The 57,671-nt window shown below is 61.2% G+C and carries 44 protein-coding genes (1 of these 44 running past the window's edge); 30 read left to right on the top strand and 14 right to left on the bottom strand.

The window, feature by feature from the left end; genetic code table 11:
• The 3 genes from DWU99_RS16575 to DWU99_RS16565 form a co-directional block, all read left to right on the top strand.
• A protein-coding gene (locus DWU99_RS16575; RefSeq protein ID WP_233511188.1) for a hypothetical protein crosses the window boundary here: on the top strand, nucleotides 1-542 show its final stretch. Its footprint begins 577 nt before the window's first position; 542 of the gene's 1,119 nt are visible here — the last part of the coding sequence; its start codon lies beyond the left edge, outside the window; the stop codon is at nucleotides 540-542.
• A gap of 142 nt (nucleotides 543-684) precedes the next feature.
• Nucleotides 685-1,758, top strand: a complete 1,074-nt coding sequence (locus DWU99_RS16570) for an NAD(P)H-dependent flavin oxidoreductase (protein WP_115479173.1) — start codon at nucleotides 685-687, stop codon at nucleotides 1,756-1,758.
• A gap of 249 nt (nucleotides 1,759-2,007) precedes the next feature.
• Nucleotides 2,008-3,570: a GH39 family glycosyl hydrolase gene (locus tag DWU99_RS16565; protein WP_115479172.1), complete on the top strand. Its 1,563-nt coding sequence runs from the start codon at nucleotides 2,008-2,010 to the stop codon at nucleotides 3,568-3,570.
• 54 nt (nucleotides 3,571-3,624) lie between these two features.
• Here the strand turns inward: DWU99_RS16565 and DWU99_RS16560 are convergent, their stop codons facing one another.
• Entirely contained in the window at nucleotides 3,625-4,977 is a 1,353-nt protein-coding gene (locus tag DWU99_RS16560) for a GH1 family beta-glucosidase (protein WP_199535829.1), read from the bottom strand.
• Nucleotides 4,978-5,123: 146 nt separating this feature from the next.
• On the opposite strand from DWU99_RS16560, the gene DWU99_RS16555 reads away from it, so the two are divergent.
• Entirely contained in the window at nucleotides 5,124-6,215 is a 1,092-nt protein-coding gene (locus tag DWU99_RS16555; protein ID WP_115479171.1) for an ABC transporter ATP-binding protein, read from the top strand.
• A 46-nt stretch (nucleotides 6,216-6,261) separates the two neighbouring features.
• Here the strand turns inward: DWU99_RS16555 and DWU99_RS16550 are convergent, their stop codons facing one another.
• The 6 genes from DWU99_RS16550 to DWU99_RS16525 form a co-directional block, all read right to left on the bottom strand.
• Nucleotides 6,262-7,083, bottom strand: a complete 822-nt coding sequence (locus DWU99_RS16550; protein ID WP_115479170.1) for a carbohydrate ABC transporter permease — start codon at nucleotides 7,081-7,083, stop codon at nucleotides 6,262-6,264.
• Nucleotides 7,080-7,958, bottom strand: a complete 879-nt coding sequence (locus DWU99_RS16545) for a carbohydrate ABC transporter permease (protein ID WP_115479169.1) — start codon at nucleotides 7,956-7,958, stop codon at nucleotides 7,080-7,082. Before DWU99_RS16545 ends, DWU99_RS16550 begins: the two co-directional genes overlap by 4 nt.
• Nucleotides 7,955-9,274 carry a sugar ABC transporter substrate-binding protein gene (locus tag DWU99_RS16540; RefSeq protein WP_115479168.1) on the bottom strand — a complete coding sequence of 440 codons (1,320 nt, stop codon included), beginning with the start codon at nucleotides 9,272-9,274 and terminating at the stop codon, nucleotides 7,955-7,957. The genes DWU99_RS16545 and DWU99_RS16540 overlap by 4 nt, the downstream gene beginning before the upstream one ends.
• Before the next feature lie 2 nt (nucleotides 9,275-9,276).
• Nucleotides 9,277-10,791 carry a glucoamylase family protein gene (locus DWU99_RS16535; RefSeq protein WP_233511187.1) on the bottom strand — a complete coding sequence of 505 codons (1,515 nt, stop codon included), beginning with the start codon at nucleotides 10,789-10,791 and terminating at the stop codon, nucleotides 9,277-9,279.
• A 194-nt stretch (nucleotides 10,792-10,985) separates the two neighbouring features.
• A complete protein-coding gene (locus tag DWU99_RS16530) occupies nucleotides 10,986-14,000 on the bottom strand; it encodes a TonB-dependent receptor (RefSeq protein WP_115479167.1) in 3,015 nt (1,004 codons plus the stop codon).
• A gap of 34 nt (nucleotides 14,001-14,034) precedes the next feature.
• On the bottom strand, nucleotides 14,035-15,087 hold the full coding sequence (locus tag DWU99_RS16525) for a LacI family DNA-binding transcriptional regulator (protein ID WP_115479166.1): 1,053 nt from the start codon (nucleotides 15,085-15,087) through the stop codon (nucleotides 14,035-14,037).
• 494 nt (nucleotides 15,088-15,581) lie between these two features.
• Here DWU99_RS16525 and DWU99_RS16520 point away from each other — a divergent pair, with 494 nt between their 5' ends.
• The 3 genes from DWU99_RS16520 (at nucleotide 15,582) to ahpF (ending at nucleotide 19,555) form a co-directional block, all read left to right on the top strand.
• Nucleotides 15,582-17,096: a glycoside hydrolase family protein gene (locus DWU99_RS16520; protein WP_115479165.1), complete on the top strand. Its 1,515-nt coding sequence runs from the start codon at nucleotides 15,582-15,584 to the stop codon at nucleotides 17,094-17,096.
• 159 nt (nucleotides 17,097-17,255) lie between these two features.
• Nucleotides 17,256-17,819, top strand: coding sequence for an alkyl hydroperoxide reductase subunit C (gene ahpC, locus DWU99_RS16515; protein WP_115479164.1), 564 nt, complete (start codon nucleotides 17,256-17,258; stop codon nucleotides 17,817-17,819).
• Between the two features lie 152 nt (nucleotides 17,820-17,971).
• Nucleotides 17,972-19,555, top strand: a complete 1,584-nt coding sequence (ahpF, locus tag DWU99_RS16510; protein WP_115479163.1) for an alkyl hydroperoxide reductase subunit F — start codon at nucleotides 17,972-17,974, stop codon at nucleotides 19,553-19,555.
• A 166-nt stretch (nucleotides 19,556-19,721) separates the two neighbouring features.
• Here the strand turns inward: ahpF and DWU99_RS16505 are convergent, their stop codons facing one another.
• From DWU99_RS16505 to DWU99_RS16495, 3 genes are all read right to left on the bottom strand, one after another.
• Nucleotides 19,722-20,561, bottom strand: coding sequence for a transporter (locus DWU99_RS16505; RefSeq protein WP_115479162.1), 840 nt, complete (start codon nucleotides 20,559-20,561; stop codon nucleotides 19,722-19,724).
• Nucleotides 20,562-20,643: 82 nt separating this feature from the next.
• A complete protein-coding gene (locus DWU99_RS16500; protein WP_115479161.1) occupies nucleotides 20,644-21,378 on the bottom strand; it encodes a hypothetical protein in 735 nt (244 codons plus the stop codon).
• Nucleotides 21,379-21,914: 536 nt separating this feature from the next.
• Nucleotides 21,915-22,409: a GGDEF domain-containing protein gene (locus DWU99_RS16495; RefSeq protein ID WP_115479160.1), complete on the bottom strand. Its 495-nt coding sequence runs from the start codon at nucleotides 22,407-22,409 to the stop codon at nucleotides 21,915-21,917.
• Nucleotides 22,410-22,545: 136 nt separating this feature from the next.
• Here DWU99_RS16495 and DWU99_RS16490 point away from each other — a divergent pair, with 136 nt between their 5' ends.
• The 4 genes from DWU99_RS16490 to DWU99_RS16475 all read left to right on the top strand — a co-directional run bounded on the left by DWU99_RS16490 (nucleotide 22,546) and on the right by DWU99_RS16475 (nucleotide 24,228).
• The gene (locus DWU99_RS16490) at nucleotides 22,546-22,869 is read left to right on the top strand and encodes a DUF1161 domain-containing protein (RefSeq protein ID WP_115479159.1); all 324 of its coding nucleotides are present in this window, start codon (nucleotides 22,546-22,548) and stop codon (nucleotides 22,867-22,869) included.
• 143 nt (nucleotides 22,870-23,012) lie between these two features.
• The gene (locus DWU99_RS16485; RefSeq protein WP_199535828.1) at nucleotides 23,013-23,426 is read left to right on the top strand and encodes a GNAT family N-acetyltransferase; all 414 of its coding nucleotides are present in this window, start codon (nucleotides 23,013-23,015) and stop codon (nucleotides 23,424-23,426) included.
• 98 nt (nucleotides 23,427-23,524) lie between these two features.
• Entirely contained in the window at nucleotides 23,525-23,803 is a 279-nt protein-coding gene (locus tag DWU99_RS16480; protein WP_115479158.1) for a hypothetical protein, read from the top strand.
• On the top strand, nucleotides 23,800-24,228 hold the full coding sequence (locus DWU99_RS16475) for a GFA family protein (RefSeq protein ID WP_325048477.1): 429 nt from the start codon (nucleotides 23,800-23,802) through the stop codon (nucleotides 24,226-24,228). Before DWU99_RS16480 ends, DWU99_RS16475 begins: the two co-directional genes overlap by 4 nt.
• A 216-nt stretch (nucleotides 24,229-24,444) precedes the next feature.
• On the opposite strand, the gene DWU99_RS16470 is transcribed toward DWU99_RS16475, so the two are convergent.
• On the bottom strand, nucleotides 24,445-25,299 hold the full coding sequence (locus tag DWU99_RS16470; RefSeq protein WP_115479157.1) for a LysR family transcriptional regulator: 855 nt from the start codon (nucleotides 25,297-25,299) through the stop codon (nucleotides 24,445-24,447).
• Nucleotides 25,300-25,546: 247 nt separating this feature from the next.
• Here DWU99_RS16470 and DWU99_RS16465 point away from each other — a divergent pair, with 247 nt between their 5' ends.
• The 7 genes from DWU99_RS16465 (at nucleotide 25,547) to DWU99_RS16435 (ending at nucleotide 33,817) form a co-directional block, all read left to right on the top strand.
• The gene (locus DWU99_RS16465; RefSeq protein WP_115479156.1) at nucleotides 25,547-27,619 is read left to right on the top strand and encodes an FUSC family protein; all 2,073 of its coding nucleotides are present in this window, start codon (nucleotides 25,547-25,549) and stop codon (nucleotides 27,617-27,619) included.
• Complete coding sequence (locus tag DWU99_RS16460) at nucleotides 27,612-27,827, top strand: DUF1656 domain-containing protein (protein WP_115479155.1); 216 nt, start codon at nucleotides 27,612-27,614, stop codon at nucleotides 27,825-27,827. Before DWU99_RS16465 ends, DWU99_RS16460 begins: the two co-directional genes overlap by 8 nt.
• A gap of 4 nt (nucleotides 27,828-27,831) precedes the next feature.
• Entirely contained in the window at nucleotides 27,832-28,728 is an 897-nt protein-coding gene (locus DWU99_RS16455) for an efflux RND transporter periplasmic adaptor subunit (protein WP_199535827.1), read from the top strand.
• Nucleotides 28,722-30,131 (top strand): efflux transporter outer membrane subunit, encoded by a 1,410-nt coding sequence (locus DWU99_RS16450; protein WP_115479154.1) that lies wholly within the window; start codon nucleotides 28,722-28,724, stop codon nucleotides 30,129-30,131. The genes DWU99_RS16455 and DWU99_RS16450 overlap by 7 nt, the downstream gene beginning before the upstream one ends.
• A gap of 150 nt (nucleotides 30,132-30,281) precedes the next feature.
• The gene (locus DWU99_RS16445; RefSeq protein WP_233511186.1) at nucleotides 30,282-30,995 is read left to right on the top strand and encodes a hypothetical protein; all 714 of its coding nucleotides are present in this window, start codon (nucleotides 30,282-30,284) and stop codon (nucleotides 30,993-30,995) included.
• A gap of 276 nt (nucleotides 30,996-31,271) precedes the next feature.
• Entirely contained in the window at nucleotides 31,272-31,970 is a 699-nt protein-coding gene (locus DWU99_RS16440; RefSeq protein WP_115479153.1) for a response regulator transcription factor, read from the top strand.
• Between the two features lie 2 nt (nucleotides 31,971-31,972).
• A complete protein-coding gene (locus tag DWU99_RS16435; protein WP_115479152.1) occupies nucleotides 31,973-33,817 on the top strand; it encodes a sensor histidine kinase in 1,845 nt (614 codons plus the stop codon).
• Here the strand turns inward: DWU99_RS16435 and DWU99_RS16430 are convergent.
• Together DWU99_RS16430 and DWU99_RS16425 are read right to left on the bottom strand one after the other, a co-directional pair.
• The gene (locus tag DWU99_RS16430; protein ID WP_158543323.1) at nucleotides 33,814-37,698 is read right to left on the bottom strand and encodes an Ig-like domain-containing protein; all 3,885 of its coding nucleotides are present in this window, start codon (nucleotides 37,696-37,698) and stop codon (nucleotides 33,814-33,816) included. The genes DWU99_RS16435 and DWU99_RS16430 overlap by 4 nt on opposite strands.
• A gap of 212 nt (nucleotides 37,699-37,910) precedes the next feature.
• Nucleotides 37,911-38,825, bottom strand: coding sequence for an aldo/keto reductase family oxidoreductase (locus DWU99_RS16425; protein ID WP_115479150.1), 915 nt, complete (start codon nucleotides 38,823-38,825; stop codon nucleotides 37,911-37,913).
• 116 nt (nucleotides 38,826-38,941) lie between these two features.
• Here DWU99_RS16425 and DWU99_RS16420 point away from each other — a divergent pair, with 116 nt between their 5' ends.
• The 10 genes from DWU99_RS16420 to DWU99_RS16375 all read left to right on the top strand — a co-directional run bounded on the left by DWU99_RS16420 (nucleotide 38,942) and on the right by DWU99_RS16375 (nucleotide 49,777).
• Nucleotides 38,942-39,826, top strand: coding sequence for a LysR family transcriptional regulator (locus tag DWU99_RS16420; protein WP_199535836.1), 885 nt, complete (start codon nucleotides 38,942-38,944; stop codon nucleotides 39,824-39,826).
• A 331-nt stretch (nucleotides 39,827-40,157) separates the two neighbouring features.
• Nucleotides 40,158-41,183, top strand: a complete 1,026-nt coding sequence (locus DWU99_RS16415; RefSeq protein ID WP_115479148.1) for a sterol desaturase family protein — start codon at nucleotides 40,158-40,160, stop codon at nucleotides 41,181-41,183.
• Between the two features lie 165 nt (nucleotides 41,184-41,348).
• Entirely contained in the window at nucleotides 41,349-41,798 is a 450-nt protein-coding gene (locus DWU99_RS16410) for a helix-turn-helix transcriptional regulator (RefSeq protein ID WP_115479147.1), read from the top strand.
• 37 nt (nucleotides 41,799-41,835) lie between these two features.
• Nucleotides 41,836-42,246, top strand: a complete 411-nt coding sequence (locus DWU99_RS16405; protein ID WP_115479146.1) for a VOC family protein — start codon at nucleotides 41,836-41,838, stop codon at nucleotides 42,244-42,246.
• Nucleotides 42,247-42,596: 350 nt separating this feature from the next.
• A complete protein-coding gene (locus DWU99_RS16400; protein ID WP_115479145.1) occupies nucleotides 42,597-44,816 on the top strand; it encodes a hypothetical protein in 2,220 nt (739 codons plus the stop codon).
• A 192-nt stretch (nucleotides 44,817-45,008) separates the two neighbouring features.
• Nucleotides 45,009-45,476, top strand: coding sequence for a DUF2310 family Zn-ribbon-containing protein (locus tag DWU99_RS16395; RefSeq protein ID WP_115479144.1), 468 nt, complete (start codon nucleotides 45,009-45,011; stop codon nucleotides 45,474-45,476).
• Nucleotides 45,477-45,552: 76 nt separating this feature from the next.
• Nucleotides 45,553-45,933 (top strand): hypothetical protein, encoded by a 381-nt coding sequence (locus DWU99_RS20845; protein WP_147292953.1) that lies wholly within the window; start codon nucleotides 45,553-45,555, stop codon nucleotides 45,931-45,933.
• A 98-nt stretch (nucleotides 45,934-46,031) separates the two neighbouring features.
• Nucleotides 46,032-47,990, top strand: a complete 1,959-nt coding sequence (locus DWU99_RS16385) for a M61 family metallopeptidase (RefSeq protein ID WP_115479142.1) — start codon at nucleotides 46,032-46,034, stop codon at nucleotides 47,988-47,990.
• A gap of 184 nt (nucleotides 47,991-48,174) precedes the next feature.
• Complete coding sequence (locus DWU99_RS16380) at nucleotides 48,175-48,852, top strand: class I SAM-dependent methyltransferase (protein ID WP_233511185.1); 678 nt, start codon at nucleotides 48,175-48,177, stop codon at nucleotides 48,850-48,852.
• 28 nt (nucleotides 48,853-48,880) lie between these two features.
• Entirely contained in the window at nucleotides 48,881-49,777 is an 897-nt protein-coding gene (locus DWU99_RS16375; protein ID WP_233511184.1) for a flavin reductase, read from the top strand.
• Nucleotides 49,778-49,850: 73 nt separating this feature from the next.
• Here DWU99_RS16375 and DWU99_RS16370 read toward each other — a convergent pair whose 3' ends face one another.
• Nucleotides 49,851-50,651 carry an SDR family NAD(P)-dependent oxidoreductase gene (locus tag DWU99_RS16370; RefSeq protein WP_115479140.1) on the bottom strand — a complete coding sequence of 267 codons (801 nt, stop codon included), beginning with the start codon at nucleotides 50,649-50,651 and terminating at the stop codon, nucleotides 49,851-49,853.
• A gap of 120 nt (nucleotides 50,652-50,771) precedes the next feature.
• On the opposite strand from DWU99_RS16370, the gene DWU99_RS16365 reads away from it, so the two are divergent.
• Together DWU99_RS16365 and DWU99_RS16360 are read left to right on the top strand one after the other, a co-directional pair.
• Complete coding sequence (locus DWU99_RS16365) at nucleotides 50,772-51,734, top strand: GlxA family transcriptional regulator (RefSeq protein ID WP_115479139.1); 963 nt, start codon at nucleotides 50,772-50,774, stop codon at nucleotides 51,732-51,734.
• Nucleotides 51,735-52,021: 287 nt separating this feature from the next.
• A complete protein-coding gene (locus DWU99_RS16360) occupies nucleotides 52,022-57,535 on the top strand; it encodes a hypothetical protein (RefSeq protein ID WP_158543321.1) in 5,514 nt (1,837 codons plus the stop codon).
• Nucleotides 57,536-57,671 lie beyond the last annotated feature (136 nt).

Raw genomic sequence — 57,671 nt, 5'->3', positions numbered from 1 at the left:
TCGCGCCGGCAACCTCGACATCGCGCGACGACGCGATGTGGCTGTCGGCCGACCAGATGCTGTCGACGGGAGTCGCCAACAACGGCAACCAGCCGCTTACGGCGACGTTCCAATCTTCGCCCGGTGCTCCCTCGCTGGTTATCAGCCAGCTTTTCCGCAACGGCGAGCATCGCATCGTGCTGCAGTGCAATCCGGGCGTGGTGAATGTCACGGCTTACGACGTCGTCGGCACGGAGCATGCGCGGCAGATCGTGGCGCACGGATTCCGTTCGTATATGGAAGTCAATCAACAGGAATCCGCCTCGCAGGAACGAGACGGCGTCAGCGTTGCCGATCAGGCCGTCGTCATCAGCCGCCTCTATCCGTCAACGCAACTGGGGAAGTTGTTGTACGGCTATACGCTCGGTGCCTGGGTCAGCGAGAGGAACGCCGCCTTTCGTTACGGCTTTGCGTTCGTGCTCAATCCCGTCCGAGGCACGCTCGGGGATTTCTACCAGAGCTGCTGGCGGTTTGCGCCATGGCCCACGACGCAGGGCGGCTGAACCAGGGCCTTTCGTCGCATGTGCGAGAACAGCGGGGCATTCTTGCGCGCATCGGAAGACTGAATGCCGCACGATACGTCTTCGCCAGGACATCGTGCGCGCGTAAAGTGACAGCGGTTTCATCGCGCAGGAGACCTTACGCATGGCAACCCAAGCCTCTCGATTGCTCGATCTGCTCGCCATTCGCGTGCCGATCGTCCAGGCACCGATGGCGGGCGTGTCGTCGCCGGCGATGGCCGCTGCGGTAAGTGAAAGCGGTGGCCTGGGTTCGCTCGGCGTGGGTGCGATGAATGCGGACAAAGCACGCGAGGCCATCCGCCAGTTTCGCGTCTTGAGTTCGGGCTCGCTCAACGTGAACGTGTTTGTGCACCGGCCTGCGCATGCGGATGCGTCGAAGGAAGCAGCGTGGCTTCAACACCTGCGTCCGGATTTCGAGCGATACGGCGCCAAGGCGCCCGATGCCCTGCGCGAGATCTACACCTCCTTCCTCGAGGACGCGGACATGCTTGCCATGTTCGTCGACGAGAAGCCGAAGGTCGTGAGTTTTCATTTCGGTCTGCCGCATCCAGGACAGGTCGAGGCGCTTCACCGCGCCGGGGTGGTCCTGCTGGCGACAGCCACCAACGTCGAGGAAGCCAAGGCCATCCAGCGCGCCGGCATCGACGGCGTCATCGCGCAGGGTTACGAAGCGGGCGGCCATCGCGGCGTGTTCGATCCCGATGCGGAAGACAATCGACTGGGCACGTTCGCCTTGACGCGTGTCCTCACGCGTGCCGTCGATCTTCCCGTCATCGCCGCGGGCGGCATCATGGATGGTGCCGGCATTGCCGCCGCGCTCAAGCTTGGCGCGAGCGCGGCACAGCTGGGCACAGCGTTCGTCGCCACCGATGAGTCGCTGGCGGACAAGGGTTATCGCGAACATCTTTTCAGCGACGCCGCGCACCACACGACGATGACGCGCGCGATTTCCGGACGACCCGCACGCAGCCTCGCCAACGCATTCACACGCCTGGGCGCGTCGATTTCCGCTGACCTCATTCCCGACTACCCCATCGCCTATGACGCCGGGAAATCTCTGAACGCCGCGGCCAAGGCAGCCGGTGAGGCAGGTTACGGCGCGCAATGGGCGGGGCAGGGTGCGCCGCTGGCGCGCGCGATGTCATCACGGGCGTTGATGCAGGTGCTTCAAGACGAGCTTGAGCACGCTTCGCATTGAGCGCGTAGCCACTGCTCCGCCGGCAGCATGTTGAAGCACTGGAAGCCGGGACTTTCGCTCCCGCCTTTTTGCGTGCGCGTTTTTCGTCGCTCGCCGACGCATGCGGCATGGCGACAATCGCCTCGCGCAGCCCTGCCTATTGAACCCGCAAGCCCTTCTGTAAGAGACTTCCCGACACTTACGTAAACGTTTACATTGGCGCGTCGCCGCTGGATCGGCCCACCCGTCATGTCGCCACAGGGAGTTGCCATGTCCGATCAGTCCTTGCTCCGTCGCATCGCACCCCGCGTCTGCGCCGCTGCGCTATTTGCCATCCTGGTGGGCACGGCCCAGGCCGCGTCTTCGTCGCCCGACACGGTTTCGCTGAATGTCGATGCGACCGCGCATGGCACCCCGCTTTCCCATTTCTGGGAACAGATGTTCGGTTCCGGACGCGCGGTGCTTGCGCTACGCGACGACTACCGCAAGGACCTCGAGGCGGTGCACGCCGCCACCGGTTTCCAGTACGTGCGCTTCCACGGCATTTTCGACCGCGATGTGGGCGTCGTGTACCGCGATGCGAACGGCAAGATCGCTTACAACTTCAGCTACGTCGACCAGATCTACGACGGGCTGCTCGAGCGCGGCGTGAAGCCTTATGTGGAACTCAGCTTCATGCCGCCGGAACTGAGTTCGGAACCATCGAAGGTGCACGACTTCTGGTATCACCCGAACGTGATGCCGCCGAAGGATTACGCCGAATGGGACGCGATGATCGGCGCGTTCGCGCAACACCTGATCGCGCGCTACGGCATCGGCGAAGTGTCCACCTGGTACTTCGAAGTGTGGAACGAGCCCAACCTCGCCTTCTGGGGCGGTTCGCCGGTGCAGCCCACGTATTTCACCCTGTATGACCACACGGTGCGCGCGCTGAAAGCCGTCAGTCCGCGCCTGCGCGTAGGCGGTCCCAGCACTGCGCAGGCTGCGTGGGTGCCGGTGTTCCTCAAGCACGCGCACGATGCCAAGGTGCCGGTCGATTTCGTGAGCACGCATGTCTACGGCGACGACACCGCGCCGAACGTGTTCAAGACCGACGAGAACATCGCGCGTGCGGACATGGTATGCCGCGCGGTGAGCAAGGTGCACGACGAAATCGCCGCTTCGCCGTATCCGAAGCTCCCCCTCATCTTCAGCGAATACAACGCGTCCTACGCCAACCTGCCCAACGTCACCGACGCGGTCTACATGGGGCCGTGGATGGCCAACACCATCCGCGAATGCGCCGGCAAGGTCGACGTCATGAGTTACTGGTCGTTCTCCGACGTGTTCGAAGAGCAGGGCGTGGTGAAGACGCCTTTCTACGGCGGTTTCGGACTCATCGCCGCGGATCGCATCGAGAAGCCCGCGTTCAATGCGTTCGCGATGCTGCATCGATTGGGCGACACGCGACTGCCGCTCTCTTCCGACACTGCGTTGGCGACGCGGCGTGCAGACGGCACGGTGGTGCTGGCCTTGTGGAACTACGCGCCGCCGGTCGGCGATACCGCGAACTACACCAAGGGCGAACCGCGAGGTGCGATGAAGCACTTCGCCGTGGATGTCGCGCATCTGCACGCGGGTGTGCAGGCCACCGTATGGCGCCTGGATGAGCAGCATGGCAACGCGGTCGCCGCATTCGATCGCATGGGGCGGCCGGATTTTCCGAGTCGCGAGCAGATTGTCGAATTGCGTGCGGCGGGAAAGATGGCCAAGCCGGAATCGGTCGTGTTGCACGACGGTCATCTGATGATCGACATTCCGCCGCAAGGCCTGGTGGTGGTCGAGTTGCACTGAGCTTGCCGCGCGTTTATCTCCTCCCCTGCAAGCAGGGGAGGAGCAACGGTGCCGTCAGTCGGTCAGCGCGGCACCATTGCTCTCAATCACCCGCGCATAAAACTTCGCCGACGCCTTCGGCGTGCGCTTCTGCGTCGCGAAGTCCACGTGATACAACCCAAACCGCTTGGAAAAGCCCAGCGACCATTCCAGGTTATCGAGCAACGACCACGCGTAATAACCCTTGAGGTTCACGCCGGACTCGATCGACTTGTGCAGTGCCTTCAGATGCTTGCGTAGATAGTCAGTACGCAAAGGATCGTGCACCACATCCCCTTCGGCCACCGGCGCGTCGTAAAAAGCCGCTCCGTTTTCGGTGACATAGAGCGGCATATCGCCGTAGCGATCCTTGAACCACGCGAGCGTATCGATCAGTCCCTGCTCGTAGACCTCCCATCCGGTTTCGGTCTGCGTGGTATTCGGTTGCCGCAAGGGCACGGACTTGAGCGGGTAGGCATTCGCGTCGTGGCGAACCACGGCACGCGTGTAGTAGTTGATGCCCACGAAGTCGACGGGCTGCTTCGTCAGCTGAAAATCCTCATCCGGAAATTCCGGCCACGCATCGCCGAAGATCTCTTTCAGCTCCGGCGGGTAACGACCCAGCAAGGCCGGGTCGGCAAACTGCTCGTTCATATACGCATGCGCACGACGCGTGGCAGCCAGATCCTCGGCGCTGTTCGACGCTGGGTATTTCGGCTCGATATTGAACACCACGCCGATCTCGTGCTTGCCGAGCGCGCGATAGGCCTGAATGCCCGCACCACTCGCACGCATCAGATTGTGCGCGGCGATGGGCGCTTCGTATTTATTGCGATGACCGGGCGCGAGCGCACCGTGCAGATAGCCGCCGTCCGTCACCACCCACGGCTCGTTGAGCGTCGACCAGCGCTTCACCCTGCCATCGAGTGCCTTGAACAGCACGCCCGCGTATTCCGCAAACCAGTGCGCGATATCGCGGTTCAACCAACCGCCGCGATCGTCGAGCGCCGCCGGCAAATCCCAGTGGAACAGCGTGACGTTCGGTTCGATGCCGTTTTCCAGCAGCTCGTCGACCAGCTTGGAATAGAAATCCAGGCCCTTCTGGTTGATGCGGCCGGTACCGTCCGGCAACACACGCGCCCACGCCACGCTGAAGCGGTAACTCTTCAGGCCGAGCGCGCGCATCAGCTGCACATCGTCCCGGAAGCGGCGATAGTGATCGCACGCGACATCGCCGGTATCGCCGTTGGCCATCATGCCGGGCGTGTGCGCGAAGCGCTGCCAGATGCTGGGACCTGCGCCGTCGGCCAGGGGCGATCCTTCGATCTGATACGCCGAGGTGGCGGCGCCCCAGACGAAATCCGCGGGGAAACGATAACTGCCGGTCATGATGCGAAACCTTGTATGCCGCATTGCGGCTTGATGTAATCGATTACGTCGGCAGAATAGCTCAATGTTGTCCTTCCATGCAGCGTATCGGCACGGTTCTTCACGTATGCGGCATGATTCGTTAGAACACGGAGTGATGCATCTCGATGGCAACCGTCAGCCTGGATCGCGTGCGCAAGGTGTATCCCAATGGCCACGTCGGCGTTGACGATGCCAGCTTCGACATCGCCGGCGGCGAGTTGCTGGTGCTGGTCGGTCCGTCGGGCTGCGGCAAGACGACGCTGCTCAGGATGATCGCCGGCCTGGAGTCGATCTCCGGTGGAACCTTGCGCATCGACGACCGCGTGGTCAACGACGTCGCGCCCAAGGATCGCGACATCGCGATGGTGTTTCAGAACTACGCGCTGTATCCGCACATGACGGTCGCGGAGAACCTCAGCTTCGGCCTGCGCCTTCGCGGCAAGCAGCGGGACGAGATCGAGCGCCGGGTGCGCGATGCCGCGCGGCTGCTCGAACTGGAAAACCGCCTCGATGCGACGCCGGCGGCACTGTCCGGCGGGCAACGTCAGCGGGTGGCGCTGGGACGCGCGCTGGTGCGCGAGCCCAAGGTCTTCCTGCTCGACGAACCGCTCTCCAATCTCGATGCGCGGCTGCGTCTTTCGATGCGCGTGGAGATTGCGCGGCTGCACCGGCAACTGGGCACGACCATGATCTACGTGACCCACGACCAGGTCGAGGCGATGACGTTGGGAGAGCGCATCGTGGTGCTGGACGGCGGCAGGATCCAGCAGATCGACACGCCGATGAATCTCTACGACAAACCCGCCAATCTGTTCGTGGCAGGCTTTCTCGGTTCGCCCGCCATGAATCTGCTGCGTGGCCGGCTGCAGCGCGATGGTCAATGGCGACTGGATACGGCGCGCGGCGCGCTGGCCTTGGGCGGCCTGCCGGCGCAGAGCGCAGCGCTGGAACCGTGGACCGGCCGCGAGATCGTGCTCGGCGTGCGTCCTGAAGATTTGCGACCCGTCGATGCAAACCAGGCGGTGCTTACGGCCACGGTTGAGGTGATCGAGCCTGTCGGCAACGAAGTCTTTTTGAACCTGTGTCACGGCGCTCAGGCGCTGGTCTCGCGCGTGGCACCCGGTGAGGTACCGCAACGGGGCAGCGCGCTGCCCCTGGGCTTTGCCGGCGATCGTCTGCATTTCTTCGACACGGCCAGCGGCACGCGCATCGTCTGATGCCCGCTGCGTGGTCGATGTCGATGAAAGCATCATGTCGGCGCTCCTATCCCTTCACGCTGCCCAGCAGCAATCCTTCGAGGTAATACCGCTGCAGTGCCAGGAACAGCACCAGCACCGGCAGCACCGTGATCACCGAGCCGGCCATCATCAGCTCGCTGTCCTGCGCGTGTTCCCGCGAAAGCGAAGCAAGGCCGAGCGGTAGCGTGTAATGCTCCTGCCCGGTCAGCACGATCAACGGCCACATGAAGTCGTTCCATGCGGTGAGGAAGGTGAAGATCGCCAGCGTCACCATGATCGGCTTGAGCAGCGGCATCACGATCCGCACGAAGATGCGCAGCTCGCTCGCACCGTCGATGCGCGCGGCTTCCATCAATTCGTCGGGAATGCCGCGCGCGTACTGGCGCACGAGGAAAGTGCCGAACGCCGTCGCCATCGCCGGCACGATCACGCCGCCGTAGCTGTTCACCAGGCCCATGTACTTCAACATCAGAAACAACGGTAGCATCGCCACCTGCGCCGGAATGATCAGCATGCCCAGCAAAACCTTGAACAGGCGATCGCGACCGGCGAAACGCAATTTGGCGAAGGCGTAGCCCGCCATGAGATTGAATACCAGCGACAGCACGGTGATCGCCGTGGAGACCAGCAGGCTGTTGAGCAGATAGCGCCCCATGCCCGCGCGCAGGAACAACTCCTGATAGTTGCGCATCGTGGCATGCGCCGACCATAGCGGCGGCGGCAGGGCGCTGGCTTCGCCGGGCTGCATGAAGGACGCCGACACCATCCAGAGCAGCGGAAACAGTGCTATCACCGCGCCGCCGATCAGGAAGCCGTTGATCAAGGCTTTGGCGAGGCGCGGGCTCATACGCTGCCTCCGCGCCGCCCCATGCGAAGCATCAGCATCGTCACGGCAAACAGGATCGCGAACAGCAGGAACGCAATCGCCGAGGCGGAGCCGATGTTCCACCACTTGAAGCCTTCGTTGTACATCAGGTACAGCACGCTGGTCGTGCTCTGCAGCGGGCCGCCTTCGGTCATCACATACGGCTCGGCGAACAGCTGGAAATAGCCGGATACGGTGATGATGGCCACCATCCACAACGTCGGCCCCAGCATAGGCAACGTGATGTGGCGAAACTGCTGCCATGCCGACGCGCCATCGATGCGCGCGGCTTCGTACAGATCGCCGGGAACAGCCTGCAAGCCGGCCAGGAAGATGATCATGTTGTAGCCGAAGTTCTTCCACACCGCGAACAGGATGATCGCGGGCATGGCCCAATGCGGATTGCCCAGCCAGTCGACTGGATGAATGCCCATCAGGCCGAGCGTGTCATTCACCAGGCCGTATTTGGTATTGAACAGATAGCGCCATACCACCGCGACAGCCACCACGGTGGTGACGACCGGCGCGAACAACGCCGTGCGGAAAAAGGCTTTGCAACGTGCCAGCGGCGAGTTCAACAGCAGGGCCGCGCCTAGCGATGCGGCCATCGACAACGGCACGCCCACGATCACGAAGTAGAGCGTGTGCCCGAGCGCGGACCAGAATTCGCGCCGCTGCAAAAGCGTCCAGTAATTCTGCAGCGCGATGAAGCGCAGGTTATGGATATCGGCCAGCGCGTAGAGATCGTAGTCGGTAAGGCTCAACCCGAAGGCGGCGAGCACCGGCAGCAGGAAAAAGACGCCAAGGATAAGCAGGGCAGGCGCTAGGAACAGCCACGCGGCGCGCGTGCGATTCATCGTTGCGCTCCTGGCAACGTCGGCCCATGCGCCAGCACCCAGCGGCGCTTTTCCAGAATGCGATCGGCACGACGGTTGATCTCGGCAGCGGCCTGGTCGATGGTCAGGTCGCCGGCCACGGCTTGCGCCGCCACGAGCTGCATCTCGTTGGCGATCTGTTCCCATTCCGGCACGGGCGGCGTGGGTTTCACGCGTTCCAGCTGTTCCCGGAACGCGACCGCTTTCGGATCGTCATGGAGATGGCCGCCATCCCACGAACTGCGGCGTGGCGGCATGTCGCCGAGCAGCTCGTAGAAACGCTGTTGCACGTCGGGACGCGAGAGGTATTCGATGAGCTTCCACGCCGCCTGCTTGTGGTTCGATCCGCGGAAGATCACCAGACTGGAGCCGCCTGCTACCGAAGCGCCGGGGCCATCCGGTCCCGGCAGCGGCGCCGTATCCCAATTGCCTTGCTCGTCGGCGGGCAGCCGCTTGCGGAATTCGCCGATGTTCCAGGGGCCGGAAAAATAGAAGTCGTACACGCCGCGACCGAATTCCGACCACGGATTGCCGGCTTCGACATTGGTGATCGCCGGCGCTTCACGCAGCTTGAACGTATCCACGTAGAACGCCAGCGCACGCTTGAAACCGGCACTCTCGAAATTGCCGTAGCGGCCGCCGTCGCGCAGAAGCGGATCGGGCTGCTGCAAGGCCAGCGACATCAGTTGCTCGTACTCGTTGGTGGGCAGCAGGATGCCGTAAATCCCTTGCTGCGGATGGCTCAGCACCGCAAGCATGTGCCGCCATTGCGACCAGTCGCGCGGTGGCGCATCGAAGCCCGCGGCCTTGAGCAGGTCGCTGCGATAAAAAAGCAGGCGCGTATCCACGTACCACGGCACGCCGTAAAGCGCGCCGTCGTAGACATTGGTGGCCCAGATGCTGGGGAAGTAGTCGTCCGGATTCACCACGGTCGAATGGGCGACGCGCGACTGCAAGGGTTCCAGCGCATGCAAGGCGACAAACTCGGGTATCCAGGTGTTGCCAAGCTGCGTCATGTCCGGCAAGGAATCGCCGGCGAAAGCGGTAAGGAGCTTCTGGTGTGCCGCCCCCAGCGGCATCTGCTGCAGATCGATATGGATATCCGGGTTTTCGCGCTGAAACTCCGGTAGCAGCTGCGTAACGGCTTCACCCTCGCGACCGATGGTCCAGAACGTCAGCGTGTGTGCGTCGTCGGCGCGTTGCGCGCAACCCGCCAGCAGCCCCGCGAGGGCGACGCAGCTCGCCAATCGGCGGAACAACGCCGTGGCAGAGCCTGTTCGTCCCCGGGTCGCATGCATGACTATTTCGCCGCTTTATCCAGCCATCCGCCCGTGAAGCCCGCGCGTTCGAGTCCTTTGCGGATATACGGATTCTTGCGCATCACGCGCCAGACGAATCCGCTGCGCCAGTTCTCGATCATCAATACGATGGGACCCTGGTCGATGCCCAATTGCACGGTATCGAACCAGCCCACGCCGGGCACCCGCCTGCCTGTGTTCAACGTACTGTTCGCATCGAAGCTCGGGTCGAACGCATCGACAAAGCCGTAGCGATCGTAGACGTACTGACCGTAGCGATCTTTCATCGCCTGCAGCGCCGGCACCACGATCTCCGGCGCAAAGGCGATGGAGCCGCCCGCCGCCGTGGGCGCGATGGTGCCGTCGTCGGCGATGTAATCCAGCCCGGCGCCGCGCGCGTTGTAGCCGAAGAACTGGCGCGTGCTACCGTCGGTGGCCTTGCCGACGACGTCTCCCGGGCCGTTGCACGCCGTGAGGCCCCAGATGTTCTCGCCGTAACCCATCCATCGGCCGGGATTGGCGATGGCGTATGCGCGTTGCGCGTACGTAGCGCGACGGCCATTTTCGACATAATCGAAACCGTGTTGCCGACTCCACGCGTCGCGAATGCCACGGAAGTCGACCCAGGATTCGCTGTACTGGTGCCCGAACAGCGGCGCGAAGTTGAGGAAGGTCTGATCCTGGAATGTGCCCCAGGTCTTGGGATACGTGCTGGTCCACGCCGACCAGCCGTCGTCGCCGATGGCATGCGTTGGCGAGCCCAGCGCGAGGATGTAAACCAGCATCCCCTCGTCATAGCCCTTCCAGTCGGCATCGATGAATCGGCCGCCCGGTGTCCAGCCCATGCTGATCTGGGGCGCGCGCGGTTGCATCCAGGTCCAGTCGACGCGTCGATAGACGGTGTCGGCCAGCGCGCGAATCTCTTTTTCCTTCGGCGTGTCCTGATCGTAATAGGACTGCGCGAACAACACGCCGCCGAGCAGCAGCGTCGTGTCGACGCTGGACAGCTCCGTCCAGCGCGCCTTGCGCTTGCCTGTCCGCATATCGAGGAAGTGATAGAAGAAGCCGTGGTAGCCGGTGGCGTTATCCTCGCTGTCGTTCTGTTGCGCATTCGCGAAGAAGCGCAACGTCGCCAAGGTGCGATCCACCGCCTGCGGGCGCGTGATATAGCCGCGCTCCACGCCGATGCCGTAGGCCGTCAATCCAAAACCCACCGAGGCGATGCTGGAGAACGACGGCCCCGGATAGTGATCCGGTATCAGGCCGTTGGCGGGATTGGCGCTGTCCCAGAACCACTGGAAGGTGCGCTTCTCCAGATCGTCGATCATCGCCTGCTGCGGCTTCGTCAGCGTGTCGTAGGTGGTCGCAGGCGCTTGCGCGTGAGCGGGCCGTGAGCCCGTGCTCATCACCAGCAGCGCGGCAACGAGTGCTTTTGAAGCGATGTGTTGGAAACGTCGGTTGAACATCGTGAATAGGTAGTCGTGTAGCGAACGATCCGGTGCAGGAACGTACCGCATGCGCAAAGCATGCGGTACGCACTGTCTGGTCCGAGCAGCCTCATGGCAATCGTGCTCCTTGTCCAGATCCATGTTCGGAAAGCCCTGAGGGGAGGGGAAGTTCCATCTTGTGACATCGAAAAACAAAGCCCGCGTAACGCAGGCTTTGTTCGTCTTCCAACTAGACGTGCCGTTTCATACAACCCTGGACGACATCAGAACTTTATGCCAAGGGTCAGCTTGACCTCGCGCGGCGTGCCGTAAATGTTGCCGGTGGGGTCGTACGTCACCGGGATCTTGTTGAACGTGCCGCTGGAACCGTAGTTGTAGATGTAGTCGCTGTAATTGTTCCAGTTGAACGCGTTCAGCAGATCGAAACGCACGTAACCGTCGAAGTTGCCGTAGATCTTGAAGTTCTTGGTGACCTGGAAATCGATCGAGCGATAACCAAAGATCGGTCCGCTCAGGAAACGCGAACCCGGCGGCGTAAACGAGTACGGGAGGCAACCGCTTCCCAGGCTGCCGTTGCCCGGAGCCGGTGCGCCATAGCACGCCAGGTTGATGCCTGGGATAGGCGTGGCCAGCGTGAGCTTGTAACCGAACAGCAGGCCCCATGGCGCATCGTTCGAACCGGAAACCACCAGGCGATGCTTGGCCACGGCGGAATTGACGTACGGGTAATCCTGGATCGTGGCCTCGTCGAACGCGTATTGGTCGGTCACATCCTGGTTGTCGTTATTCTGCTTCGCCTTCGTATACGTGTACGCAATGTTGATGCCCCATTTGGATTCGGGCGTGTAGGGCTTTTGCAACGACACCAGCACCTGCTGCGTCTTCTGCGTAAGGCCATTGTTGGCAATGATCAGATTGCCGAAGCCGGGAATGCTCTGGCTCCAGGGCTGACCGCCGTTTTGCCAGAACGCGCCGTTGGGCCAACGATTGCCGAGCGTGAACACCACGCCGTTGAAACGGTTGACCTGCGCCAAGGTCACATCGGTGATCCAATCGCCGATCTGGTTGCGCATGCCGATGCTGATCTGATCGGAATACGGCGTCTTGAGGTTGTTATTCATCAGATCCACTTCGCGGCCCGCGGTGGTGCCGGTCAGCAGGCCCTGCAGTACGCCGATGCCGTTGAGATAAGCGGGATTCCACGGAATGCAGGTGGGGCTCGCCGTGCACGAGTGGTACTGGTTCGGAAACGTGATGGTCGCTTCGGACAGCGCCAGCTTCGTCTGTTCGAGCTGCAGGATCTCGTAGATGGTGCGGTCGTAGGAACGGCCGGCACCGCCATGGATCACATGCTCCTGGTCGCCGTTGATGTCATAGGAGAAACCGAAGCGCGGCTGGAACTCATTGGTTTGCGCGTGACGATTGTGACCCGTGCTGATGTAGTCGTTCACGTTCACGCCGCCCAGCGCGAGCGACTGCGCATAGGTCTGCCCCGGGGTCGCGCCGGGATAGGGGTTCAGCGCGTTGAGCGCATTGACGACCGATTGCGGCGTCACGAAGTTGAGGTACGAAGGCGTTTCTTCGTAATCCCAGCGAACACCCAGGTTCAAGGTGAGATGCTCGTCCACCGTCCAGTCGTCCTGGATGTAAGTACCAAATTGCTTGTCGTTGGTTCGGACCACCGGACTGGTGCCCGGCAGCGTGATCGGGAACAGCACCTGGTAGGGAACATTCAGGGTTCCGGTAGGCGTCACGTCATAGGAGAACTGCGGATTGAACTCGCCAGCATCCTGTGCGGTGAGTTGTATGAGCTTGATCTTGGCGCCCATCTTGATGACGTGGTCGCCGTGCCATTCGAAGTCGTTGAACGTGAGGTCGTCCTGCAGGGCGGGGCCTTTCTGGCCTTTGTCTTGCGTGCCGAGCGGGCTCGCCGCGCCGTCGGTCAAAATGCTCTGGTTCTGGTTGTTGTAGACCGTGTAGACGTTGCCGTTGCCGTAGTTGATGGCCGTCGGATGGAAGAACGCGTTCTCGTAGGTGGCCTGCAGGCGGTTGAACCAGCTGTCGGAGCTGTGATCCCAGCGGATGTCGAAGCGGCGATCGTAGTTGACCTGATTGAGCGCCGACGATGCAGCCACGCCCGTGCCGGTGCCGGTGATGGCGGTTTCATCGCGATCCTTGCCGCTCACTTCGATGCGGTCGCGGTTGGTCGGCTCGTAGTCGAACTTGACGAAGTACAGGTTTTCCTTGAACGGCAAGCCCGATGGCCCAAGCTGCGCCAGAGCGCTGGCCGGCAGTTGCGAAATGATTTGCGGCGAGCCGTTGCCGGGCACGACCGTGATCGGCGTGTCGTATTCCTTGCCTTCGTACGCGATGAAGAAATGCGCCTTGTCCTGGATGATCGGGCCGCCGAAAGCGAAGCCGTATTCCTTGTCGTGCGAGGGTGTCTTCTTGTCGGTGGCGGTTTCCGCGGGCGTCATGGAACGCAGGCGCGTATCGGTCCAGTCGCCGAACACTTCGCCGTGGAATTCGTTGGTGCCGGACTTGGTTTCCGCGATCACCGCGGCGCTGGAGATCTGGTCGAATTCGGCCTTGTAGTTGGACGTGACGACCTTGTATTCGCCGATCGCAAGCTGCGGGAACGGGTTGCCCTGGCTTGAGTTCTGACCGGTAATGCCGCCGTTCTCCACGTAGTTCTTCTGGCCGATGCCGTCGATGTAAACGTTGATGCCGGATGGCGCCTGGCCGCCGGATTGCAGGCTGGTATTGCCGTTCTGCTGCACGGTGAACACCATGCCCGGCACGGTATCGGCAAATTCGAGGAAGTTGCGCGTGATCTGCGGAACCGTTGCGATCTCGCGTTGCGAAATGGTGGTGCCCACCTCCGAGGTGGTCATCTCAGGCAACGTGGTGGCGCTAACGTTCACACTGCCGAGGTTCTTGGCGTTGACCGCAGGCGCCGCCGCAGCAAGGTTGAGCGTGGCGGTGGACGCCACGGTGAGCGTGACGGTGTGTTCGGTGCCGGGGCCTGCATCGACCTGATAGGTGCCCGGCGGCAAGCTCACCAGCGCGTAGCTGCCGTCCTTGCCGGAGGTGGTCACGCGCGTCAAGCCGGTCGCGATGTTTTTGGCCGTAACGGTCGTGTTGGGTGCGGCGGAGCCGCGTAGGTTTGCATCAGAGCTCTGTGCGAAGGAAACCATCGGTAAGGCCGCGGTCGCGGTAATCGATGCGGCAATAAAACGCGCAAGCACCAGCTTCTTGTAATTCGACTTTGCTCTCATTGTCTCCCCTCCCAACAGATTTGCTGTGGTGTCGTTATGGTGGTAATGGGCGGCGCGGTCGCCGCGGCGCGGCGGCGCTGACGCTTCCGCCACTGGTTTCGCGAACTACGATGTCGCATCCGAGCGTTTGCACCGAAGCCGGCGTGCTGTCTTCCGGATTCAGCAGGCTGGCCAGGCGTTCCAATGCGACGCGGCCAAGATCGGCGATACGCACCTGCACCGTGCTGAGCGGCGGCGACACGTAGCGCGCAATCAGAATGTCGTCGAAGCCGGCGAGGGCGATGTCTTGCGGAACGCGAACGCCGGCTTCCTTGAAGGCCAGCATGCAGCCGACCGCCATCATGTCGTTGGCGGCGAACACCGCATCCGGCCGGGTTTTCTGCGCGAGCAATTCGCGCCCGGCGCGATAGCCGGATTCTTCGCTGAAATCGCCGGCGACGATATTCAACGGCGCATCCGGTGCGTACTTGGCCATCGCGGCGCGATAACCCTTGTCGCGTTGCTGCGCGTCGAAGTTGGTTTTCGGTCCGGCAATGAAAGCCACGCGCTCGCGGCCCGCGCTCACCAGGTGCTGCACCATGGCGCTGGCCCCGGCGCGGTTGTCGATGTTGAGCACGGGATAGCGCGTGCTCTTCACGGCGCTGTTGAGCAGTACCGCCGGCAGATTGGCTGGCAGGTTGGCATCCAGGAAGGCCGCGTCGACGTATTCGGAAAGAATCAGCATGCCGTCGACCCGGCCGCGCATCGCGCGCACCGCGGCGGCGGCATCTTCCACGCCGTCGTGGGAGCTGGAAACCAACAGGTGCAATCCGCGTGCACGCGCGGCAAGGTCGATGCCGCGGATCAGTTCGGAGAAGAACTCGCCGTACAGGTCAGGCAGCACCGCCCCGATGGTGTGGGTACGCCCGGTGATCAGGCTGCGCGCGGCGCTATCGGGGACATAGTGCAGGCGGGCCGCCACTTCCCGCACTATTTTCTGCGTTTGGGGAGTTACACCGCCGGTACCGTTGAGCACGCGCGACACGGAGGCGACGGAGACTTTCGCCTCGCGTGCCACGTCTTTGATCGTTGCGTTTTTGGTCGTCATCGAGAGCTTCCTGCGTCCTGGGAAGTACGAACGATATCAGTCCATACGACGGGCCAAACGTAAACGTTTTCATGCTCGAGTCGGCGCAAACGTAAACGTTTTCATGACAACTTGCAAAGGCAAATTTTGCGTTCTCATGCTGCATTGCAAGAAATTTGCGGGCGGCCAGCGGGCAGGAGAGGTCGTTTGGCGGGATTTTCTTCGCGTTCCTTTTGGCGTGGCGCCGCAGCACAAGTCGTCGGCTGCGCATAGCAACGATTCAGCGTCGTGCATGAAATGCGATTCGCGTGCATGCGGAGCAAAGCAGCGATGCGCCGTCATGCGCTTGCGCACATCACGTCCGCGTCATGACCGTCTCGGTCCACCCGCGAGTGTTCGAGTGCTCAAAACGAGTCACTCGTCGAGCGACCGCGTGCGGATGGGGTTGCCATTTGACCCTGCGTAAACGACAAATCCCTAGAACTAGCAGACCCCATGCACAGGAGCCCCAACCGATGCAGCACAGTCCGTCGCGCAGACGCTTTTGCCAATCCACGCTGGCGCTTCTGGCCGCCGCCACATGGCCAGGCCTTGCCGCGAAGGGGGCGGATGCATCGGGTGCAAGCGTCGAAGGCCGCTGGCGATTGAACCCGCGCAAGCAGCTCGGTGCGATCAGCGAAAGCCTGTACGGCTTCAGCTATGAAACGGCGCAACTGCTCGATCCGCGTTTCTTTTCGGCCGACAACCATGCGCTGATCGCCTTGTTCCGTCAGCTTGGTCCGCATGGCGTGCTGCGCATCGGCGGCAACACCAGCGATTTCACGCTGGGGGGGCCGTATCGGCCGAGTGCGCCGTGGCCGGTGTTGCGCGATTGGCGCGGCAAAGCGGTGCCGCCGATCACGCTCAAACCCGAAGCGCTGCAGCCGCTGGCGGCATTTCTGCGCGCGACGGGCTGGAAGCTCGTCTTCGGCGTCAATCTGAAAATCGATCTGCCCGAGATGGCGGTCGAACTGGCGCGCGCCGTGCAAAACGCGGTGGGTGACGACCTGCTTGCCGTGCAGATCGGCAACGAACCGAACAACTTCTTCAAGACGTACGCGGATTATCACGACCGCTGGCAACGCACCGCCAACGCATTGCGCCAGGCCATGCCCGACCTGCCGATCGCCGGCCCCGACACCGGCGCCAACACCGATTGGGTGCTGGACTTTGCGCACGAGCAAACTGCGCATCCGGTGTTTCTCAGCCGGCACTACTACCGTGGCGGCGCGCCGCACGGCAGCATCAGCGAGTTGCTCTCGCCCGACAACGACTTCTATGCCGAAGTCGCGAGCATCCATGCGCAAAGTGCATTGCCTTTCCGGTTGACAGAAGTGAACTCCTACTACCTGGGTGGCCAGTTGGGCGTGAGCAATACACTCGCGGCGGCGTTGTGGGGCGGCGACTTCATGCTGGCGATGGCAAGTCGTGGTGTAGCGGGCATCCATTTCCACGGCGGTTCCCTGACGGCGGTGGAAACGTCGCTGGGCAACGCCGTGCATCCCAACCTTGGCTCGGCCGATGCGCAGGCTCGACGCGACAGTGTCAGTGCGCGCTATGCACCTATCGCGGGCAACGTGGACGAAGGATTTTCGCCGCTGCCGCTCTACTACGGCATGCTGCTCGCCAGCCGTTTTGCTGGTGCAAATCTGATGGAGAGCGAGTTGCAGACAGGCAACGGCAACGTCACCGCGTATGCGGCGCAGCGCGATCGGCAATGGTTGCTGGCGATCTTCAACAAGGAACAAACGCGCGCATGCCAGATGCGGATCGAAGGCCTGCCGCCGCACGCGAAGCTGGACGTGGTGCGACTTCAGGGACCAGCGCCTGACGATGTCCATCACGTGAGCCTTGGCCGGGACAGCGACGCCATCGCCAGCGGCGATTGGCAGGATCAATCGCAGCAACAGCTCGAGTCGGATGCTCGCGGTGACGCGAACGTGGCTCTGCCTGCCTGTTCGGCCGTGCTTTTACGATTGAAAAGCACTTAGCGCTCGAAACAAGTCGAAGGGACCGTGCGCTTCGATGTCAGCGCGCGGGCGCCCTTTCGATAGACATCGCCAATCAATCTGATCTCGACAATCAATTAGCCATGCCGCGAGCGCATCTCTATCGTTGCGTCTTTCACCACAACCTCGCGGAAAAAATAGATGTCGCTCATCAATACGGAAATCAAACCGTTCAAGGCCACTGCCTACAAGGACGGCAAGTTCATCGACGTGACCGATGCCACCCTCAAGGGCAAGTGGTCCGTGGTGGTGTTCTACCCGGCCGACTTCACCTTCGTCTGCCCCACCGAGCTGGAAGACCTGGCCGATCACTACGCTGAATTCCAGAAGCTGGGCGTGGAAATCTACGGCGTGTCGACCGACACGCACTTCGCGCACAAAGCCTGGCACGACACCTCCGATGCGATCGGCAAGGTGAAGTATCCGCTGGTGGGCGATCCGACCGGCACCATCACGCGCAACTTCGACGTGATGATCGAAGAAGAAGGCCTCGCGCTGCGCGGCACCTTCGTGATCAATCCGGAAGGCCAGATCAAGCTGTGCGAAATCCACGACAACGGCATCGGCCGCGACGCGTCCGAACTGCTGCGCAAGGTCAAGGCCGCGCAATACGTGGCCGCGCATCCGGGCGAAGTGTGCCCGGCCAAGTGGAAGGAAGGCGCGGCCACCCTGAAGCCGTCGCTCGACCTGGTCGGCAAGATCTGATTCACCCGTTCGTCTTGCGGTTCCACCCCGATTTTTGAACCGCATCGGGCCCGTCGCTCCTGTCGGGCCCACCTTTTCCCGCCGCCGCCGCATCCGGTCACACGCCGGTGTCGGCGGCGTGCAACCCGCACACATCGATGGAGCTGTCACCCATGCTGGATACCGAACTCAAAACACAGTTGAAGGCCTATCTCGAGAAGGTCACGCACCCGATCGAACTGGTGGCCTCGCTCGACGATGGTGCTGCGTCGCAGGAACTGCTTTCGCTGCTGAAAGACATCGAGTCCGTGTCCGAGCGCGTGTCGTTGCGCACCAACGGCAACGATGCGCGCAAGCCGTCGTTCGCCATCAATCGCTCGGGCACGGATGTGGGCGTGCGCTTCGCAGGCATCCCGATGGGCCACGAGTTCACATCGCTGGTGCTGGCGCTGCTGCAGGTGGGAGGCCATCCGTCCAAGGCATCGGAGGAAGTGATCGAACAGGTGCGTCACCTGGAAGGCGAGCATGTCTTCGAAACGTTCATGTCCCTGTCGTGCCACAGCTGCCCGGATACGGTGCAGGCGCTCAACCTGATGAGCGTGCTCAATCCCAACATCAAGCACATCGCCATCGACGGTGCGCTGTTTCAGGATGAAGTGAATCAGCGCCAGGTGATGTCGGTGCCCACCGTGTTCCTCAACGGCGAGCCGTTCGACCAGGGCCGCATGACGATCGAACAGATCGCCGCGCGCCTCGACATCGGCGCGGGCCAGCGTGCCGCGGAGAAGATCAAGAACAAGGCTGCCTTCGACGTGCTCGTGGTCGGTGGCGGTCCCGCCGGCGCTTCAGCGGCGATCTACGCCGCGCGCAAAGGCATTCGCACCGGCGTCGCGGCCGAGCGCTTCGGCGGCCAGGTGCTGGACACCATGGCGATCGAAAACTTCATCTCGGTGCCGTACACCGAAGGCCCCAAGCTCGCTTCCGCGCTGGAACAGCATGTGCACGAATACGACGTGGACGTGATGAACCTGCAACGCGCCGAGCAATTGATTCCGGCTACGCAGCCGGGCGGCCTGATCGAAGTGAAGCTGGCCGGCGGCGCATCGCTGAAAGCGAAAACCGTCGTGCTGTCCACCGGCGCGCGCTGGCGCAACATGAACGTGCCGGGCGAGCAGGAATACCGCAACAAGGGCGTGACCTACTGTCCGCATTGCGACGGCCCGCTGTTCAAGGGCAAGCGCGTGGCGGTCATTGGCGGCGGCAATTCGGGCGTGGAAGCGGCCATCGATCTGGCCGGTCTCGTCCAGCACGTCACCCTGCTGGAATTCGACAGCAAGCTGCGCGCCGACGAAGTACTGCAGCGCAAGCTGCGCAGCCTCGCCAATGTCGATGTGATCGTGAACGCGCAAACGACCGAAGTGCTGGGTGACGACAAGAAAGTCACCAGCCTGGCGTACACCGATCGCGCCAGCGGCCAGCACAAGCAGGTGCAGCTCGAGGGTGTATTCGTGCAGATCGGCCTATTGCCGAATACCGAATGGCTCAAGGGCACGCTGAAGCTCTCGCCGCGCGGCGAAATCGAAGTCGACGCGCGCGGCGAAACGTCGATACCCGGCGTCTTCGCGGCGGGCGACGTCACCACCGTGCCGTACAAGCAGATCGTGATTGCCATGGGCGAAGGCGCCAAGGCATCGCTCGGCGCTTTCGACTATCTCATTCGACTGCCTGTCGTGGCTGAAGAAGCGCTCGCGGCCTGATGAAGGAATCGTTCGCTCCGCGACAGGCGCGCGGAGCGAATGCAAGATAATTTTTATGCAGCCTTAGCGCGCACGTCGTTGGCATGTACGGTGAGCCGGTCCGCTTCGTCAAGAAACACAAGTTGCCGTCCAAGACCTCTGTATTCGCACCTGCTGCCATCTCTGTCTAGAACAGATATTTGAGGCTCGCACCGAGGCCATAGTCCGGACTGCCATTGGCGAACCCGCCCAGAACATACGCCTGCAGCCTCAGGTTCTGATTCAGCTTGTGGTTCCAATAGGCGGTGACTTCGCTTTGTTGTCCGCCGTTCGCGGCGATCTTTTCGCGATAGTAGTAATAGGCGCCGAAATCATCGTCGTGACTGAGCTTGTAGCCGAGGCCGACGTTGGCGTTGAAGCCGTTTTTCAGCTGGATGTATGGCGAGCTGCCGTATTTCATCCAGCCCACGCCGCCGAACGCGGTCCAGTTGCCATAGACCTTGTATGTGTCGAGCGAGGCGCCGTAGTCATTTTCGCCGGTGCCCAGTCCCTGGTTGGCGTCCGCGGTGCCGAATTTGATTTTGCCGGTGAGGTCCACGCCGAAGCTATGGTCGTTGCTCTGGAAAACTTCATAGCCCGCAGAGGCAACGATGTCGCCCAGTCCCGATGCGGAACCGGTACCTGAAGCGGTGGTGGTGCCGGCGTTCGCGGCGGCACCGGTGCCATGGCCGTGACCTCGGCCATGCGGGTTGGTGTTGTTGACCCGGCCAACGCCCGGGATCACGTTGCCGGCGCCGCTGATGCCGATGTAGGGCACTACCAGCTTGAAGGTCCAGCGATCCATGTTGTAGGTCGCCGTGAGCGGGACGGACCAGATGTCCGTGGTGGTGTCGGTGCCATATTTGCCGCTGGTGTAATCCACGCCGGCAGCAAGGCTGAACTGGTCTTCGCTCGCCCCTGAGGCATGTGCTGCGGTGGTGCCGAGCAGCAGGCCGGCGGTGATCATCCAAAATGGCTTCTTCGACATCGGGAATTGTCCTGTGTACATGCGCAAGGAGACACGCAGCCCGGCGACGGGCCGGGCTGCGTGCCGTAGATAGAAGATTTACTTAGCCGCCGGGACGGCCGGCGTGGTCCGGGCGATCGGGACGCTCCGGACGATCAGGGACATCGGCACGCTCGGGACGCTGTGCGATATCCGGTTTGTTCACGTCATGATCGGGATGCGCCATGTTCACATGGCTTGCGATCTCAACGCGCGCCACTTGTACGTGCGCATGCTTTTCGGCGGCCGAATCCGCGCCCGTCTTCGGTGAACGCATCAGCTCACCGAGCTTGAAACCGAGCTTGTTTGAAATCTGTCCCCAGCCTTCGCCCGCGGCGCGCGCCGCGAGCACGCCCTGCAACGAAACGGTGGTGCCGTTGGCGAGAACCAACGTGCCGCCGTTCAAAGCCGCGGCCAATTCCGCCGAGGTCGGGGCGGTAATACCCTGCTGGGCAAGGCTTGCCTGGGCCAGCGACAGCGCAATGCGCACGTTGCCGTAACCAAGTTTGCCCGTATCCGGCGTAAACGTGGTCGTGGTCGTTGCGCCCGTGCTGGACGTGCTTGTCAAGGTAATGGGTGAGCCGTTGCGCAACCCATCCACCAGCGCTTGGGCGTTGGTCGTGGAACCGGCCAGGCCAGTGAATTCATTCGTAAGCCGTGACGTTTCATGCGTGCCGGTCGACGTACTGGTGGTCGTCGTGGTGGTGGTGCTTGTCTGTGCGTAAAGAGGCACAGCCGAGGCCGACGCGACAACGATGCTGGCGCAGATCAATCGAAGCGAAAGGCGATGAGTACGCATAACCGTCTCCCAGAATGGGTGTATGGATCCCTGTTGGTGTGCAAGCAGGTGGTTCCATCACACGTCCACGGCCTTGAGATACGGCTTGCCGTTTGGACTTCGCTGGGCACATGAAGAGTGTTCGCGATGAGGGGCGCTCAACACAAGTCAACCCGATAGTGTAGTTAAGTAATGGTTCGGTTTGCCATGTGCGCCAGAGCACAAATTGCAAAACTTGCCCCGGACTGACGACATTTGTACGGCCAGTTCGCTCCTTGAGGAGATGGCATTGATAGTGATTGGCATGCGTTGACTGATCCAGATGCGAAGTCAGTTTGCTCCATATTCTTTATAGGGAGTCCTTACGAAGTGCCGTCCTTGGCAAAGTCGGAGTGCCTGGGGACGGCCTGATTTTCGATCTAAGGTGGACGAAGTTGCCGTCTGATGTCCATCTTGGAGACGCCTGCATGGACACCGAGGGCTCACTATCAGGTAAAGGAAAGCCGCGCCTGCAACGGCGCGGCTTTTTTATCGGTCAAGTCCGCATCAGAACGCTTTTATGCAGCTGCCACACAACGGTTGCGTCCGGAGCGTTTGGCTTCGTAGAGCGCATCGTCGGCGCGCCTCAGCCATTGGGACAGCGTTTCCCCCTCACGCCACGCCGCCACGCCGATACCGGCCGTCACGGGAATGGCATGGTCGTCGTGAAAGATGGTATTCGCGGCCAGCGCTTCGCGAATGCGCTCCGCCACGCCCATCCCGTGTTCGAGCGTGCTGTTGGGCAGGCACACCAGGAGTTCTTCCCCACCGTAGCGACCCACCACGTCGCCTTCGCGACAATGTTGAATGATGGTCTTGCAGGCGACGCGAATCACCTGGTCGCCCGCAAGATGTCCGCAGGTATCGTTCACCTGCTTGAAATAGTCCAGGTCGAGCAGCGCGACGCACGCGTTCCCGTCGTCCGCCATCCGGCGAACGCCTTCCGCCATTTCGAGCAGGCGACGGCGATTGAATACGCCCGTCAATTCGTCGGTGCTGGCCAACGCGTACATATGTTCGCTATGCGAAGGCGTAACGGATCCAGCTGCAAGATGGAGTGCCTTCCGTGGCTTTCATCAAGTACCTTCTGCATGGACGGTGCAGTGACCGTTTCAGCATCGATCCGATGCTAACCCACAAGGAGAGGCCATGAAAATGCGTATTGGTATTGTCACCCTGGTATTGATGTCGTTGCCGCTGCTGGCCCACGCATCGTGCGACACCGTGAAATCCAGCATCGATGCCAAGATCAAGGCGAACGGCGTAACCAACTACACCCTGGATGTCATCGCCGCGGATCAGGCCGACAAGAACGGTGGCAAGGTCGTCGGACAGTGCGAAAGCAACAAGGCCATCGTCTATACGCGTGGACAGGGCGCGGCGAGCGACGACAGCACAGGCGGCAAATCGAAGCAGACGCCGGCTGCCACCGACAAGCCGGCACCGGCATCCAGCTCATCCGGCGGTCAATGAAGACCGAGACTGCGTACGCTGAAAAGCATACGGGTCTTGCGATGAAGGGATCAGTGTGCACGACACATTGATCCCCTTTTTGTCGCATACACATCCGCAGCCATATCCGCCACAAACACCAAACCACAAGATCGATCAACTGCATGAAATTGGAAGTGGTCAATGAGCCGACGGCCGAGGATCGCGCAGCGATAGCGGCACCTCTCGTCATCTACAACCGCGATCATGGCCCACCGGCAGACGCAAAGCCTTTGGCGCTGCTTCTAAAGGACAATGACGGCCAAACGGTCGGCGGGCTCTGGGGCAAGACCGTGTACGACTGGATGTACGTGGAACTGCTCGCAGTCCCCGAATCCATGCGTGGCAAAGGAATGGGCGCTGCTTTGATGCGAGCGGCGGAGGACGTCGCCATAGCGCGCGGCTGCATTGGCGCCTGGCTCGACACTTTCGCCTTTCAGGCTCGACCGTTTTACGAAAAACTCGGTTACTCCATCTTTGGTGAGCTTGCCGATCATCCGAGGGGTGGTTCTCGTTACTTCTTACATAAGAAGTTTTAATAAACGAGCTATCTTTTTCGAATGTTGTCTTTGCTTTCGATCGATGGCAAATCTTTAATTCAAGAAGATCAATACGTTTTGATGTTAAGGAGCAGATCATGCCCGGCGACTTCACCAGAGCGGATGTCAAAGCCCACGCGTGTTCCTACATCTTGCTCAGTCTGCTGCAGCGAATGGATCAGAAGGAACCTGGTCTGATTGGCGATCTTCTTGCAGGCGCGAAGGGAGACTTTGAAGCTTCGCAGTCGCAGAACGATTTGCCGCCTCCCGTTTCGATGATCTTCCAGGAAGCCATTGCCATGTTGACGCGCGCCAGCGCGTATAAGCAGAACACGGAGGATCGCCATGCGGCACTCGGCGATACAGCCGAAGAGTGAAATCACTGATGGGGGTTCCCATGGTCACTAAAACAGCGTCCTGCTTTTGTGGGCAACTCCGGATCGAGGTTCAAGGCGAAACCCTGGGTGTCGGCGTTTGTCATTGTCTCGCCTGTCAGCGGCGAACCGGCAGCGTGTTCGCAACGCTCGCGGGTTTTGCCGCGCCCTTTGCCGTTCACGGCACGGCGACGGAATTCGTCCGCACGGGCGACGAGGGGTCTTCATACCGTTTCAGGTTTTGCCCCGTCTGCGGAAGTACGGTGTTTCACACGGAAGAAGGCAACGACAAGTACGTCATGGTGGCGGTGGGAGCGTTTGCCGATCCGGATTTCCCGGCGCCGCAGGATTCCGTCTACGAGTGCCGCAGGCACAAGTGGGTGCAACTCCCCGAGGACGTCGTGCGCTTCGACAAAAATCCGACCTGACGTCGCCGGTAGCGAGATTTCGTCCCGCGATGGAATGCATCGTGCGAGGATGCACGTGTTGCCGCTGTCGCCTGGGTCAACCCAAGCGTTGATCGGTCAACGCTGCTCCTGGATGCATGGCGGCGCATCGAGCCGACGGAATCAGGGCGAACGCGCCTCGGATTCCTTCGTGACCGTCGTGCATCCTGCGCGACGGTTTCGCTTGACCTCATCCTGCTACATGACCCGCGGCGATGCGGCGCGCAGGCCGACGCGAATACGTTCCATCACTCCTTTATCGGCCTTGGCCGAGTGCACGGCATAAGCCGAATAGGAGAACTCCGGGCTGTCGGGTACGAGCGCAAGGCGTCCATCTTCGAGATACGGATGCACGAAGCCTTGGCGAAAATAGCCGCTTCCGCCCTTGGCCAGGATGTAATCGAGCGCCAGCGGCCCATAGCTGATCGACACGACCGGGTTCGGCTGATCCGGGAAGGCGGCCTGATAGCTGGCGGCGAACGCATCGCCCCAATCGATGCGAACGTGATCTTCAGGACGAAGCGGATGTCCGAGATCGGTCGAAGTGGTACTGACCATCACCAGCTTCTCTTCAAACAACAACTCCGCAATCACGCCCGGGCGCTGCGGAGCGGCGTACACGATGGCCACATCCAGCAAGCCTTCCTGCACGCGATCCACCAATCGTTCGGCATCGTCGATCTGCGCGTTGACGGCAAACTCAGGACAGGCATCCCGAACCCACAGCAGCCAGTCGCGCAGAAAGGGGTCCCAAAGGCTGAGTTCTGCGCCCACCGTTACCGCCATCTCGCGCCCTGGCGGCAGCGCAACCGATTTGCGCGCCCGCTCCCATACCTGGACCATGGTGGCGGCGAAGCGCAGGAATTGCTCTCCCGCTGCCGTAAGTCGCGCGCCGGCCTTGTTGCGCACGAACAAGGGGCGGTCGAGTTGTTCTTCCAGCACCCGAATGCGTGCGCTCACGGCGGTTTGGGTGAGATTGAGATTGGAGGCGGCGCTGACAAAACTGCCCGTCTTGACGATCTCCAGGAAAGTGCGCGCGGCGCTGATGTCCATCTATCAAACTTTTATTCTTGAATGCCCGATCAATTCTATTATTTTCTGGCATTTCTTTCTGAATACTTGCGCCGTGCGGCGTATCCGTAGCCTTTTAGGCGCAGTTTTATTGCTGACAGCCAGCAATATTTTGATCTGAGCCCGGCGGGACTTATCGGGCACAATACCGCCCGCTCACCCATCGGCGGCCAGCACCGCTACCGCTGTACCCGGTTCTACTCCCCCGAACTTTCATCCCGTTCCGCTCATGTCCGCCATCACCCGGGCGGCGTCCTTGCCGCGCTCGCTGTTCCTGTTCGATCCGCAAAAGTTGCTGTTTTCCCTGAGCAGCTTCATCGCTGCAGCCATCACCCTCGGCATCGCGTTCGAAGCCAGCCTGCCTCGTCCGTGGTGGGCGTTGCTGACGGTTTACGTGACGGCCCAGCCGATGGCGGGAGCGTTCCGGCCGAAAATTCTCTATCGCCTGGGCGGAATTCTGACGGGTGCGACGGTCTCCATCCTGGTCGTTCCCAATCTCCAGCACGCACCGGAGCTGCTGGTGCTTTGCATGGCAGGCTGGACGGGACTTTGCATTTACCTCGCCGTGCTCGACCGGACACCGCGTGCATTCCTGTTCCAGATGGCGGCCTTCAGTTCGGCCGTCATCAGCTTTCCGTATCTGGACGATCCGGCCGACGTCTTCACCACCACGATATCCCGCGTCGAGGAAATGACGGTAGCGATCGTCAGCGTCAGCCTGGTGCACGGATTGCTGCAGCCGTGGAGCGTGACGCCGGTGATCCATCATCGCGCGCTCGCGTTCCTTGCCGACGCCGCGCGATGGACACGCGATGCGCTGGGGCAACGTCACACCCGGCTCGAATACGAGCATCGACGCAAGCTCGCCGCGGACATCGCCGAACTGGGCATGATGGCCATCCATCTGCCATTCGACCAGCGCCCTGCCAGTGCCGGCAGAAAGCGGGTGCTGGATTTGCAAAAACAGCTGGCCACCATACTGCCGCTCGCATCGGCCACGGCAAACAGACTGGACATGCTTAGTGCCGGGGCACCGCTGGAACCTGCACTGGCGCAGCTGATCGACGACACGCGTGCGTGGTTGGCGAAGCCTCCGCAGGAACAACAAGCGCTCGGCCATGAGTTGGCCATCCGTTGCCGCACACTGGCCGTACAGCGAAGCGCACCGCCGTCATGGCGCGATTTGTTGATCGCCAGCCTCTGCATGCGCATGGCTGAATTTGTGGAAGCGCATGTCGAAGGCTGCCGGCTTGTGCAGCAGATGGGCAGCACCCCCGCGCAGCGTGATGCGAAACGCGCGCGAAAGACACGCGAGAAGTCCTTTCCGCTGGCACGCGACCACGGCCTGGCGATGTTGGCAGGCCTTGCGACCGCAACCGCCATCATCCTGTATTGCGCGGTATGGATTCTGCTCGCATGGCCCAATGGTTCGGCGACCGCCGCATTTGCCGCACTGATCACATGCTCTTTCGCCACGCAGGACGACCCGGCACCGGTGCTTGGACGTTATCTCGGTGCAACCTTGTTGACCTTTCCGCTGGCTGCGTTCTATCTCTTTGCGGTGTTGCCTCGTGTCGACGGCTACATGATGCTGGTCGTCACGCTGGCACCGGCACTGTTGTCGATCGGTTACATTCAGGCGAGCCCGTCGCTGTCCGCGCGCGCGCTGCCGATGTTTTCCTGCTTGATCGTCGCGCTGGGTTTTCTCGACCGTTTTCTGGCCGACTTCGCAACGTTCATCAATGTCGGCCTGGCGCAGGTGGGCGGCATCATCGCGACCCTCGCCGTGGCCAAGCTGTTCCGCTCGGTCAATGTGCGCTGGACAGTCCGGCGCATGGTGCGCAACAACTGGATCGAGATCGGCCAGATGGCGGCACCCGCACGCCCGTTCCGGGCAGCGCAGTGGACCGGCAAGGCGATCGACCGCCTCGGCCAGATCGCAGCGCGCATGGCCGTGGCCGAAGGCGATGATGTTCTGCATGCAGCCGATGGATTGGCGGACCTGCGCATCGGCCGCAACGTCATTGCCATCCGACGCGCACTTTCGACGGTGCCCGCACCCACGCAAGCCGCGTTGCGCGACGTACTGGATGGAATCTCCGCGTTGTTCCAGTTGCGCGGCCGCAAGGGCGTACTACTGCCGGCGCCCGTTTCGCTACAGGCAGGTATCGACAGGGCGATGGCCGCCATGTGCACGGATAAGCGGCTGGACCCGACGCATCCGGCGCTGCTCGCTCTCGTAGGCATGCGTTGCAACCTCTTTCCCGCTGCGCCATCTCCGAGGATGACTCGCGATGTTTGAAGAGTTGCATCTTTTCGGCGTGTATCTGCCGGCGGCACTGGTATGGGCAGTCATCGCGGGTGTCATGGCGCATGCGCTGCGCGGGCTATTTCAGCGCTGGTCGTGGTCCAGCGTGTTCGGACATGCCGGGGTGTGGGAGCTCGCGCTTTTCGCGCTGCTGTGGTGGGGGCTTACCGCGGGTGCCGATGTGTTTTTCAACTATGGATAAAGTCGTGATCAAACGCTGGACCATGAGGATGGTGCGTACGCTCTGCACGGCGTCGGCGATCGCCGCGCTGCTGTTTGCCGTCCGCGCCTTGTGGCTGCGCTATCAGGTCGAGCCGGTGACGCGCGACGGCAAGGTGGTTGCGGACGTGGTGCCGGTCGCCACCGATGTGGCCGGACTGATCACGCAAGTGTGCGTGCACGACAATCAGGTCGTGCAGAAAGGCCAGGTGCTGCTGGTGATCGACCCGTCGCGCTACACGCTGGCGTTGCAACAGGCGCAGGCCGATGTCGGCAACCTGCGCGCTGCGCTTGCTCAGGCCATTCGCGAAGATCGGCGCAACCGCTCGATGACGAATGTCGTGGCGAGCGAGGCGATCGAGCAGGGGCAAACGAAGGTGGAGCAATTGCGCATGGCGGTGGCGCAGGCGATCGCGGCGCGTGACCTGGCGCAGCTCAATCTGGACCGAACCGTCATCCGGGCGCCGGTGAGCGGGCAGGTGGCCAACATGACGCTGCAACCAGGCATTTATCTCACGGTGGGCAAGTCCGCGCTGGCCTTGGTCGATACACCGTCGATGCGCGTGGAGGGATATTTCGAAGAGACCAAGCTGCAGCGGATTCACATCGGCGACCCGGTCAGCGTTCATCTGATGGGTGTATCAGGCGAGATTCGCGGTTGCGTCGAAAGCATTGCATCCGCTATCGAAGACCGTGAGCGCACGGGAGACATCGCAAAACTCGCCGACGTCAATCCAGCGTTCACCTGGGTGCGGCTGGCGCAGCGCATACCGGTGCGCGTTGCGATCGACAGCGTACCGTCCGATATTCGCCTGGTACCCGGTCAGACAGCCACCGTGGTGGTGCATTCGTCCAGCGCACCGAAGGATGGGCTGCCGTGGTAACGCTTCGGAACGCATGGGTCGTGTGCGCATGTATCGCTACCGCCGGTTGCGCAGCGGTCGGTCCCGACTACCATGTTCCCGCGCAGGCGGCCGTCAATATGCCCGCGGCACAAGGTCGCTTCGTCTCCACTTCCACGGGAACAACTGCCTCGGCGCTGCCGGACAAGTGGTGGAAGCTTTACGACGATCCGGTGCTCGATCGGCTGATTGCACAAACGCTTGCCGCGAACACCCAGCTTCGCTTCGCCGAGGCCAATCTCCAATATAGCGATGCCTTGCGCACCGAGGCAGATTCGCAGCACTTCTCGGGTGAGGTAGATGCGGCAACCGCATGGACGCATCCCTCCGAAGAGGCGGTATTGAAGCGCGTCGGCGTCACGCCGTATCAGAATTACAACGGCGGCCTGTCGGTCAGCTACGATCTGGATTTGTTTGGTGCGATTCGCCGGGGCGAAGAGGCCGCCAGTGCAAACGACGAAGCCGCTGCTGCCGCACGCGACCTGGTACGCATCAATGCGGTTGCCGAAACAGCGCGCGCCTACGCCGACGATTGCAACGCGGGACACGAGATCTCGCTCATGCGTCAGCGAATCGCTGTCGAGCAGGATTATGTTCGACTTACCCAGTTATCGGTTGCCCATGGACGTGCCTCGCCTGTCGAAACGGCGCGGCAACAGGACGTCATGGCAACCGTGCAGGCACAGTTGCCGTCGCTGGAGGCGGCGCAGCGCAACGCGGCGTTCCGCCTGGCAACGCTTGCAGGACAGCCACCGGCACAATTCGATCGCACGCTTCTGGCATGTCGCACGCCTTTGCGCCTGAACCGGGTGCTTCCCGTGGGCGATGGGCAGGACATGCTCAAGCGGCGGCCCGACGTGCGCGCAGCGGAACGGCGCCTGGCAGCGGCAACCGCGCGAATCGGTGTCGCGACGGCGGCGTTGTATCCGGACATCAAGTTCGGCGTGTCCGTCGGTTCCACCGGCAAGGCAGCCGATGCATTGACCGGATATACCAATCGCTTCGCCGTCGGTCCGGCCGTCAGTTGGAATGTGAATCGGAACGTCGTGCGTGCGCACATCGAGCAAGCCAACGCGCAAAGCCAGGCAAGCCTCGCGGCTTTCGATGGCACGGTACTGAATGCGCTGCGCGAAGTCGAAACATCGCTGGACAACTATGCGGCCGACCTGGACAGACAGGACCAGCTGCAGGTCGCGCGCGACAGTGCGGCGCGTCGTGCCTCGCAGATGGAAGCGTTGCAAAAGGGCGGACGAATCGACAGTCTGACCATGCTGGCGGCAGAGCGCGATCGTTGGGCGGCCGAGCAGGCGCTCGCCGCCGGGCAAGCCGTGCTCAATCGCGATCAGATCGATATCTTCCTTGCACTGGGCGGCGGCTGGCAGTAGTTCCCGTCGCCTGGGCAGATGTCGATCTGCCGCGCGCTCGTTCGTCGTTCACAGGCACGGTCTGGACGCTGGGCCAGACTAACCGTCAGGCCCGATGGCCCGGGCGCGCCCCGAACATCCTGCATGGGAACATCACAAGGGAGCCAAGAGATGACGAAAAAAAACCGCTGTTTCAGCTATTTGCTCGCATCCTGCACGCTCGCTGCGCTGGTTTTCGGCGGCGCTGCCTCCGCGCAGCAATCGCCGCACAGTTACCCCAGCATGGCACCGCTTTCCCAGTACCTGATGACCGATCGGGCCGCGGAAATCGCGTTGGCGCGAAGTGCCGCGCCTGCGGCGATCTCCGACCGTGCCACGGTCCTGGTCCTCCAGTCGCATGGCTACGTGACGGCCGTGCAAGGCACGAATGGCTTTGTATGCGTGGTCGAGCGGGGATGGATGTCGCCCTTCGATGCGCCGCAGTTCTGGAATCCGAAACTGCGTGGGCCCATTTGCTTCAACCCGGAGGCCGTCAAATCGATTCTGCCCATCACGTATAAGAGGACGGCTCTGGTGCTCAGCGGGCAGACCAGGGAGGAAATCAAAAAGGACATCGAGGAGGCATACGCCACCAAACAACTGCCGCCGCTGGAGCCCGGCGCGATGTCGTACATGATGTCCAAGCAGGGGTATCTCGACGACCAGTACGGACACTGGATGTCGCACTTGATGTTCTACACCGCCACGAATGTGGATTGGGGCGCCGACAAGACCGGGTCGCCCGTGTTGTTGAATCCGCAATTTCATGGCGCGCCCGAACCGGTCAACGTGTTGATGGTGACCGTCGGCAAATGGTCCGATGGAACCGCCGCGCCAAGCATGTAGGTAGTGAACCCGCTCGACGGAACCGGACATCGGCATGCGGCCGATGTCTTGTTTCGGTCCGGCGCGTCCACGTTGCAAGATGATTCAGCGGCGCATTCTTCGCGATAGATCTTGCGTCCGACAAGGTGACTCTTAGACACCTTTATTTCATAAACGTCGCGCACGGCCATGGGAGTGTCGCCAAAATAGCGACGGCCGGATGCACAAGGAACCATGTGCGTAGGAGCCCTGCCGCCGAGGTGGCATAATCGGCCGGCAGTCAGGGGGTAAGAGCGCATGGTCTCGACAGGGGAGCACATTGCACTGAGTCCTGTGCTTATCGTCGAAGACGATGAGCGGACACAGGCGCGCCTTGTTCACTTGCTGCGGGAGCTGGTCGGCACGACCGGCGACATCGCGGTGGCGGATACCGTCGCGGATGCCAAGGCTCTCGTGTTGAGCTTGAAGCCGCGCTTCGCGTTGGTCGACATCGGTTTGCCCGATGGCAACGGTCTTGAACTGATCGACTGGGTCGAGCGGCACCATCCCGATACGACGACGGTCGCGATCTCGGCGTGGGGACATGAAGAAGTCGTGCTGGCGGCGCTGCGCGCCGGGGCTGTCGGCTATCTGATGAAGGAACGCGACGACGCCGAACTTCGCGCGGCCTTGCAAAGCATTCGTCGTGGCGGCGCACTGATCGATCCCCTCATCGCGCGCCGCATTCTTGCGCATGTGACATTCACCTCCAAAGAGGACGCTGCGCCGCCTGTCTCTCCGGTCGAGTCGTCGACCAGGAGCGACACGTCGCTTTCGGAACGCGAATCGGAGATCCTGCAGTTCGTCGCGCGTGGTTTCAGCAATCGCGAAATCGCCGATCTCGCCGGCCTTTCGCGCTTTACCATCGAGGGCTATACCAAGAGCATCTACCGCAAGCTGGCGGTGAGCTCGCGTACTGCCGCGGTATTCGAGGCCAAGGCCCTGGGGTTGCTGTAAACATGCGTGTGATATTCGCTCTGTTGCTCGCCTGCATGATGCTGGCCCCTGCGGTCGCCGCCGGTCAGACATTGTCGACGTCCAGTGCAACCATCGAGCTGCGGTCCGCCGAGGCGGCGCCTGCCGACTGGCACTCCGAGGCGCCGCCGGTCGACGGTTGGACACCCGTCAAGCTGATGGATTTGTGGGATGCTCGCTGGCCGCGTCACGACGGCGTGGTGTGGTATCGGCTGCACTGGAACCAGGCGAGCGCCGATCAGCCGGCGGGCCTGCTCGTCGATTACGTCAATTCGGCGTATGCGCTCTACGTCAACGGCAGTCTGATTTACAGCGACACGCATTTAACCGAACCGCTTTCGCGCAGGTGGATCCGGCCGCAATATTTCTTGCTCGACAAGCCGCTGCTTCGCCCGGGACAAAACACGTTGCTGGTGCGCGTATCGGGATTGGCCGCCTACCAGCCGGGACTCGGCACCGTCACGGTCGGAAATCCCGCCTCGGTGCAGGCGCAGCAACGCCGTGGCGAATTCTGGCGCTACAACGTGCAGTTGTTCGATCAATCCGTCAGCCTCGTGTTCGGCGGACTATTCCTTATCCTTTGGCTGTTGCGGCGCAAGGATGCCTACTATGGCTGGTACGCGCTGTGCACCGTGTTCTGGTCGCTGTACTCGTTCAATTTTGTCGCCTCCAGCCCGTGGCCATTCGACAACACCGATGTCTGGGAGGCCCTCAACGCGGCGTTCTATGTCATATCGACGGTAACGTTCGCGATATTTCTGCTCCGCTACGCGGGCTACCAATGGCGACGTACCGAGCGAATCATGCTGATGCTTTGCATGGCACTATTTGTGTTTGCGCTGCTATGTCCCCAGTGGACAGGGCGCTATCGCGCTGTGCCCATTGTCTTCGGTTGCAGCACGTACTATGCGTCCATCTTCGGGTTCATGGGCTATGCGCTAAGGCATCCACGCGCAGACTACTACGCGCTGGCCGGCAGCCTGTTGATTCCCTTGGTCGTATCCGCGCATGACATGCTGTTGTTTCTAAGCGTCATTCACAGCGACAACTATCTGCTGGCGGTAACTTCGCCGCTTACGATCATCGGCATGGGTTCCGCGCTCGCTTATCGTTTCGCGGTGGCCATGCGGCGGGCGGAAAACTTCAACGCAGAGCTGCAGCGAGAAGTGAGCGCAGCGACGCATCAGTTGGCGGAAACGCTGAAGCGCGAGCACGACCTGGCCTTGAACAACGTCCGCATCGGCGAGCGCCTCAATCTCGTTCGCGACCTGCACGACGGCTTTGGCGGCAGCCTGCTCGCGGCCATTTCCACGCTGGAAGATCCGCGCCGCCGGCCCGACCCCGCGCAAGTCGTCACCACCCTGAAAGAGTTGCGGGACGATCTGCGCCTGATCATCGATACGACGACGCATGAGCGCGATACCGATCTGACCGGACTGATCGCGCCTTTGCGGCATCGCTGGAGTCAACGCTTTGAGGCGATCGCCATCGACAGCCAGTGGACGGTGGAAGGCGTGGAAGACCTGAGCCTGGGTGACATGCGCGTGCTGGAGTTGCTGCGATTTCTGCAGGAAGCCTTGACCAACGTGCTCAAGCACAGCAGTGCATCGCTGGTGCATGTGCGCATTCGGCGCGAGGGCGAACGTTTGAGCGTGGACGTGCACGATGACGGACGAGGTTTCGATCCAGGCAATCTGACCACGCGGGGTGCAGGGTTGCCGAGCCTGCGCGTTCGTGCCGGCCGACTCGGAGCCACCTTGCGGATAACGTCATCGCCGGGAGACGGCACGCGCCTGAGCTTCGACGCGCCGCTGTCCCCGGTCGCCTAGAACTGCTTCTTCACGCCGAGCTGGATGCTCTGGTCGTGCGCATGCGGCATCAGCATGTACTCGTATTCGGTGGTGATCAGCAGGTTGTTCCATAGCTGCAGGTCGCCACCGAAAGCCGCCTGCACACTGGTGCCGCTCGCCGAATACGGATTCGTCAACACATTCCAGGAGCCTGCCGACGGCACGAACGCATAGCTCAGCGTGGTGTCGCTGGTTCCCTGGAAATCGTGACCGACCTCCAGGCGTGCATGCGGTATGAGCAGCGCATCGCGCCACGGGATCTTGCCGCTTGCACGGACGCCCGCGATCGCCTGCGACGTGCGTATCGTCTGCGTGCCATAGGTCAGTGCGTCGGCGGCATCGCCGCTTTCCGAATAGCTGTCGAGCGAAGACAGGGACCAGGCCAGCCGTCCGTAAGGCGACATCGTCCATGCACCGGTCTGGTATTCGTAGCCGGCCGTGAGCGACGCAAACCACTGGTTGCCGTTGCGATGACCCAGGAGATCGGTGCCACTGTCGGCTGCAAAGCGGTTGCTGTCGAAACTCAGCCCACCACCGCCCAGCACACCGTCGACGTACACATGTGCAGCCGGTTGATAGCTGCCGTAGATGGCGGCGCTATAACCCTGCGCCACGCTGCGCGTGCCGTCGTTGCCGATGTCGCTGTTGTCGTGGTTGTAGCCGACACTGATGCCGATCAATGCGTGCTGGCCGATGCGCTGATCAACGCCGGTGTTCACGGCGATGTTGTCCGAATCGAAGCCTGCGGCCTGCCGATACGCATCGAATGCGCCGAAGTTGGCCGTGCCGTCGATCCATACGCCCAGGCCCGAAGACGTCTGCGCGTTGGTCGTGCGTGGTTTGCCTTGGGATGTCGTGTCTGCAGAAATCGGCGCATCACCGCTGCTTTCGCCAGCGCCGATACCGGGACGCGCGTCGGCGAATGACGATGCACTGCCGGGAGCCGGTGCGCGCGTGCCATTCGTGTTCGCGCCGGCGGTTGCTTGCAGCGGTTTGCCATCCAGACTGATGGACAGGTTGTCGCTGAAGCGCGCCGTTCCGTTTCCATCATGCAAGCTGTCCAGGCGGCTTTGAATATTGCCGAGCTGGCTCTGCGCGAAACGTTCGGCCTGCATCGCCTGTGCTTCAACCAGGCCAAGCACATCCGGATTCCGCGATGGATCGGGCTGGTTGCTCACCAGCACCAACACATCTTCTGTCTGAGATTGTCCATTGGATGCAATGAGTACCGTGGTGATCTGCACCAGGCCGTGGAACGTTGTCGCGGGTGTGAATGTCAGCGCGGCGGGTTGGCTCACTGTGACGCTGCCTGCGCTGGCAGGCGACAACCCCAGCACGGCCGACGACACATAACTGCCGGGCGCGCCGCCGGCCAGGTTCACCGATACGGGCGTGCCCGGCTGCGTCGTGACGGTTTGGCTCAAGCCTGCGGCGCTGCCCGCTGCGGTGATCGTCACGGTAATGGTGCCAGGTGTCGACGCGCCGAAATGATTGCTCAACTGATAAGTGAAAGTGTCTGTGCCCACAAAACCGGCCGCAGGCGTGTAGAGGATCTGCTCGCCGCTGGCGGTGGCGGTTCCATGCGCCGGCTGCGTCGCCACATTGACGCCGGTCAGGGGCTGGGTGCCGTTGAACTCGGCAGCCGCATCGATTAGTACGGATGTTCCTTTCGTCGTGGATACGGAGAGTGCCGCCGCGGTCGGTGTGTTCAGCGGCGTCACGGTGATCGTGATCGTCGCGGGCGCCGAATTTCCAGCCGGATTCGTTGCCGTATAAGTAAGCGTATCGGTCCCGCCGTAGAACGTCGCGGATGGCGTGTACGTGATCGTTTCGCCCGACACACTCGCCGTGCCGTGGCTTGGAGTGCTGGCGACGATGACGCCGGTAACGTCTGTTCCCGCAATGACACTCGCCAGATTGATGCTCGTTGCCGTGTTGTACGCTGTCGTCACCGATTTCGCAGCCGCCTCAGGTACGGGCACCACACCTACCGTTACCGTGACGGTTGCCGGGGACGACGTGCCGCTCGGATTGATGGCGGCGTAAGTGAAACTGTCGGTGCCACCATAGAACGTTGCGGATGGCGTGTACGTGATCGTTTCGCCCGACACACTTACTGTGCCGTGACTTGGAGTGCTGGCGACGGTGACGCCGGTGACGTCTGTTCCCGCAATGACACTCGCCAGATCGATGCTCGTTGCCGTGTTGTATGGTGTCGTCACCGATTTCGCAGCAGCCGAAGGTACGGGCACCGCACCCACCGTTACCGTGATGGTTGCCGGAGACGACGTGCCGCTCGGATTGGTGGCGGTGTAAGTGAAATTGTCGCTGCCGCCGTAGAACGTCGCAGACGGTGTGTACGTGATCGTTTCGCCCGACACACTCACCGTGCCATGGCTCGGATTACTGGCGACGTTGACGGTGGTGACATCGGTACCCGAAATGGCGCTCGTCAGATTGATGCTCGTTGCCGTGTTATACGGGGTCGTCGCCGACCTGCCGGCAACCGTGGGGACCGCCACCGCACCCACCGTTACGGTAACCGTCGCAGGCGAAGAGGTTCCGCCTGCATTCGTTGCCGTATACGTAAATGTATCGGCGCCGCCGTAGAACGTGGCGGAGGGTGTGTAAGTCACCGACTCGCCCGACACGCTCACCGTGCCGTGACTCGGATTTCCGGCGATGTTGACGGCAGTGATACCCGCTCCGGAAATCGCACTCGCCAGATTGATATTTGTCGCCGTGTTGTAGGGCGTTGTTGCCGAAGCTGCAGCCGTAGTCGGCGCCGGGGGTGGATTGACCGTGATCGTCACCGTGGCGGGTGACGACGTGCCGCCCAGGTTCGTCGCGGTATAGGTGAAGCTATCCGTGCCGCCGTAGAAGGTCGACGAAGGGGTATAGGTCACCGTCTCGCCGGAAACGCTCGTTGTGCCGTGGCTCGGATTGCTCGCGACATTGACCGCCGTGATATTCGCCCCGGAAATCGCGCTTGCCAGATTGACGCTGGTCGCCGTGTTGTAGGCCGTCGTTGCCGACGTGGCTGCAACGGTGGGCGCGGGTGGCGGACTGACGGTGATCGTCACCGTGGCGGGCGCTGAAGTACCGGCAGCATTGCTGGCTGTGTAGGTAAAACTGTCGGTTCCCGAATAGCCCGCGGCCGGCGAATAGGTGATCGAGGTACCGGAGGCTCTTGCCGTGCCATGCGCAGCCGCACTGGCCACCGCCACGGAGGTGGCGCTTCCGCTGATATTCAAGGGAACAGCGTTGTTGCTGCTGCCGAACGCCACGCTCGTGCTTGCGGCATTTGCAGTGGGCGCGGCGAACGTGAACGACCCGCCGGTGTAGGTGCCCGCGTCGGTGACCACGGTGATAGTCACCGTGCCCGAACCGTTGGGCACCGTTGCATTGATGATCGGAGTGGCGCCATAGCTGACGGTGAACGCGGTGGCCGGCGTGGCACCAAAAAGTACCTGCGAGGCGCCCCAGAAACCGGAACCGGAAATGACGACGGAACTGCCGGCAGTCGCCGAAGACGGACTGACACCCGATATCGTGGCACCGGCGGATGTGCAGGTAATGCTGTACGTAGTCGGGCTGCCAAGGTTGTTGGTGAGGTTATCGGCTCCCGCCCCCGAATTATTCTCGCTGCCGGAGACGGTATTGCCGTTGGCCGACATTTGCAGGAAAGAGCCCCCGTAGAAAACCTGGCCCGGTGTAGTCAACGTTACAAGGTCGCCTTGATTGACCTGCTGGCTGTTGGTCAGCAGTTGGACGTATCCGTAACCGGGGATGGTGCCGGATAGCCCATTGAGCGCCTGGCATCCCGGCGAAGCCTGCGCCAGGCCGGGCAAGCCCAACATGCCCAACAGCACGAGCGAGGTCAGCCCACGCCGAACCCGCCGTGCCCCGATACCGCACATGGCGCCCATATCTCTGCCCCTGAATTCCCAGGGCTGTGATTGTGTTCGCGGCAAATCAGGCAGGCACCCCCGATTTCGGGGGTAGGCGGCTGCTGCAACTCGTGTTGAGTGCTATACGAGATGAGACAGGGACGGGAAAATGCGTGACGAGCTCAGGCGTTTTGACGGGATGCGGTACTCGCGGCATGGTTCGCCGCGACAGGCGTCGCGATGTGGTCCAGCGCATCCATCGCATCGCCGGGCAGGATCAGATCGGCGGCGGCAAGATTCTCGTTGAGATGCGTCATGGACGATGTGCCGGGAATGAGCAGCACATTCGGCGAGCGGCGCAGCAACCACGCAATCGCTACCTGCATGGGTGTCGCACCGAGGCGTCGCGCAACATCCGACAAGGTCGAGGATTGCAGCGGCGTGAATCCGCCAAGCGGAAAGTACGGCACATAGGCGATGCCGTCGCGCGCCAAATGATCGATCAAGGCATCGTCGTCCCGGTGCGCCAGGTTGTAATGATTTTGCACGCACGCGATCGTGCAGATCTTTTGCCCTTCCGCGACTTGCGATGGCGTCACGTTGCTCAAACCGATATGACGAACCAATCCCTGCCGCTGCAGGTCGGCCAGTATCGTGAGCGGTGCTTCGATGGAACCCTCGGCAGGTCCGTGAGGATTGAGCATGATGCGCAGGTTGACGACGTCGAGCACATCCACGCCAAGGTTGCGCAAATTGTCGTGCACGGCGCGCGTAAGTTCTTCGCGCGAAAAAGCTGGAATCCACGATTTGTCATCGCCGCGTCGTGCGCCGATCTTGGTGACGATGAGCAGATCGTCCGGATACGGCGCGAGCGCTTCGCGGATCAGTTGATTGGTGACGTGCGGGCCGTAAAAGTCGCTGGTATCGATATGGTTCACGCCGGACGCCACGGCTGCGCGCAGCACGGCCAACGCCCCGGCGCGATCTTTCGGCGGGCCGAACACGCCAGGTCCTGCAAGCTGCATGGCGCCATAGCCAAGCCGCCTCACAGTGCGGTTGCCCAAGGTGAAGACGTCGGAATGGAGGATAAGGGACATTGCTGATCTCCTGTTTGCCTGGCGCAAAGCCTAGACGTTGTCGGTCCACAGGATAAGAGCGCACAATCCGCACGACCTGTGCGAAATATCGAACAATGAACGTCGATCTGAGCGATTTGAACGCCTTCATGGCGGTGGCCAGGGCCGGCGGCTTTCGCGACGCCGCGCGGGCAGGCGGCATGAGCCCTTCCGGATTGAGCGAAGCAGTGCGCCGATTGGAAACTCAACTCGGCGTGCGGCTGCTCAATCGCACCACGCGCAGCGTGGTGCCGACCGAGGCAGGCAAGCGTTTGCTCGATCGCCTGGCTCCCGCTTTGGCCGAAGTGGAATCGGCGCTCGACGTCGTGAACACCGCTCGCGACAAGCCGATCGGCACCTTGCGGCTCAACGTGCCCGTCAGCGCGGCGCGCCTGGTGTTGCCCGCCATCCTTCCAGGTTTCCTCGCGGCTTATCCCGAAGTGCAGGTGGAAATCATTGCCGAAGACAGCTTCGTCGATGTCTTCGCATCAGGCTGCGATGCAGGCATCCGCTACGACGAACGCCTGGAACAGGACATGATCGCGGTGCCGATCGGGCCACGCGTTCAACGCTTCGCGGCAGCAGCAGCGCCCGCCTATCTCGATCGCCACGGACGACCCCGGCATCCGCAAGACTTGTTGTCGCACGCATGCATCCGAGGCCGTTTCAGCAGCGGGATGATCAACGCGTGGGAATTCGAACGCGACGGAGAATCGGTGAAGCTGGAACCTTCCGGGCCTTTGATCGTACGCGTCGGCGCGGCAACCGAACTTGGCGTCGAGGTGGCGGTGGCAGGGGCGGGCATCGTTTACCTGTTCGAGGATTGGCTGCGTCCCTATTTCGATCGCGGCGAACTCGAACCTGTTCTGGAGCCGTGGTGGCCGCGCTTCAGCGGGCCGTATCTCTACTTTCCCAGCCGCCGGCTCATGCCTGCGCCGTTGCGGGCATTCGTTGATTTCATCAAGGCATCAGAGGTCGATTGAACTTTGAAACGCCGGTCGAACGATTCCAACCATGTGTTGCATCAATCGCGTTGACAGAAGCTCAACGCCGGCGCAATAAAAAACCCGCGAGGGGGCCCGCGGGTTTTTCAGTTCATCCATCTCTACGTTGCTTCGCGGGGAGGGGAGGCCCGGCTAGGCGGTGGGACTGATGTCTCTCGACATGGATTAACTATACCGCACAGTTTGTTAATTGGTTGTAAGTGGTCTCGCAGCCCTTTGCCGCCCCGCCGGGGCATAGTTGTATAGTCATTTAGATCGTGACAAATTGCCGGCTGGACTGGTAGCTCATGTGCCGCCGGGGAGGGCCGCGATGGATATCCTGAGTTGGATCCGCGATCAGCTGACTGGCTTTTTCAGCCTGGGGCCTTTGCTGCAAGTGATCGCCTCCGGCGACTACCGGAGGCTATTGACGGTAGACGGCTTCGGCAGCCTGATCGCGCCAGTCATTCCGTTGTTGTTGGTATTCGAACTCGCGCGCGGCATCGTGCTGCGTCGGACCAGGCGCGAGGATTACCAAGTCCCGCTGCTGACGATGGTGCTGAACCGCTTCATCGGCGCCTTTCTCACCATTGCCATGGTCGGCATCTGCATCGGCCTGTTCAACCGTTTTGCCCCATTCCAGGCCGGGCTCACTTGGTACGGGCTGCTCTATGGCTACGTAGCATGGGAGCTTGCACATTTTGTGTATCACTTTCTGGCACACAAAGTACGCCTGCTGTGGTGCCTGCATGCCACCCACCATGCGCCGGTGGCGATGAATCTGTCGGTGAACTTTGCGCACATCTTCCTCGAAGGCACCTATGCCGACTTTGTGCGTACAAGCATCTGCATGCTGCTGGGAGTGAGTCCGCCCCTCCTGATCCTGATCATGATCATTGACGGGTTCTGGGGATCGTTCATCCATCTCGGCGAGAACGTGCTGCCGCAGGGAAAACTGGGTGTGTTGTTTCGTGTCGTGCTGACGCCCTCGCATCATCGCGTTCATCACGCGCGCAACGTGCTCTACATGGACACCAATTTCTGCAACCTGCTGCCGATCTGGGATCGCATCTTCGGCACTTATATGGAAGTGCATAAGGATATCCAGATCGAATACGGCATCACCCGGCCGGTAAAACCTTACAGCGTTCTTGATGCCTACCTGGGCGAATTCTGGTTGCTAGGCCGAGACGTATGGCGCGCGCCGGGGATACGCAACAAGCTGCTGTACCTGCTTATGCCCCCAGGTTGGAGCCACGACGGCAACCATCACACCGCCAAGGCTGCCAAGGATGCGTTGCGGACGCAGCAGATATCGGAAACGGAGCCCGGTTCACTTATCGGCGGCCAAACTTGATGTCCGCGTTTGACCCCAAGTGCACACGGCAGTAGGTGGGGTGCCACTAACGAGGCTGCCTTGGCTCAAGTATCCGAATGGCATGCATGAGCCAATCGTTCACTAGTAGGAGCTATTGCACCTACGCGCTTGAGCACTCCGACGCAACGTGACACGATCTTTTCCATGACCAGCAAACCCACCGAAGCGCAGCAGTTGCGCGACCTTGTTCGGTTGCGTCGCGTTCGCGACCGCATCGATCGGGAGTATGCGCAGCCGCTGGATGTGGAAGCGCTGGCGCGTGGCGTGCACATGTCGGCCGGACATCTCAGCCGGCAATTTCGTCTCGCTTACGGCGAATCGCCGTACAGCTATTTGATGACGCGGCGCATCGAGCGTGCGATGGCATTGCTGCGCCGTGGCGACCTCAGCGTCACCGATGTGTGTTTCGAAGTCGGCTGCGCGTCGCTGGGCACGTTCAGCACTCGATTCGCCGAGCTGGTCGGCATGTCGCCCAGCGCCTATCGGCGTCAGGAGACGCATGCGGGCGCGGGGATTCCCTCGTGCGTGGCAAAACAGGTGACGCGACCGATCAGGAATCGAGAAGCACCGGCCTCCGAGCCGGAACTAAACTGATTTCCATGGACATCACCACCCGCTGAGAGAAACCGCCATGGACATCACCATTCACGCAAGCTTCCTTCCGCAGAACGATCCTGACGCAGCACTGACGTTCTATCGCGACACCCTCGGCTTCGAGGTTCGCAACGACGTCGGCTACGGCGGAAAGCGCTGGATCACGGTCGGCCCCATGGGTCAGCCCGGTACATCCATCGTGTTGTATCCGCCGGAAGCCAGCCCCGGCATCACCGATGACGAACGCCGCACCATTGCCGAGATGATGGCCAAGGGCACGTTCGGCATCGTGCTTCTGGCCACCCATGATCTGAAGGGCGCTTTCGAGCGATTGCAGGCCCGCGATGCGGACATCGTGCAGGAGCCGACCGATCAGCCCTACGGCGTGCGCGACTGCGCCGTTCGCGATCCCGCAGGCAACATGATCCGCATTCAGCAGTTGCGCTGAGTCATTCGGCAATCGAGCTGACAAGGAGCTTTGGTCGCTAAAGTTTGCCGATACCCCGGCATCGCTCGATGACAGTGCATCGTTTCAGTTCTGCCTGAAATGTAGACGGCACGCATGGATACCTCTGACCATGCGTGCCGGCTATGACCCTGCAGAACGGCATGACACGCAAGTGAGTCATCCAGTGACGTGCCCCGCGTCGACATGCTGGCGCACAGACATGGCATCGCTAAAGCAAGCGCGCGCAGGGCTCGCCGCGGTACGGACGCATCGTGAACGGCAAGCGTTCTTCATTGACGCAATCTCTGAAGAAGCACAATGATGGGGTCACTCACCCAGGCCCCTTTCACATGAAAAGCCGCTTCGGTTTTCGCGTCACGTTTTTGTTGTGTGCGTTCCTCTTGCTGTCGCAAACAGCCGTCGCCGCGCAACATCAGGTTCGAAGCGGCAGCCTGGTCTTCTCGATCGACGATACGACCGGTGCGTACATGCTCGATGACGGTACGCTGCATTTTGCGGGCCGTTTGCCGGGCGGCGCGTCGCGCGTGACGGCATCGACGACAGGCTTGCGCTTTCCGCTCGTTGAAGGCGTCGAGGCGAACGTTTCGCCGGCACCGGGCAAATCCAGCGCGCTGCTGTTTTCCTGGAAGGTCGTCGGCAAAAGCCCGGTCGAGCAGCCACCGGCATTTCCCGACTTCGACGTGATACCCGCCGGATTGCATTCGTTTTCGCATCGGCAAATGAATTTCGCACCTCCGGTATTCGACTCGCCGCAGGACGTGTCCACGCCTTGGGTTCTTTTCAGCGAAAGCGGTCACGCGCTCATCATCTCGCCGGCATCGGACTTCTTCCTCGCAAGCATGCTCGGCGATGCCAAGACGCGTGTCGCGGTCGGGATGAATTCGGAAGTGGGGAAACTGCCGGTGGGTTTCACGGCTACGGCGCTCGTGGCAGCGGCGCCCGATATAGCGTCCGCGTACGACGCCTGGGGCACCGCGTTGCGCGCGCTCTATCATCGCAGTCCTGCGGCCTCCGACGCCGACCCCATCCTGCGTTACATCGGCGTGCTCACCGACAATGCAGGCGGCCATTACTACTACAACTACGAATATGCCGAAGGCCTGAACTACGAAGAGTCGCTGGTGCGATTCATCGAGCGTAGTCGCCAAGCCGGCTTCCCTTTCGGCTATCTGCAACTCGACAGCTGGTGGTACGCGAAGAGTTCGTGGAATCCGGAGCAGCCGGTCGGTCACATCAAGAATCCCGCGCTGCCCGACGAAGACTGGAATCGCTACGGCGGTCTCGTCGAATGGAAGGCGCAGCCCGGCGTGTTCCCCAAGGGGTTGGCGAGTTTTCATAAGCGCGTCGATCTGCCCTTCCTCGCGCACAACCGTTTCATCGACAAGGACAGTCCGTATCGAAAGCGCTATGACATCTCCGGCGTTGCCGCGGTCGATCCAGGCTACTGGAACGAGCTTGCGAATTACGCGGCCGAGAGCGGCATCGCGGTTTATCTCCAGGATTGGCTCGACGCGACCTATAGATTCTCGCCGGAATTGCACAGCGTGCCCGGCAAGGGCGAGCTGTTCATGGATGGCATGGCATCGGCGATGGCCGCGCACCGCATCACCATGCAGTACTGCATGGCATATCCGCTGCACATGTTGCAGGGCGTGAAATACCCGAACCTGACGACGATTCGCGCCGCCGGCGACGGCCTGACCCGCGACAGATGGATGCAACTGGCCTTCAACGCGCGATTGATCCACGAATTGGGTGCGTGGCCGGCGACCGATGTGATGCCATCGCGCGATACGGCAGCGATGCTGTTCGCCACGCTCTCAGGCGGACCAGTCGGCGTCGGCGATGCATTCGAGGATCTCGACCGCACCAACATCTTCAAGGTCGCCAGCACCGACGGCCAGATCGTCAAGCCGGACGAACCACTGATGCCGCTCGATGCGAGTTACCTATCGCAGGCAGAGCGGACGGGAGCACCAATCATCGCTGCTACCTTCACCCGTCACGGTAATCACAACACCGCCTACCTATTGGCATTCGCCGACGATCCCGCGAAACCAACAACGGATTTTTCCGTGACGCCGATGGCGTTGGGCTTCAGCGGATCGGTAGCGGTATTCGATCCGATGTCGGAAACACTCGCCATCGTGGACAGCAAGGAGGCCATCACCGGAAAACCGACCGGACCCGATGCTTTCGCTTATCGCGTTGTCGCACCGGTGTCCGCGTCGGGCATCGCCGTCATCGGCGACATAGGCAAGTTCGTTCCGATGGGACGCAAGCGCGTTACGTCGTACCAGGACCTTGCCCATGGTGTCCGGCTGAAAATTGCGTTCGCAGCCAACGATACGACGATCACGGTGGCGGGTTACGCACGGGGCAATATCGCTGCACATGCCGAGGGCGCAATCATCTTATCGACGACACGCGATCCGCAAACGGGGCTGTTCAAGGTGGAGCTGCAACCGATCATTCGCACAGCAACTGAGGCGATACTCACCTTGAGTGACCAAAAGAAAGGCGGCGATACCAGATCATCGCGCCATTGACGGACAATAAATTGGGTCAAGGCGAGGCCAAATTCACTTGCCATATCATTGCTCCCGCAGAAGGTGAACCTGGTTGCGCTCTAGGTCTCGTTTTTTGGAGTGTTGGGTTTTAGTGCACGCTTGTGGAATATCCGTGTTCGACGCAAGCGATTTTGCTCACGTGTTAAAGGGTTGAACTCTTGATGGCGTGCTATGAACAACAATGATCAATACAGGAAATTGATGCCGCCCGAACCTATCTCTCCGGAGGAGCAATGCACGTGCGCCGAAATCCAGGCGATCTACTTGGCGTTTGACCTAACCGAGAACCCTATTCACTGCGATATTTGCCGAGGTGCAGTAGCGCCAGAACGAATCGAACTGACGCCTTCGCAGGTTGATGCAGTTGCCGACTGGACGACAACATTCGGGTCAATCTACAAACTATGGCTTCAGTCAGGTAGTTACGAAGCTTGGGCCTATGAGCAACTCGTTGAAGCAGGCAGCGCAGTGAATCTTGGCGGCATGGCCGTCGCCGGTGCGTTATCTACGGGCCGGTCTTGTGGCTATTTATGGTTCTGGAATGAGCGCCGACCGGATTGCTGTCCGAGGTGCGCTTCGGCGCTCGACACGCTGCCTAACGCGTTCCTTCGCTGCCCAATTTGCAAAGTCTACGTGTAGTGTTAAATATTCTACGCAAACGACGAGGATGTCCGCTTTCGCCCATGGCGGCCATTAGGGTGAAGGCTCAAACTGCATGCGAATATCTGAATCTCAAACGGATCGTCAGTCGCTTATCAGGTTTGGCGAAGAAGCAGTTGCTTTGCTGCGCGATAGTGATTTTGCCGCTCTGGCCGAACGTTTTGGTTATGCCCTTGCCCACGGACGAGAACCGGCGATGGCTTTGGAGGTAGATTTCGCCGCAAGCCAGTCGGGGGAATCGGAGGCTCACGAACACGCTACTCCTTCCATGGAGATCAAGTACTTCAACGGCGAGGCCACTGAGAGCACCGGTCTGGTCGCAGCCGTGGAGTGTGTTACCCATTTGGCGGATGGTTCGCCGGTTCTTATCGCGCTTGTTGTCACAGGAAAAGGTTCAGAGCGGTATATCACCGTAGAAGGTATCGATCGCATTTAGGCGCACTGGGCAATACAGGGCATGACCACTGCTCTATCCCCGTCCGGCGTCTGTAATGCTAAGTTCAGCGACTGTCCAATCGTTTGCTGGAGTCCCTCATGTCCCGTGTCCCTCCCGTTGCTTCTGCGGCTGCTGCGCATCGCAGGTTTTCGCGCCTTGCCTTGGCCGTCGCCCTGACGCTTGCGGCCGGTGCCGTCGGAGCGCAGCAAGCGCGCACGGACAATGTGCCGCCGCCGCAGGACACGCCGTATCCCGGCACGGTGACCCTTCATGTGGATGCCAACGACACGGTGCAGGGCATCTTTCGTGTTCACGAAACGATTCCGGTGAAGGCGGGCGCTGTGACGCTGCTTTACCCGGAGTGGATTCCCGGCGATCACTCGCCGACCGGCCCAATCAACATGCTCGCCGGCCTCAAGCTCAGTGCCAACGGCAAGCCGCTGACGTGGAAGCGCGACGAATACAACGTGTACGCGTTTCATGTCGACGTGCCCGAGGGCGTTTCGACCATCGATGCATCGTTCCAGTACATGTCGGGTCGCACCGACAGCGAAGGTTTCGAGATGACCGATCGCATGATGGATATGGAATGGAGCAAGGTGGTGCTCTATCCGGCCGGCTATTTCTCGCGCGGCATCACCTTTGCACCGAGCGTGACATTGCCGCAGGGTTGGCAATTCGGCACCGCGCTGGAAACGGCTTCGCAGTCGGGCGACACCACGACCTTCAAGTCGGTGACGTTGAACAATCTGGTCGATTCGCCGATGTACGCGGGCGAATACTTCAAGCGCGTCGATCTCAATCCGGGTGGCGATGCGCCCGTGCACCTGGACATCGTGGCGGATGCGCCGAAGTATCTGGAGATGACGCCGGAACAATTGAAGGTGCACCGCGCCTTGGTCAGCCAGGCAGTGAAGCTGTTCGGTTCGCATCACTACGATCATTACGATTTCCTGTTCTCGCTCTCCGATCAGTTGGGCGGCAACGGTACGGAGCATCATCAATCCAGCGAGAACGGCCTGGGCGCCGACTATTTCACCGCCTGGAACGAAGCTGCGCCGGATCGCGATCTGCTCGCGCACGAATATACGCATTCGTGGAACGGCAAGTTCCGTCGTCCCGCCGATTTGTGGACACCCAACTTCAACGTGCCGATGGGCGATTCGCTGCTGTGGGTCTATGAAGGGCAGACGCAATACTGGGGATTCGTGCTGACCGCGCGCTCCGGCATGTGGACGGCGCAGCAGTTCCGCGACGCCTTGGCGATGGTGGCGGCCAACTACGAGCGCAACCGCGAAGGTTTCCAGTGGCGCACGCTCGAAGACACCACCAACGACCCGACCGCCGCGCGCCGTTCGAGCCTGCCGTACCGCAGCTGGCAGATGAGCGAGGATTACTACAGCGGCGGGCAGATGATGTGGCTCGAGGTGGACGCCAAGCTGCGCTCGCTCACGCACGACCGCAAATCGCTGGACGATTTCGCAAGTACGTTCTTCGGCGTCGACAACGGCAGCTACGTCACCAAGACCTACGCCTTCGACGACGTGGTGGCGGCACTGAACAGCGTGGCTCCCTACGACTGGGCGAGCTTCCTGCACTCGCGCGTCGATGCGCTCGATCCGCCGCTGCAGAACGGCATCGCGGGGACCGGCTGGAAACTGGTCTATACCGATCAGGAAAGCGAATACGAGAAGCAGTACAACAGCCGGCCGCAATCGTCGCGCCATCTGTACAACTTCGCGTGGTCGATCGGCCTGACGATGACCGAGAAGGGTGAGGTCAACGACGTGCGCTGGGACGGGCCGGCATTCAAGGCGGGCGTAAGCACCGGCGCCACGCTGATGGCGGTGAACGGCAAGGACTATTCAAGCGATGCGCTGAAGAGCGCGATCACGGCGGCCAAGAACGGCAGTGCGCCGATCCAGCTGTTGCTGAAGTACCAGGGCGGTTATCGCACGGTGTCGGTGGATTACCACGGCGGCCTGCAATACCCGCACCTGGTGCGCGTCGAAGGTACGCCTGATTACTTGAGCGAAATCATCGCGGCTCGCAAGTAGGCATCAAGCAACACACATCGATACACGGATGCAGCAAGGCACAGGTGGCATCACCTGTGCCTTTTTTTGTCGACGCTACCGTCGCGGCGGGCGGCGCTTGCGCATCGCTGGGCGCAACCTTCCATGACCTGGCCGGCACTCACCCGCACAAGGGCTTTAGGCCCGCGCTTGAACGGCCCGGCGCATGGGCCATCAAAACGGCAGTGAGTTTGTCGGCAAGGTAGTGGACCACGTGCATACCGGAGAGCAGTACCACACATTCATGCTGACCTCGCGGCGGGACCAGACGGTGCGCGACAGGTTTCAGAAGATGGCGCTGAATCTGTTGGACGAGGGCGAAGGCGTGCTCGATTTCGGTGCCGGTACCGGCATCGATGCCAAGACGTATGCCGCCAACGGGCACCCGACGTTCGTCTACGAGCCTTCGGCAGCGATGCGCGATTACCTCGCGGAGCATTGCCGCGACGAAATCGCCCGCAACGCCATCGTCACGGTTGCATTGCCTCTCAACTGCAAGGTGCAGGCCGTCACGGCGAACTTTGCGGTCCTCAATCACTTCGCGGATCACGCATCGCTTTTTGAAGAGTTGTCGCGCGTGGTGCATCAGGGCGGTTTCGTGCTGGCAAGCATGCTCAGTCCGTATTACCTCGGCGATGCGCGTTACGGCTGGTGGCGGAAGAACCTTCTGAATCTGGTGCGCACCGGCCGCTACGCCATTCCAAGCGAAAGCCGCATCCATCGCTTCACGCCACGTGTCGTGGCGCGAGCTGCAGCACCGTATTTCCGGCTGGAACGCCTTTATCCGCGCGGTGTCGGATTGGCGACCGATCTCTACATGTTCCTGCTATTTCGGCGGATCTGAGATGTGGAAGGATTGGATAAGGCCGTTCGTGCGTCCACTGCCGCAATGGTCTACGGTTGCCATTGCGCCGCCTTCGCAGGCGGTCACCGCCACTTTGCGTTGGGACGGCAAGTTGGTCGATGTGACGGCGGACCACACCGTGGCTGCGCTCAAGCCGCTTGTGATCGCGACTAGTGTCGATGCCGGCCCACATCCAGTGCTTGAGTACTACGATAGCGCGACGGGAAGGTGGCTCGGCATTTTGCATCTGGTGCGTATGGCGCCAGTCGTTACCGAAAATACATCGCTCGCGCTCTACCATGTGGCTGCCGGCGAGCACCGCTGTCTGGGTTGGCCGCGACGTCCGTGGAACGCATGGCTTCAGAACCGGCTCATGCTGAAGCATCAGGCGCCGCATCATCTCGCCATGGAACCCGCCGCGGTACAGCAGCTCATGATCGCCTACTTGTGCCCGCGCCCGGTCGTTCTTGTTTCCGTCGGTACGCCGGGCCACCAGAATATCTTTCCCATGGATCTGATCGGACCGCTCGAGCGCAGCGGTTATTTTTCGCTCGCGCTACGCAGCACCAACGTTTCGCAACCCATCATGCGCGACGTACGCCGCGTTGCGCTGTCCAACGTGCCTGCGGCGATGAAGGCGACTGTTTACAAGCTCAGCGAGCATCACAAGCAGCCGCTCCCGGACTGGAATGCGCTTCCGTTTCCCGTGCGACCGTCGCGGGAGTTTGGCGTTCCCGCTGTGGCCGGGGCGCTCAGCATTCAGGAGTTGAGCATCGTGCACAGTCAGGAGATTGGCTCGCACACCTTTTTTCTTTGCCGCGTCATGTCTGACGAACAACTGGTGAAAGGCGAACAGCTGCATCACACGCCGGGCTTTTATCAAGCGTATCGGCGCCGGTGGGGCATGCCGTTCGCGGAAGTCTAGTCGACGCAGGGCGGGGGTACGACCACGTCAACGGGCGTGAACGCCTAACCGTACGTGCACGCCCGCCGCCCAATCAACCTGCAACGCGATAGCGTGCCGCCGGTTGCGAACGCGAGAGATTGGGCGACATCTTCTGCCGCGCATCTTCATAGGCCTGCCAGTCGGCTGCTTCGGGCAGCGCCGGAATCGTCACCAGTTCGCCCTGATCGAGCCCGGCCAGCGCGGCATCCACCATGTCTTCCGCGGGCATGACGATCTGCGAAGGCAGATGGCTCATCGGCACGCCTGCGACATCCCAGAATTCCGTGGCCGTTGCACCGGGCAGTACCGCCTGCACGCGCACACCCTTGTCTGCAAGTTCGTGATGGAGCGACTGCGTGAAGGCAAGCACGAATGCCTTGCTGCCCGAGTACACGCCGTTGAGAAGTTCCGGCGCGATGGCCACGATCGATGCGATGTTGATGATCGCGCCATGGCCGCGTTCCACGAAGCCGGGCGCGGCAGCATAGGTGAGACGGGTGAGCGCGCTCACGTTGAGCGAAATCATCTCGTCCATCTTCGCCACGTCCGATTGCAGCAGCGGTGTGGCCGCGCCGAAGCCGGCGTTGTTGACCAGCGTCGTGATGCTCTTGTCGGTGCGCAGGAGATTTTCCACGGCGGTCAGATCGGCGGCATTGTTCAAGTCGGCGGGAAAGACCTGGATGGCGCGGCCCGTGGCATCCGACAAACGGCGGGCCAGCTGGTCGAGGCGTTCGCGATTGCGCGCCACCAAAATAAGGTCGTAGCCTCGGCGCGCGAGACGGTCGGCGTAGATGGCACCGATGCCGCTGGAAGCGCCGGTGATCAGGGCGGTGCCCTTGGATGAGTTGTTCATGTCTATCTCCGATGGGGAAGCGCCGGCGGTATGCCGATGCCTTGAGATAGTTGTACGCGGGCCGCATCTAGACTTAAATGTCATAGATGCCACCTTTTAGGCCATTCGCCGGAGGCTGCCATGCAACGCGTTGGATTCGTGGTTTTTCCGGGCTTCCAGGTCATGTGCCTGGCCGCCGCGTCCGCGTTCGAATTCGCCAACATCACGGCAGAAAGCGCCGTGTATGACGTGGGCTACTTCTCCGAAACGGGCGGTCCGATCGCCAGTTCGCTCGGCATGAGCATGGAAACGCGGCGCCTCGAGCGGCAGCCGTTCGATACCTTGCTGGTTGCCGGTGGCGTGGGCGTGCCGGAAACGACACCGGCGCTGCTCGACTTCGTGCGCGAAGCACCGCAATGGTCGCGCCGCGTCGCGGCGATCTGCACGGGCGCCTTTGTTCTCGCCGAAGCCGGTCTGCTCGACGGCCGCCGCGCCACCACGCATTGGCTGTTGGCGCGACAACTGCAGAACAGTTTTCCCAAGGTGAAGATGGAAGAGGATCGCATCTTCATCACCGACGGGCCGATCTGGACGTCGGCGGGCATGAGCGCCGGCATCGATCTCGCGCTGGCGATGGTCGAAAAGGATCTCGGTGCCGACGTCGCGCACAAGGTGGCGCAGAAACTCGTGCTGTATCACCGGCGCTCCGGCGGGCAGTCGCAGTTTTCCGCGTTGCTGGAACTCGAACCGAAATCGGATCGCATACAAGACGCGCTGACGTACGCGAAGAGTCACCTGCGCTCGCCGTTGTCGGTGGAGGAACTTGCCGCCGCGGCGAATCTCAGTCCGCGACAATTCAGCCGAACGTTTCGCGCGGAAACGGGCCAGTCGCCTGCGAAGGCGGTGGAAAATCTGCGCCTTGAAGCGGCGCGTCTGATGATGGAGCAGACGCGCCATCCGATCGAAATCGTGGCGCGAGAATCGGGCTTCGCCGATCGCGAACGCATGCGCAGGGCGTTTTTGCGAGCGTTCGGTCAGCCGCCTCAGGCGATGCGGCGCAATTTGCGCAGCGAGGAACTTGAAGCTTCGTCAAACGATGCATAGATATCGACGACCGCGCTCAACCCTCACCCCCGCGTAGTGCGAATACGGAATAGGGTCACCGTATGTAGGCACGTGCCTGCAAAGAGTGCCGTGCTTCCCTTCTTGCCGCCCACCGCATGAAATCTATCCAATGCTCAACACAGAGCGGCCGCATCGAATGAGATGCCGCGTGCCGTTCGCAGTCGGGGACAAGGAGATTGGGAATGCGGTATGCCAAGGCTTGGCGTAGGCTCGTTATGGGTGAAAGCATGCCTGTGCGCAATGCGTGGGCCCAAAGGGACAATGCGATGCTTGCACGCTGGCAAGGGAGCTGCCTGTGGGCGGTGGCGATGCTGGTGTTGTCCGGTGCGTGTTATGCCCAGTCCACGGAGGGGGCGACCCCGGACCAGGAATACCAGAAGCTGATCCAGGTCGATCAAAACATCGAACCCTTGGGTGAGCATCCGTTCGGCGAAAACATCAGTACGTATGACGGAAGCACGTCATTCAACGTCACGGACGTCTCTTTGCGTGGCAATGGGCCGACCATCACCGTGGGTCGATCAGCGGAATTTTTTGAGTGGCCCGACAACCTCGGCATCAGTCCCCCAAGTTTCCCGTTCGGCAACTGGGATTTGGATATTCCCCGCATCGAAACGCTGGTAGGGACTGCCGGTCTCCCGTCCACGGCCGTCTGGCAGACAGGCGTTGGGGGAACTACCCCTACCGTAGGTACAACCAATCGTTGCAGCAATTTTGCGCCGCCACCAGGCATTCAATCCACGCTGGCCGAGGGAGGTTGGGTGGCGGATGAATGGTGGTATGGCTACAACCTGATGGTACCTGGCGAAGGCAAGCAGCAACTGATGCCCCGCTACAGTGCGAATACGCTGTCGCCGAGCATCAGCGGGCTGAGCTTTAACATTGTCACGAAGAACAACTGGATGGTCACTTGCGGTGTTACGGCGAGCGATGGAGGCGAAGGATTTCTTGCCATCGCACCCGACGGTACGCGCTATACCTTCGCTCACCTTGTCTATCGCCCGTGGTACCAGATCGTCGGGGCAGGTGGTCCGCTACCCCCTGATGGCACGATCATCGCGACGCAAACCTCTCCCCCGGCGCAAAGCGCTGTTTCGGCACATAGCGCAATCGCCACACAGGGCGCTACGCCTATGGAAGCCGGGCCAGGCGGCCTGGCCATCTTGTATCGCGAAGATGCGCTGATGTACGTCACGCAGATCCAGGATCGCTTCGGCAATACGCTGACGTACAACTACGACCCCACCACGGGTTATCTCTCCAGCATTACGGCGAATGATGGCCGCGAAGTCGATGTCACTTATGTGTCCGGTTCGCCGAACATCCGAACGATTACCGCCAAGGCATCCAACGTTCCGTCGCGCACGTGGACGTATACGTACGGGGCTGGACTGACTGGTGTTCAATTGCCCGACGGCAGCTCGTGGACCTACCAGGGGGGTGCTGGGGCGTACAGCTTCGTTCTCCCTTCCAATGCCTGTTCAGCCAACCGGTTTCCTTATTCCAATACGACCCCGGTCAGCGGGCCGGTCATCAGTACCGCTACGGTAACGGCTCCCTCTGGACTCACGGGCACCTTTAGCTTCGTGATGAAAATGAGCGGCCGTTCGTACACGCCCCAATTGTGTTGGGGAGAAACCGGGGACACGCCGCCGTTTGAAATTCCCATGGCGATCTGGCCGGAATGGTACGTTCAACCCGCCATTACGAGCGAAGTCATCTCGGGTGCGGGCATGCCGACGCAGACCTGGACCTATAGCTATTCGCCCGCGAATGCGAGTTGGACGACGGACGCATGTGCGCGCAGCGGCACGTGCCCCACGACCGTTTATACCGATGTCACCGATCCCAATGGCAACGACACGCGCTATACCTTCAGCAATCGCTTCAACGCCTCAGAAGGACAACTGCTACGCGCGGACACGTACCAGGGTGCTTACGGCGGCACGTTAGTGAAGTCGGTAGTCAACACCTACGCCAGTGCGACGGCGGGTCCATGGCCAAGCGTCTACGGCGCCGATCTAGCCTATCGCGACAATTATTATCAAACCGAGCAATTGTCGCCGTTAAACCAAAAGGTGATCACGCAAGACGGCCAGAACTACACCTGGCAGGCGATGACGTTTAACGCATACGCGCAGCCCACGGATGTGAAGCGCTACAACGACATCGCCGGGCAGTCATCGATCGAAGAAGCCACGCTATATCGTAACGATTCGGCGTACTGGGTACTCGGCTTGACGCAAACCGTCACCAACGTCACCACGGGCGAGGTGGAATCGAGCAACACCTATACCAACAACGATCTGCTGCAAACGCGCTCGCGCTTTGGGCAGTTGCTGATGACCTACGCCTATAACAACGCCGGTCAACTCGCCAGCTTTGTCGACGGCAACGACAACGCCACCACGTTGGGTAACTACTATCGAGGTATCCCACAAGCGATCACGTATGCGGACGGAACCCGTCAAAGCCTGATGGTGGACGACCTTGGGCAGATCCGCTCCATCACCGATCAGGCCGGCAACACGACATCCTACGACTACAACGCGATAGGCCGCATCGCCAAGATCACCTATCCGACCAACGACGAGACCAACTGGTACCCCGAAACATTCGCCTACGATTTCGTTGGCAGCGAGCGTGGCATAACAGGCAACCACTGGCGCCGTACTCTCACCCAAGGCGACAAAACCGAAGTCACTTACTTCGACGCCACCCTGCGCCCGATCCTGGCCAGCCACTATCGTTCGAGCGACGGCGCATTCGCCATCACCACCCAAACCAACTACGACTGGCAGGGCAACCCCATCTTTCAGTCCTACCCCGTCGACGGCTTGCCCAACTTCAACACCCTCGGCACCGGTACCACGACCACCTACGACGCCTTAAGTCGCGTCACCAAAAAACAGCAGTCGTCCGAGTTGGGCCCGCTGACAACGACGATCAACTATCTGCCCGGTGCAAGCCAGCAAGTCACCGATCCCAAAGGCAACGTGACCACCACCAGTTACCAGGTGTTCGATCAGCCGTCCTACGACGCCGCGATTCAGGTCACGTCGCCAGAGGGCGTGTCGCACACCATCACGCGCGATCTCTATGGCAACCCGACTGCCATCACGCAATCGGCACAATCCACACAATTCACGGGCTCGCCGTCAAAGGGTCTTATTGGCATCGGACCGATTTTCAGGCCAGGTACTGGCACCACCAAGAGTTTCTACTACGACGCCTACCACCGTCTGTGCCGTACGTCCGAGCTCGAAAGCGGCAGCACCGTCATCGCCTACGACGACGCCAACAATATCGATTGGACGGCCGATGGCCTTGCCATCACCACCAACGACTGCGGTCAGGGCCAGGTGGATGATTCGGTCAAAACCTTTCACACCTACGACCCGATGAACCGCCTCACCGTGCTGGAGCCGCCGGAAGGTACGGCAGGCACCACGTACATCTACGACGCGGTGGGTAATGTCACGCACGCGCGTTCGGGCATCGCCCATTGGGCGGGCACCTATAACAAGCGCAACATGCCTCTCTCCGAAAGCCTCACCGCCAACGGATTCAGCAACACGCTTCGCTATACGCACGACAGTTACGGCAACCTCAGTGCCACTATCTATCCGGATGGTACCAACGTTAGCTACGCGCCTGATGTCTTAGGTCGCCCCACCCAAGCGGGAAGCTTTGCCTCCGACGTGAGCTACTTCCCGGATGGTGAGATGGCGCATTTCAATCTTGGGGGTAGCTTCGATTACGTTACCGAGCAAAATGCACGGCAACTGTTAAGCCATTACAGCTTTATAAAAGGTGGCACGTTTGCCCTTAGCCAAGATATTGCCTACGACGCCGACGCCAACATCACCAGCTTCACCGATTTGGTCAATGGTCAGCGTAGCAAAACGTTGTCTTACGATGGACTCAATCGCGTGACCCAAGCGCAGGCCGGCGCGCTGTGGGGCACCGAAAGCTACACCTACGACGCGCTCAACAACATCACCAGCCGCACGCTCCAAGGGCAGACGATCACCTACGGCTACGACCTGCTCAACCATCTGACCAGCATGGCCGCCAACGGAGGTGCCACCACCAGCTTGGGCTACGACACGCGCGGCAACCTCATCAACAAAAACGGCAATACCCTCGTTTTCGATGCCAAGAACCAGCTAGCCAACGTGCCGGGTTTTGCCAGCTATGCCTACGATGCCGAGGGGCGGCGCGTGCTCAAGCAAGTGGCCAATGCTGGCCCGTCCACCTATTACTTCTACACACATGATGGCAAGTTGCTCTACCAGTACGACGAGGACATGGCCAAAGGCACCTCCTACGTCTACCTCGGCAATAAGCTGATTGGCCGCAACGAACGGTACGAGTCCGCCATCCGCGGCCAGATCGATGGCGTGGCCATCGATAGCAACGACAACGCCGTCCTCCACGGTTGGGCGTGCTCCAGCGGACTGACCCAATCCATCCAGGTGCATATGTACCTGGGCGGTCCGGCCGGTAGAGGTACGTTCATCGGCGGCTACAGCGCCAACCAGGCCAGCGAACCGGCTGTGGCCAGCGAATGTCGCGTGTCCTCGGGCAGCTTCCGCTTCAGCATTCCCTTGAGTGCCACGGTGCGCAGCGATCACGTTGACGAAAAGATCTACGTCTATGGCATTTCGCCCGTTGGTAATTCCAATGACGAATTAGGCAACTCCGGCCAATTCACCGTGCCGGCCGAACAGAAAGCCCCCAAAGCACCGACCGTCACCGCCACAAAAACCGGTGACGGCATGGGTATCGCCATCACCTGGTCCACCGCCAACGGTGTCACCAGCTACAACGTGGAGAAGCAATTCAACGAACAACATTGGACCTCGATCTACAACGGCAGCGCTGCCACCTTCACCATCCATCCCGCCGCCAATGGCACCTACAGTTTTCGTGTGCAGGCTTGCAACGTGTATGGCTGCGGTGATTGGGGGCAATCGACCAACGTGCAATTGGAGAATGTGCCTTCCGCACCGGCCTCCATCAGTGTGCCGGGCGCAAGCTTTAATCCTGTGTCGGTAAGCTGGGCCAGCAGCCTGGACGCCACCACCTATATCCTGGAGCAAAGCATCAACAGCGGCGGCTGGACGGTGGCGTACCAGGGCGGAGGCACCAGTGCACAGGTGGGAGCCGGCATGTCGGGCGGCTACGTTTATCGGGTGAGAGCGTGCAACACCTACGGCTGCAGCGGCTACACCACCAGCCCCACTGTGTCCGTGACCATCCCGCCCACCTACGCCCCTAGCATCAGCGTGCCCGGCTACAGCGCCGACGGCAGCTACACCGTGAGTTGGACTGGCGTGAACGACGCCAATCGCTATGTCCTGCAGGAACAATACAACGGCGGTAGCTGGGCCAACGTACAAGACAACGGAGCCACCAGTTGGAGTACGGCAGGACGTGGCGCTGGCACCTATGGCTACCACGTCGTGGCCTGCAACAACGCCGGATGTGGGCCGTGGAGCGGCGTCGTTACCGAGACGGTCGAGCTGGTGCCTGCTGCACCTACAGTCACGGTGAAACAAGTTTCCACAGGCTCGTTCATCATCGCAACGGTCACCTGGGACCCAGTGCCCAATGCAACGTATTACGTGGTGCAAGAAATTGCCGGCGCCATCACTACGCAGGTGTATTCGGGACCCAACACAACTTGGTCAGGCGGCTATGCCTACGGCGCCCTGCGCATCTTCCAAGTGAAAGCATGCAATAGCTCCGGGTGTTCGCCTTGGAGAGGTGGTTAGGTGGAAATTTGATGCTGTAAAGAAGCCTCGACGATGACGAGTTCATCGTCGAGGTCCTTCCGCTTTGATGGAAGACAACCCGACAAGGAAAGCCATGATGAAACCCTCCCTGTTGCGCGCGCTGTGGGTGCTGACG

Source organism: Dyella psychrodurans (genome assembly GCF_003363265.1).
Classification (GTDB): domain Bacteria; phylum Pseudomonadota; class Gammaproteobacteria; order Xanthomonadales; family Rhodanobacteraceae; genus Dyella_B; species Dyella_B psychrodurans.
Note: the sequence above shows the minus strand (reverse complement) of the source record. Positions and strands in the feature narration are given on the sequence as shown.

What these genes read in the sequence shown, in the direction of transcription:
- DWU99_RS16380 (WP_233511185.1), top strand. Translation starts at nt 48,175, where the DNA reads ATGGGCCATCAAAACGGCAGTGAGTTTGTCGGCAAGGTAGTGGACCAC.
- DWU99_RS16545 (WP_115479169.1), bottom strand. Translation starts at nt 7,958, where the DNA reads ATGAATCGCACGCGCGCCGCGTGGCTGTTCCTAGCGCCTGCCCTGCTT.
- DWU99_RS16430 (WP_158543323.1), bottom strand. Translation starts at nt 37,698, where the DNA reads ATGTTGGGCTTGCCCGGCCTGGCGCAGGCTTCGCCGGGATGCCAGGCG.
- DWU99_RS16385 (WP_115479142.1), top strand. Translation starts at nt 46,032, where the DNA reads ATGTCCCGTGTCCCTCCCGTTGCTTCTGCGGCTGCTGCGCATCGCAGG.
- DWU99_RS16540 (WP_115479168.1), bottom strand. Translation starts at nt 9,274, where the DNA reads ATGCATGCGACCCGGGGACGAACAGGCTCTGCCACGGCGTTGTTCCGC.
- DWU99_RS16530 (WP_115479167.1), bottom strand. Translation starts at nt 14,000, where the DNA reads ATGAGAGCAAAGTCGAATTACAAGAAGCTGGTGCTTGCGCGTTTTATT.
- DWU99_RS16550 (WP_115479170.1), bottom strand. Translation starts at nt 7,083, where the DNA reads ATGAGCCCGCGCCTCGCCAAAGCCTTGATCAACGGCTTCCTGATCGGC.
- DWU99_RS16370 (WP_115479140.1), bottom strand. Translation starts at nt 50,651, where the DNA reads ATGAACAACTCATCCAAGGGCACCGCCCTGATCACCGGCGCTTCCAGC.
- ahpC (WP_115479164.1), top strand. Translation starts at nt 17,256, where the DNA reads ATGTCGCTCATCAATACGGAAATCAAACCGTTCAAGGCCACTGCCTAC.
- DWU99_RS16485 (WP_199535828.1), top strand. Translation starts at nt 23,013, where the DNA reads ATGAAATTGGAAGTGGTCAATGAGCCGACGGCCGAGGATCGCGCAGCG.
- DWU99_RS16480 (WP_115479158.1), top strand. Translation starts at nt 23,525, where the DNA reads ATGCCCGGCGACTTCACCAGAGCGGATGTCAAAGCCCACGCGTGTTCC.
- DWU99_RS16470 (WP_115479157.1), bottom strand. Translation starts at nt 25,299, where the DNA reads ATGGACATCAGCGCCGCGCGCACTTTCCTGGAGATCGTCAAGACGGGC.
- DWU99_RS20845 (WP_147292953.1), top strand. Translation starts at nt 45,553, where the DNA reads ATGCGAATATCTGAATCTCAAACGGATCGTCAGTCGCTTATCAGGTTT.
- DWU99_RS16505 (WP_115479162.1), bottom strand. Translation starts at nt 20,561, where the DNA reads ATGTCGAAGAAGCCATTTTGGATGATCACCGCCGGCCTGCTGCTCGGC.
- DWU99_RS16460 (WP_115479155.1), top strand. Translation starts at nt 27,612, where the DNA reads ATGTTTGAAGAGTTGCATCTTTTCGGCGTGTATCTGCCGGCGGCACTG.
- DWU99_RS16400 (WP_115479145.1), top strand. Translation starts at nt 42,597, where the DNA reads ATGAAAAGCCGCTTCGGTTTTCGCGTCACGTTTTTGTTGTGTGCGTTC.
- DWU99_RS16405 (WP_115479146.1), top strand. Translation starts at nt 41,836, where the DNA reads ATGGACATCACCATTCACGCAAGCTTCCTTCCGCAGAACGATCCTGAC.
- DWU99_RS16365 (WP_115479139.1), top strand. Translation starts at nt 50,772, where the DNA reads ATGCAACGCGTTGGATTCGTGGTTTTTCCGGGCTTCCAGGTCATGTGC.
- DWU99_RS16490 (WP_115479159.1), top strand. Translation starts at nt 22,546, where the DNA reads ATGAAAATGCGTATTGGTATTGTCACCCTGGTATTGATGTCGTTGCCG.
- DWU99_RS16425 (WP_115479150.1), bottom strand. Translation starts at nt 38,825, where the DNA reads ATGTCCCTTATCCTCCATTCCGACGTCTTCACCTTGGGCAACCGCACT.
- DWU99_RS16525 (WP_115479166.1), bottom strand. Translation starts at nt 15,087, where the DNA reads ATGACGACCAAAAACGCAACGATCAAAGACGTGGCACGCGAGGCGAAA.
- DWU99_RS16520 (WP_115479165.1), top strand. Translation starts at nt 15,582, where the DNA reads ATGCAGCACAGTCCGTCGCGCAGACGCTTTTGCCAATCCACGCTGGCG.
- DWU99_RS16445 (WP_233511186.1), top strand. Translation starts at nt 30,282, where the DNA reads ATGACGAAAAAAAACCGCTGTTTCAGCTATTTGCTCGCATCCTGCACG.
- DWU99_RS16560 (WP_199535829.1), bottom strand. Translation starts at nt 4,977, where the DNA reads ATGACCGGCAGTTATCGTTTCCCCGCGGATTTCGTCTGGGGCGCCGCC.
- DWU99_RS16555 (WP_115479171.1), top strand. Translation starts at nt 5,124, where the DNA reads ATGGCAACCGTCAGCCTGGATCGCGTGCGCAAGGTGTATCCCAATGGC.
- DWU99_RS16395 (WP_115479144.1), top strand. Translation starts at nt 45,009, where the DNA reads ATGAACAACAATGATCAATACAGGAAATTGATGCCGCCCGAACCTATC.
- DWU99_RS16500 (WP_115479161.1), bottom strand. Translation starts at nt 21,378, where the DNA reads ATGCGTACTCATCGCCTTTCGCTTCGATTGATCTGCGCCAGCATCGTT.
- DWU99_RS16440 (WP_115479153.1), top strand. Translation starts at nt 31,272, where the DNA reads ATGGTCTCGACAGGGGAGCACATTGCACTGAGTCCTGTGCTTATCGTC.
- DWU99_RS16535 (WP_233511187.1), bottom strand. Translation starts at nt 10,791, where the DNA reads ATGCGGTACGTTCCTGCACCGGATCGTTCGCTACACGACTACCTATTC.
- DWU99_RS16360 (WP_158543321.1), top strand. Translation starts at nt 52,022, where the DNA reads ATGCTTGCACGCTGGCAAGGGAGCTGCCTGTGGGCGGTGGCGATGCTG.
- DWU99_RS16410 (WP_115479147.1), top strand. Translation starts at nt 41,349, where the DNA reads ATGACCAGCAAACCCACCGAAGCGCAGCAGTTGCGCGACCTTGTTCGG.
- DWU99_RS16415 (WP_115479148.1), top strand. Translation starts at nt 40,158, where the DNA reads ATGGATATCCTGAGTTGGATCCGCGATCAGCTGACTGGCTTTTTCAGC.
- DWU99_RS16495 (WP_115479160.1), bottom strand. Translation starts at nt 22,409, where the DNA reads ATGTACGCGTTGGCCAGCACCGACGAATTGACGGGCGTATTCAATCGC.
- ahpF (WP_115479163.1), top strand. Translation starts at nt 17,972, where the DNA reads ATGCTGGATACCGAACTCAAAACACAGTTGAAGGCCTATCTCGAGAAG.
- DWU99_RS16565 (WP_115479172.1), top strand. Translation starts at nt 2,008, where the DNA reads ATGTCCGATCAGTCCTTGCTCCGTCGCATCGCACCCCGCGTCTGCGCC.
- DWU99_RS16465 (WP_115479156.1), top strand. Translation starts at nt 25,547, where the DNA reads ATGTCCGCCATCACCCGGGCGGCGTCCTTGCCGCGCTCGCTGTTCCTG.
- DWU99_RS16435 (WP_115479152.1), top strand. Translation starts at nt 31,973, where the DNA reads ATGCGTGTGATATTCGCTCTGTTGCTCGCCTGCATGATGCTGGCCCCT.
- DWU99_RS16570 (WP_115479173.1), top strand. Translation starts at nt 685, where the DNA reads ATGGCAACCCAAGCCTCTCGATTGCTCGATCTGCTCGCCATTCGCGTG.